This window comes from Halovibrio sp. HP20-59 (assembly GCF_033052795.2).
In the GTDB taxonomy this organism is placed as follows: Bacteria; Pseudomonadota; Gammaproteobacteria; order Pseudomonadales; family Halomonadaceae; genus Vreelandella.
On sequence record NZ_JAWJUW020000023.1, the window covers coordinates 1 to 41,953 of the forward strand.

The window sequence follows — 41,953 nt, forward strand, 5'->3', positions numbered from 1 at the left end:
CGGGAAAGGGGCTACTACTACGTTGATAAAACACCCGATATTCACCGCCTAACGGAAGAGGGGAAGTACTTTTTCCTCTCCCGCCCGCGTCGCTTCGGCAAAAGCCTGCTGCTGGATACGTTACGCTGCCTGTTTGAAGGCCGCGAAGCGCTGTTTGAGGGGCTGTATATCCACGATAAATGGGACTGGCAACCCCAGCACCCGGTGATTCGGATTAGTTTTGCCGATGGCCATTTGACCAGCCGTGAACAGCTGGATAGCCATATCTGCTATCAAATCACTCAGCACCGTGAGCGCTTGAGTATTGTGAGCGAGAGGCCCGAGCTGATTGCCAATGACTTTTCGGATCTGATTCACCGTGCCCACCAAGTGTTTGGCCAGCGCGCGGTGGTGCTGATTGATGAATACGATAAGCCCATTCTAGATAATATATTGCTTCCAGAACGAGCACGGGAGTTGCGCGAAGGGTTAAAAAACCTTTACAGCGTGCTCAAAGACGCTGATCCGCACTTACACTTTGTGTTGTTAACGGGTGTTTCTAAGTTCAGCAAAGTGAGCCTGTTCTCGGGGTTGAATAACCTGAACGACATTACGTTGGATGCGCCTTACGCTTCCATCTGTGGCTATACTGATGAGGATATCGACAGCGTCTTCGCTCCTGAATTGCCGGGATTAGACCGTGCTCAAATCAAGCATTGGTATAACGGCTACCGTTGGGGTGGGCAGGAAGTGACCGCTGTATACAACCCTTTTGATGTACTACTACTGTTCCAAAAGCGCCAGTTTGGCCCCTATTGGTTTGAGAGTGCTACCCCTACATTTTTGGTAGAAATTCTAAAACAGCGTGGGGTATTTACGCCGTCACTAGATCAGTTGGAAACCGAGGCTGAGTTGCTGGGCCGTTTTGATGTGGACCACATTGGTACTGAGGGGCTGTTATTTCAAACGGGATATCTAACCGTTAAGCAGGTGGAAGAGCCCATGGTGGGGTATCGGCTTTATACCTTGGGTTTTCCTAACCAGGAAGTAGAAACCAGCTTAAACCAAGCGTTACTGCCGGTATTAGGTGTTGAGAACCCAGCGCGCGAGCGCAAAACGCTGTTTACTCACCTGCGCGCCCATGATTTAGCAGGTCTTGAGGTTCACCTTAAGGCGCTTTATGCCGGGCTGCCCCATGACTGGTACCGCAACAATCCTATTGCCCAGTATGAAGGGCATTATGCCAGTGTGTTTTATAGTCACTTCGCGGCCCTTGGGGTAAACGTGACGGTGGAAGACGCTAGCCATTTCGGCAAAGTGGATATGACAGTGGATTTCGCCGGGCACATTTATCTATTTGAGTTCAAAGTGGTGGAGCAGCTACCCGAAGGTAAGGCGCTGGAGCAGATTAAAACCAAAGGCTACGCTAGCAAGTACCGCGCCGCGGGCAAACCGATTCATTTGGTGGGCGTCGAGTTCTCCCGCCAGCAGCGCCAAATCGTGTCATTTGAGGTGGAGACACTGGTTGGCTAAGCTTGCGAGTTAAAAACGACTTGATTGCGGCCATTTTCTTTGGCTTGGTAAAGCCCTAAATCAGCCCGCTTTAGCGCGGGTTCAAGCGAGCTTTCATCAGGTAAAATAGCGGCAACACCTAACGAGGCCGTCAATCTTAGCTCTTTTACTGCATTGGCGTTGTGTGCTGGAATTCGGGTGTTTTCAATCGTGTCGCGTATCCGCTCGGCTACTTGTAGGGCTTGTTCGGTCGAGGTGTTGGGTAACAAAATAGCAAACTCTTCTCCACCCACCCGGCATAACAGGTCTTCTTGACGTAGCAGGCCAGCCACACGCTGTGTGAAGCGTTGCAGTACCTCATCGCCTACATCGTGACCATAATCGTCGTTGAAGCGTTTGAAGTGATCAATATCAATCGTAATCAAAGCGATGGGGAGATTTTGTCGCCGTGCGCGAGAAATCTCGATAGTGGCTTGTGTCTGTAAGTAGCGCCGATTGAAAACCCCGGTTAACGGGTCGGTCATCGCTTGAGCGCGTAACTTTTCTTCTAGCTGTTTGCGTTCAGTGAGATCAAAAACGGTGGCCCGGGAATGCACAAAGTGCCCATCGCGTTGATAGGCAGAGGCTTGAATCATCACGTCGCGACGTTCGCCGGTTCGAGTAAGCAGGCTGCATTCAGCGCTGCCTGGCTCACCGCGCTGCACGCATTCAAAGGCGTTTTCAAACTGTTCGCGAGTGTCGGCTGTTATGAAGTCTCGATAGTCTACCTGGCCAATAATTTCCTCGGCGGTATACCCTAGCCAAGCGAGTTCGGTACGGTTCATTTTGATCACGCGGCCCTGGCTATCCAGAGAGTGATAGCCACAGGGCGCATTTTCGTAGAGATCGCTTACCTCAGCAGCTCGACGCTGAGCCGCCCACCGTAATTGACGTTGGCGCCGACTGCTAAAGACCCAGAAAATCCCAAAGGCCACCGAGACGCTATAAATAAGCGCAAGAAACCAAATCACGGTGGTTTCTTCTTGAAGTAGGGTGCGCCATGAAGGTTTGGGGAGCGTCACTCCCAGCATCCAGGGATAGTCGGCGGGGTCGCTGGCAATCTTGCCTGCAAGACTGCGATAGCGTTGGGTACGTATGTCTTCCGTTTTAAACCGGAGTATGTGGTCGTCTACGGTAGTGCGGCCTTCATTTGCTTGCTGCATCGCCTGCCAATATTGGGGCGCAGAAGCGCTGAAGTTGCCGCCAAAGGGCAGCATGCCCATTTGTGAGGGCGAGTCGTTGAGCAGCCATCGGCCTTGGGCATTAACCAACAGTACATCGGCATCTTGGTCAAGCATCATGGCTTGGTGCAAGGCGTTGGTGAGATAGTCCCAGTTGAGGCTTAGCATAACAACGCCAAGGCGGTCGCCTTTGGCGTTAAAAATCGGGGTGGAAACGTTAACCACCGGGATTATATTTTGGCCGAGCAGCTCATACTGCAAGTTACGGCCCGGCGGGGAAATATAAAGGTCGCGAGGCTGCAGCTGAACCGCTTCTTTGAAGTAATCGGTATTGGCGTGCTGGTTGCCGACCACACGCGGCCCTGTTGCTACGCTGTTGGGAGCCCGCAGTATTTCGTGCCCGTTGTTATCAATCAACACCAGCTTGCTATAGCGAGGATGGTGGCTGATAAGCGTGTTTAGGAAAGCCGACAGCTGAGACAAATCGCTAAGCGAATACGGCGTCACGCTGCTCGGTTGAGATAGGAAATGCTGTAACGTGGGCATTTCAGAGGTGGCCAGTGCGTAATTAAGGCTATCATTGATATCGCGGACCAGCGCTTCTTGACCAACTTTTAGTAATGCATCTGCCTCTGTATGCAGGCTGTCATGGCGTATTTCCATGTGGATATGCAGGATAGGCACCAGTATCGACGACACCAATGCCAGCGGTATACTGATGGCTAAAAATAGCTGTGCGTAAAGGCGTCGTATCGGCAACAGAAGGGTTCCTGCGATGGTTCATTATTCAAGAATTTTTTACTGCGCATCAGGTTGTCCGCTTTATCAATGCGACGCTGGACGCTGATAGTACGCTTCAAACGGTTCAGCGTGAATGCCCCATTGGCGCGCGTTAGCGGGTACGAAGAATAATTACGCGGCCCGGCAGTGAGGTTAACGTCGTCTTGCTGGCTTATAGTCAGCAGGGATTGACATCTGCTGGCAAGCGCGCTTTGTGCGTGATAGACTATGCCATCCTTTCAGACAAGACCCGTGAATGGGCAGCTTTATTTAACTGCCTGTTGTACGTTTTGGTAGGCTAAACGGCCTGCTAAATCAACTGGTTGATAGACTGGTTGTTATAGAAGTGTCATGTTGCGGAATTGTCGTGCTGCGATGGCGCAGTCGACGAACATATGTTTAATTTCGTTGCCGTTTTATCGGTAACCTTTATTCTCTAAGGAGATACCCTGTGGCGAACAGCAAGCAAGCTCGCAAGCGCGCCCGCCAGGCCGAGAACCGTCGCGTCCTGAAATCCAGCCAGCGTAGCATGGTCCGCACCTACATCAAGCGTGTAGTGAAAGCGATCGGCACCGGCGACCACGCCAAGGCAATGGAAGAGTTCAAGGCCATGCAGCCGGTCGTTGACCGCATTGCAGACAAAGACGTGCTGTCTAAGAAGAAAGCAGCTCGCCTGAAGAGCCGCTTGAACAAGCGTATTAAGGCACTGGCGGCGTAAGCCGGCAGGCGCCCTAAAAAACCGGCTGCGGCCGGTTTTTTTGTGTCTGAATGATTTTCTGGATAGTTTTTCTAGAGGATTTTTCTGAAAGGTTCTTCTAGACGGTTCTTCTAGACAGCTCTTTTAGAAAGGTTTTCGGGAAGGTTGTTCTGGATGGTTTTTTCTGGATAGCTTATGACGGCGAGTAAAACACCCAATACTGCCCCCGACACCCGTATTGCCCGTAGCGGGCTGATGCGTTCTGGCCTCGTGGTCAGTGCTATGACCATGCTTTCGCGGGTGATGGGGTTGGCGCGCGATGTGGTGGTGGCCACCTTTTTGGGGGCAGGTAACGGCGCCGATGCGTTTTTTGTAGCGTTTAAAATTCCCAATTTTCTACGCCGCCTGTTTGCCGAAGGGGCTTTTAATCAGGCCTTTGTGCCGGTGCTTTCTGAGTACTCCAACCAGCGTAGCCGGGAGGAAATTCGCGAGCTGTTGAATGCGACCGCCGGCAGCTTAACCGCAGTACTGGCGCTGATCACCGCCTTAGCAATGCTCTGCGCGCCGTGGTTGGTGTGGTTGTTTGCGCCTGGTTTTGGGCGGGACCCTGAAAAGCTGGCGCTGACCGCCGAGATGCTGCGCTTAACCTTTCCCTATTTGCTGCTGATTTCGCTCACCGCGTTTTCTGGTAGCGTGCTGAATACTTGGAACCGTTTTGCAGTCCCTGCCTTTACCCCGGTGCTGCTTAACCTTTCGCTGATTGGCGCGGCGCTGTTGTTAATGCCGCTGATGGAAGAGCCTGCCATGGCGCTGGCCTGGGGTGTGCTAATCGCCGGGGCCGCCCAGCTGGTCTTTCAAGTGCCGTTTTTATTACGCTTGGGGCTGATGCCTACGCCCTGGCCAAACTTCGCCCACGAGGGCGTGCGGCGGATACTAAAGCTCATGGGCCCGGCGATTTTCGGGGTGTCGGTATCGCAAATTAATCTATTGCTGGATACCGTTTTGGCCTCGTTGCTGGCGGCGGGCAGCGTGTCGTGGCTTTATTACTCAGACCGTTTGGTGGAGCTGCCGCTGGGCGTGTTTGGCGTGGCGATTGGTACGGTGATTCTACCGGCGCTGTCTAAGCGTCATGCTGACCAATCCAAAGAGCACTTTGCGGCGATGCTCGATTGGGCCATTCGAATTGTATTGCTGTTAGGCTTACCCGCGGCACTCGCGCTTGCGGTACTTGCCGAGCCGCTATTAATCACGCTGTTCCATTACGGCGCGATGACCGACACCGATATCCAAATGGCGGCGATGAGCCTGCGGGCTTATGCCTTTGGCTTGGTGGCCTTTATGCTGATTAAAGTATTGGCGCCGGGGTTTTTCGCCCGCCAAGACACTAAAACCCCGGTTAAGGTGGGCATTGTCGCCATGGTGGCCAATATGGTGCTTAACCTGCTGCTGATTTGGCCGCTGGCTCATGCCGGTTTAGCGCTAGCGACGGCGCTCTCGGCGTTCTTAAACGCTGGCCTGCTGGGCTACTTGCTGCATAAGCAGAAAGTGCTGGTCTTTCAGCCGGGTTGGAAGCGCTATTCGGTGCAGCTACTCGGTGGCAGTGGCTTAATGTGTGCGGCACTTTTCTTTGTCGCGCCCGACTGGCAAGTCTGGCTCACCTTTGGTCTTTGGCAGCGGGTAAGCTGGGTCACCGGACTAGTGGTGTTAGGCGGTTCGCTTTACTTTGCGTGGCTGGCAGCCCTGGGTTTGCGCTTCCGTCATTTTAAAATGCAATCGTAGCCCTGACCCTAGCGGGCGGGTTCGTTATAATCAGGGGCTTTATCGTCCTCCCAACGGCTGAGGTGCCATGCGCGTCATTCGAGGTCTGCACAACTTGAAAGCGGCTCATCGTGGCTGCGTTGCCACCATCGGCAACTTCGATGGGGTGCACCGTGGCCATCAAGCCATTTTACAGCAGTGCCGTGAACATGCGTCGCGCTGGAGTGTGCCGTTAACCGTGGTGGTGTTTGAGCCTCAGCCGCGCGAGTTTTTCGCTGGTGACCAAGCGCCGCCGCGGTTAACCCGGCTGCGCGAAAAGGTGAGGCTTCTGCGCGATTTTGGTGCTGAACAAGTGTTATGCCTGCCGTTTAACGATTCATTGCGTAGCCTCACCGGGCGTGAATTTATCGACCAGGTGTTGATTGAAGGGCTTGGCGTTAAGCATCTGGTTGTGGGCGACGATTTCCGCTTTGGCTGTGACCGACGCGGTGATTTTGCGCTGCTGGCGGAAGTCGGGCGCGAACAAGGGTTTGGCGTTGAGCACACCCGCACCTTTACTGTGGACGACGAGCGGGTGTCCAGTTCGCGGGTGCGTACGTTGCTTGCCAGTGGTAATTTTTCCGCTGCCTCGCGCTTGCTGGGGCGCCCTTATTTGTTGCACGGCCGCGTGGTGCGCGACCAGCAGCTGGGGCGCACCATCGGCGTGCCGACGGCTAACTTGCCATTGATGCCTCAGTCACTAACGCTGCGCGGAGTGTTCGCGGTGGTGGCTGAACTTGAAAATGGCGAGCGTCACCCGGCAGTGGCGAATGTTGGTTTTCGCCCTACGGTGGGTGCAAAGCGGCCAACACTAGAAGTCCACCTGCTGGACTTTAAGGGCGACCTTTATGGTCAGCGGATGACGGTATACCCCTGTACACGCTTGCGGGGTGAGGTCAAGTTTGACGACCTTGAGGCGCTGAAAACGCAAATTGAACATGACCAAGCCCGTGCTCGCCGGTATTTTACGGCGGCGTTGGCTGATAAAGGCCGTGCTGGACAAGACAATGCTGAGCAATACGAGGCGGAGCATGCCGACTCTCTTCCGCTAGCCTCTGCCCCGCTTGGGCGTGAGGTCATGTCTTCAAATGCGGTGTCTTCAAAGACGATTCCTTCTGATTCTTCTTCGGCGGATGATGCCGCCGATGCTAACAACGGCTGACCAGACCATGGATTACAAGCACACGCTGAATTTGCCTGAAACTGATTTTCCCATGCGCGGCATGCTGCCGAAGCAAGAGCCGGGGCGCGTTTCAAAATGGCAGGATATGAACATTTACCAGCGCCTGCGGGAAGCGCGCGCGGGCGCGCCGCTGTTTGTGCTGCACGATGGCCCTCCCTACGCCAACGGCAGTATTCATATTGGTCACGCCGTTAATAAAATTCTTAAAGATATTATCGTTAAATCGAAGAACCTCGCCGGCTTTGATGCGCCTTACGTGCCGGGCTGGGACTGCCATGGCTTGCCTATTGAGCACAAAGTAGAAACCACTCACGGCAAGCACCTGGCGCCGGCACACGCCCGCGAGCTTTGCCGTGAATACGCAGGCGCGCAGATCGAAACCCAGCTGGCCGATTTTGTGCGTTTGGGCATTATTGGCGATTGGGACCACCCTTACCGCAGCATGGACTTCGCCAACGAAGCGGGCGAGATTCGTGCCTTGGCCGAAATGGTCGACGCAGGCTACGTGTTTAAAGGCTTGAAGCCGGTCAACTGGTGTTTCGATTGCGGTTCGGCGCTGGCAGAGGCGGAAGTCGAGTACGCCGATAAAAAGTCTGATGCCATTGACGTCGCCTTCCCGGTGGAAGACGCCGATAAACTGGCCGCGGCCTTTGGCCTAAGCGAGCTTGCTAAGCCTGCTGCTGTGGTTATTTGGACCACCACGCCGTGGACCATTCCCGCTAACCAGGCGCTCAACGTTCACCCCGAATTTACCTATGCGCTGGTCGATACCGGTGAGCGTTTGTTGCTGCTGGCTGAAGAGCTGGTCGAAAGCTGCCTTGAACGCTATGAGCTAACCGGTGAGGTAATCGCCACTGCAAAAGGCGAAGCGCTGGATTTAATCAACTTCCGTCACCCGTTCTATGATCGCTTATCGCCGGTCTATCTAGCCGATTACGTCGAGTCTGAGGTGGGCAGTACCGGTATTGTGCACTCGTCGCCTTCCTACGGCGTGGACGATTTCAACACCTGCCGGGCCTACGGCATGAGCTTTGACGACATGCTCAATCCGGTACGGGGCAATGGCGTTTATGCCGACGACCTGCCAATTTTCGGTGGTCAGATGATCTGGAAGGCCAACCCGCAGATCGTCGACAAGCTGCGTGAGGTCAGCGCGCTGATGGCCCACACGCCGATCACGCACAGCTACATGCACTGCTGGCGGCATAAAACGCCAGTGATCTACCGTGCCACGGCGCAGTGGTTTGTGGGCATGGATATCCAAGGTGACGACGGCAAAACCCTGCGCGAGCGTGCTTTGGAAGGTATCCAGGCGACAGCGTTTACCCCCGCGTGGGGCCAAGCGCGCCTGCATAGCATGATCGCCAACCGCCCGGACTGGTGTATTTCACGCCAGCGCAACTGGGGCGTGCCGATCCCGTTCTTTTTACACAAGCAAACCGGCGAGCTGCACCCACGCACCGTTGGGCTGATGGAAGAAGCCGCCAAGCGTGTTGAGCAGGAAGGCATTGAGGCCTGGTTCAAGCTTGAACCAGCGGAGCTATTGGGCGCGGAAGCGGCGGATTACGATAAAGTCACCGATACGCTGGATGTCTGGTTTGATTCCGGCACTACACACCGCCACGTGCTGCGCGGCTCGCACCCCCACGGCCACGAAAGCGGCCCACGAGCTGACCTCTACCTGGAAGGTTCTGACCAGCACCGCGGCTGGTTCCACTCGTCGCTGCTCACTGGTTCAGCGATTGATGGCCATCCGCCTTATCGTCAGCTGCTGACTCATGGTTTCACCGTTGACTCTCAGGGCCGCAAGCAATCCAAGTCGCTGGGCAATGTGGTCGCGCCCCAGGAAGTGATGGATAAGCTGGGCGGCGATATTCTACGTTTGTGGGTTGCCTCCACCGATTATTCCGGTGAAATGGCGGTCTCTGACGAGATTTTGAAGCGCACCTCCGATGTGTATCGGCGGATTCGTAACACCGCCCGCTTCCTGCTATCGAACCTTAACGGCTTCGATCCGGAACGCAATAAGGTTGCCTTTGGCGATATGCTGGCGCTGGATCAGTGGGTGGTGGATCGTGCGCACCAACTTCAAGCGCGGATTGAAACCGCCTATGAAGAGTACCGCTTTCTGGATGTTTATCAGCAGGTGCACGGCTTCTGCGCCCGCGAATTGGGTGGCTTCTATTTAGATGTCATCAAAGACCGCCAATACACCACGCAAACCGATTCGCTGGCGCGTCGCAGTGCGCAAACCGCGCTGTATCACGTGGTGGAAGCGTTGAGCCGCTGGGTCGCGCCGATTCTCTCCTTCACCGCCGAGGAAATTCACGAGAATATCCCCGGTAAGCGGGGCGACAGCGTGCTGCTAGAGACTTACTACCCCGAGCTGGGTAGCCTGAAAGACGACGCCGACATGGGCCGGGCTTTTTGGGAGCAGGTGCTGGAGGTCAAGCACTCGGTCAACAAGTGCCTGGAAGACGCCCGCAACGCCAAAGTCATCAAAGGCAGCCTGGCCGCCGAGGTAACGCTGTACGTGAGCGATGACCTGCAGGCGACACTGGCCAAGCTGGGCGATGAGCTGCGCTTTGTGATGCTAACCAGCGAAGTCACGCTCAAGCCTCTTTCTGATGCACAAGCAGGCGCTGCCGAAGCCACTGAGCTAGACAGCTTGAAAGTGGCGGTGAAAGCCAGCGACAACACCAAGTGCGAGCGCTGCTGGCACCATCGCCCTGACGTCGGAACGCATGCTTCTCATCCCGATCTATGCGGCCGCTGTATCAGCAACCTCCCCGATGGCAGCGGTGAGATTCGCTACTATGCCTAACGATAAAAGCATGTCTAACGATACAAGCGCGCGGCCGACCATGCAGCGGCCGCTGCGCTGGCTGTGGCTAGCGGTGGCGGTGATTGTGCTAGATTTAGCCACTAAATACATAGCCAGTAGCCAGTTGGGTTATGCCCAGCCGGTGGAAGTGCTGCCGTTCTTTAATTTGACCTTGCTGCATAATACCGGCGCGGCGTTCAGCTTTTTGGCCACCCACCCCGGCTGGCAGCGCTGGTTCTTCGCCATTATTGCGATTGGCGCGACTGTCGGCTTAACCATTTGGCTCACCCGCATCAAGCACGATGAAAAATTACTGGCGATAGCGCTACCGCTTATTATCGGCGGAGCGCTGGGGAATCTTTACGACCGCCTGGTGCATGGCTATGTGGTCGACTTTCTCTCCTTCCACGTCGCCGGGTGGTATTACCCGGCGTTTAACGTGGCGGACATTGCGATTACCCTAGGGGCAGTTGCGTTAATTTGGGAATCTATTATGGGTGAGCGGCGGCGTAAAAAAGCGCACAACGCTTCGCATTAACTGACTATTGAGAGCTGTGATGAGCGACTACCTAATCGATGACGGCATGGAAGTGACGCTGCACTTCACCTTAAAGCTTGAAGATGGCACCTTGGTGGACTCCACCAAAGACAAAGCCCCGGCTACGTTTGAAATGGGCGACGGCAACCTGCCCCCCGGCTTTGAACATCCGATGAAAGGCATGGCTGCGGGCCAGGCGGCAACGTTTCAGATAACCCCTGAACATGCCTTCGGCCAGCACAACCCGCAAAATATTCAGACCCTGAAACGGGCAGATTTTGGCGATGAACCCCCGGAAATTGGTATGGTGATGTCATTTGCCGATAAAGCGGGAACGGAACTGCCTGGTGTGGTCAAAACCATCGACGGTGATCGTATTGAGGTAGACTTCAATCACCCGCTATCAGGCCGTACACTGACGTTTGAAGTCGAGGTGTTGGAGGTCAAGCCGGTGACTACCCATTAAGCTCAGCCCATCACCTGGCGGCAGTCGAATTCACTAAAGCAGATGCTATATCGCATCAAGGCGCTCCTATGAATTTACCCAATACGCAGTCAACAAGCACCCAGCCATCAAGGCCATCACAGCCCATTCAGATCAAACTGGCTAATCCGCGCGGCTTTTGCGCCGGTGTTGATCGCGCTATCGACATCGTCAACCGCGCCCTGGATGTGTTTGGTGCACCCATTTATGTGCGCCATGAGGTTGTCCATAACCGCTTTGTGGTCGAAACGCTGCGCGCCCGTGGGGCTGTGTTCGTCGAAGAACTCGATGAAGTGCCGGACGACGTCATTGTCATTTTCTCTGCCCACGGTGTTTCCCAGGCGGTGCAAGCCGATGCTGAGCGGCGTGGCTTGAAAGTGTTTGACGCCACCTGCCCACTGGTAACCAAAGTGCACCTGGAAGTGTTGCGCTATGCCAAGCGTGGCCAGGAATGTATCTTGATTGGCCATGAAGGCCATCCGGAAGTCGAAGGCACCATGGGGCGTTACGATACCTCCCAGGGTGGGCGTATCTACTTGGTTGAAGACGAGGAAGATGTCGCTAAGTTGGAAGTGAGTGACCCTTCTAAGCTTGCGTTTGTGACCCAAACCACGCTGTCGATGGATGACACTGCCAAGGTGATTGATGCGCTGCGCGATAAGTTCGCTGAGATTCAGGGGCCGCGCAATGACGATATTTGCTACGCCACGCAAAACCGCCAGGATGCCGTACGCGAGCTAGCCGCCCAGAGCGATTTACTGCTGGTAGTGGGTAGCCCCAATAGCTCAAATTCCAATCGCTTACGGGAGCTCTCGGAGCGTATGGGTACACCTGCCTATTTGATCGATAACGCCGAGCAGATCGACCCAAAGTGGCTTGAGAATGTGTCACATATCGGCGTGACGGCAGGCGCCAGCGCGCCTGAAGTATTGGTGAAAGGGGTGATTGCGAAGCTGCAAAGCATGGGCGCAGCGCTACCCGAAGAGCTACAAGGCCGCGAAGAAACCATCACTTTCTCTATGCCCAAAGAGCTGCGTGAAAAGGTGATTGCCAGCAGTTAAGCAATCAGCAGCTGATGCAATGCGTATGCGTTTGCGACATACTGAAACGGTATGAGCCAACTAATACAGGAGCAGGGCTGCGTGTCTTATGTTTCTCATCCTTTTTCTGGCCGTTCCTTGCTGAATGGCCAGCGCGGCTTCACCCTCATTGAATTGATGATCGTGGTAGTCATCATTGGCATCATCGCTGCCATTGCCTACCCCAGCTATACGCGCTACGTAGAACGCAGTCGTCTCACTGATGGTCAATCCGGTTTGATGCAGGCTGCTTCAGAAATGGAACGCTGTTATACCTCAAACTACAGCTACGAAGTGGATTGCCTTGAAACGGGACAATCGCCGGAAGAGGTTTACCCCAATATCACGCTGACTGACTCAGGCTCTGCTTATCGCTTAGAGGCACAAAATGGGACGAGGGTGCCTGCTGGTTGCGAAACACTATGGATTCAAAGTGATGGTCAAAGAGGGCCTAATGGCTCGGATGATTCCGAAGATTGTTGGTAGGTTATGAGCCAGCGCGGCTTTACGTTAATTGAGTTACTGGTCACATTGGCCATCGCGGCAATTCTCGCCACTATCGCAGTGCCGTCGTTCTCTAACTTTCTCGCTCGCCAGCAGTTGGCAAGCGATGTGAACGGCATGACTTCTATCCTGAGCTTCGCCCGCAGCGAGGCAATAAAACAGCGCAGTAATATGTCGGTCATCTTTTCACCCCCTAATACCGCCACTTCAAACCGCCGCCCTGAATCTTGTAGAAATGATGAAGTCGTTGAAAATAAAGATGAAAACAATGAAGAGAGCATCCGCTACCGTTACTCGGCATGGTGCTACTGGGTGGGGCGCGAAGATGAAGGTGAAACTTTTCGGGTAGGGCTGTCGGCCAATATATCCACGCCGGAGCAAGCCTTCTCGCTTACTTTCCAAGACTTGGGGGACGCCGATATTGATAACTGCGGTTCTGACCCTTGTTACATCACGCTGAGTTCGCAACGAGAGGGCATTGCCCCCGTGACGCTGGTTATAAACATAACGGGCAGCATTCGCCGGGGGGAGCCATGAATCAACAGCGCGGCTTTAGCCTAATAGAAGCGTTGATCGCGCTGGTGGTTCTCTCCATCGGTCTCATTGGTGTAGCGGCTATGCAGTTAAAAGCATTGCAGAGTGCAACCGCTGGCTACCAGCGCTCGGTGGCAAGCGTCGCCGCCGTCGATGCTCAGGAGCGGCTCTGGGCACAGTTGGCAACGCTGAACCCCGGACAAGCCTGTGAAAATATCGACCGCTCAGCTGTTGAGGATGTGTGGAAAGATGATTGGTTTGCGGATAACGACCAAAAACCACTTCGCAATGCCAAGGAAGGTGAAAGTAGCATCGGCAGAGGCAGCGGCAAAGATAAGTGCCGTTTTAATGTGATCCTGGTACTGGGCGATGACGAGAATGATCGTTTCGACTACATATTTCGCCTCCCAAGGCTTGAGGTGCAGTAATGAAACATCGCCAAGGCGGGTTTACCCTAGTGGAGCTAATGGTCGCAATGGCCATCGGCACGGTGATTATCTTGGGGGCTGGTCAACTTTTTTTAACAACTTTTCAAACGTTTCAAACCGTAGACCAGGTCAGCCGTAAACAAGAGACCTTAATTTTTGCGGTAAGTACCCTGGCTGAAGCAGGTCGTAAAGGCAATATTGGTAACTACGCTATCGCCCCAGATGAGCGAAACTCTGACAGCGGTACGCGTTATTACTGTGTTCTGCAGGACGAGGTTCGAAACCAACCTGTAGTTGATCTTGCCCAGGTTGATGACGCAACAGCCTGCTCGACGCTTTCTGAGCCTGATGGTGATGATGTCTCCCATATCGTCACGTTGCCCATTGGCGATTGCCGAGAGGGCGCGAGTGCGACTTGCGATAAAATCACTTTTACCGTTAGTGAGAGAGATAAAGTAATCACATCACAAGAGCCATCCTCATGAAACAACAGCAAGGTGCAGCGTTAGCCATTGTTATGGCACTGCTCGCTGGTGCGCTAATGTTAGGCATGTCAGGCCTGCAAAGCGCGTTGATTGATGAGCGATTGGCAGGAAACTATCGTGCCTCGACCCAGGCAAGAATGAATGCCGAAATTGCTGCAGCAAGCGCCTTAGAAGACGATGACCTGGTATTTATTACGTCAGATTTGAAACTAAATGACTTACAAACTATGGGTTGGAACGAGCTTAATGAGGAGTTTTCAAACAGCCAAGATGAAGTAATCTATGAATGTGAACGTAATGGGCTGCCCGAGTGCGTCTATATTCCTTTAATACTATCTGAGGGTATCTACATTTTAGCTAAAGGGATTACGGGTGACGCTCTGAGAGGCGCTGCAGAAAGCCAAGCTATTTTACTGCGCTATTCCAGTGGAGCCGACATACAAAAGCCTTTCAGATCAGCCATAACATCATGTCAGGACATAACGCTACAAGGGAGTGCTCGCAGCAGCGGCGGACTTGTCGCCGGTAATAAAATTGAGATTAAAGGCGGGGCATCTGCATCCAGTGACCAGCAAGAAGGCTATTCTTTCTCCGAAGGTTGTGACATTTTAGGCGTTCTAGCAGACGATGAAAAAGAACGCACCTATTTTGAAAGGGTAAAGTCCGGTTTGAACGTTGAAGGGGCCGCCGAGTGGCTGGAGCAGCGAGGCCTCAATTACTATTTTAATGAAAATGATACTACCTTCACCTTTACTGGCGGACAAAATGATCAAGATGCTTCGATTTCTTATCTTGGAGAGACCGGGCGTGAAACGTCTTTACGTATTGATAGAAATCTAAAAACCAGTGGTAGCTTACATCGCCTAGTGGTAGATGGAACCCTCAATCTTTTCGTCGACGGGGACTTTGATCTAGGTGACAACACCGCATTGGAAATCTCTAAAGGTGCTGTGCTGAACTTATACGTTAGCGGCAAAGTAACTCTCTCCGCAGGAAGTAAATTAGCTCTTGAGGCCGAAGATTTTATGCGCCAAGACAGCAATGGCGTTGAGCGGCCTGCGGTGAGTATTTACAGCTCTTATCGGCAAACCGGGAATCAAAGTGGCATTACCATCGGTGGCAGTAACAATACATATGCAGCTATTTACGCGCCAGGTGCGGATGCGAATATTGGCGGTAGTGGTGCCATATATGGGGCCTTGCGCGCCCAGAATGTAGTGATGTCTGGCGCAGGCAGCTTGGAGTATGTTGACGACCTGGCCAGCTATGAAGTTAGTGGAGATACCCAGGGTGTCGGCCAGCCTAGCTTTGCAGAGTGGACGGAAGGGCAGTAGTTAAGCACTGTTATTGTGTATAAAATAATGCGCATTTATCCAAAGAGTTATCTTAATGTCGGAATTTACCAAAACCCGCGTCCTTACCGGTATCACCACCACCGGCACGCCCCATTTAGGCAACTATGTTGGGGCGATCAAGCCTGCCATTGAGGCAAGCCAGGATCCCAGCGTTCAGTCATTCTATTTTTTGGCTGACTACCATGCCTTGATCAAATGCCCAGACCCCAAGCGGGTGCAGGAATCGCGCCTGGAAATTGCTGCCACATGGCTGGCGCTGGGGCTAGATACCGATAACGCCATTTTCTATCGCCAATCGGATGTCGCCGAAATCCCCGAGCTTACCTGGATGCTCTCTTGCGTATGCGCCAAGGGTTTGATGAACCGTGCCCATGCCTACAAGGCGGCGGTGGCTGAGAACGAAGAGGCAGAAAACCAAGACCCGGATAAAGGCATCACCATGGGGCTGTTTGGCTACCCTGTGCTAATGGCGGCGGATATATTAATGTTTAACGCCAATAAGGTGCCGGTAGGGCGTGATCAGATTCAGCATATCGAGATGGCCCGTGATATCGCCGGACGCTTCAATCATCTCTACAAGGGCCAGCATTTTGTCCTCCCAGAAGCCGTCGTTGACGATAAAGTGCAGCTCCTGAATGGCTTGGACGGTCGCAAGATGTCCAAAAGCTATGACAATACGATTCCGCTGTTTGCCGCTGAGAAAAAACTGCAAAAGCTGGTGCGTAAGATTAAGACCAACTCACTAGAGCCCGGTGAACCGAAAGACCCTGATAGCTGCACGTTGTTTCAAATTTACTCAGCGTTCGCAACGACGCAAGAGACTGCGAGCTTACGTGAGCAGTATGCCAACGGCATTGGCTGGGGCGATGCGAAGAACCAAGTGTTTGAATACTTGAATGCTCACCTGAGTGCGCCCCGTGAACGCTACAATGCACTGATGGAAGACCCTGCTCACATTGAAGCAGTACTACAAAAAGGCGCCGAACGGGCGCGGGAAGAAGCCGCCGTAACGATGGATCGCTTGCGTTCAGCGGTGGGTCTAGGGCGGTTTGTGTAATACCCGCGCATTGCCGTCATACCCATCATAGCGGCGGTTCAGTAACGCGATAGGAATATAAAATGCGATCGACGTACCGGCATCAGGTGTTTACCGAATGCGCATTGATTGCGTTAACGCTGCTGCTCGTCGCGTTAGTGCTTTGGCAGCTTATTGGCCTGCTGGTGTTAATTTTTGGTGCCGTGGTCGGTTCCAGTGTGTTGCAGACGTGCATGACACCGCTTTTAAGGTTAGGCGTGCCCCGCTGGCTAGCGCTTTTGACGATTCTAATTGCGCTAACGCTGGCGCTAGCTTTAGTTAGCTGGGCATTTGGTTCGCAGGTGTCAGCTGAGTTGGAATCGCTCACCACTTTGGTACCCGAGGCGTGGCAACAGCTACAGGAGCGCTTGGAAGGATCGCAACTGGCACCGTTGGTTGAGAATGCCGCTGAGAGAACTGACAGCCTGTTAGAAAACGGTATTTCGCAAATCGGAGTAGTGGTGGTTTCGATGGGAGGCGGCCTCGTTAGTTTCTTCGCGCTTATTGTCGGTATGGTTTATTTCGCGTCCCAGCCGGCTCTTTACCGCCGTGGTTTATTGTTACTGGCGCCGATTAAAAGTCGATCACGTTTGGCTGAGGCGCTGGATGAAAGCGGCAAGGCGCTGCGCTTTTGGCTTGGTGGGCAGTTGGTGGCCATGGTGGTAACCGGGCTATTAGTGGGGGTAAGCATGTGGCTGTTAGGCGTGCCAGCCCCGTTAGGCTTGGGGCTGATCGCTGGCCTACTGGATTTTGTGCCATTGGTGGGTCCGCTCATCGCGGCTATCCCGGCGCTGTTACTTGCCTTCACGGTGAGCCCTCAAACCACATTGTTGGTACTGATCGTGTATACGATTATTCAGCAAATAGAGGGCAATATTTTGCAACCGCTGGTACAGCAGCGCGCCGTTCACCTGCCTCCGGCGCTGCTGTTATTTTCGCTGTTTGCGGCCAGCACGCTGTTTGGCGTGGCTGGGTTAATATTGGCCGCGCCGCTAACGGTGGTGGTATTTGTATTAGTTAACCGTCTTTACGTCACCCGCGAGGAAGAAACGCAGTAGCTAGATCAAAAAGCAATAAAAACAGCTATGAAACCTCTGATTAACTATTGCGCTTGCCCATACGGCGTTAAAAATCGCCTCAAAATGCTCATTTACAAACTGTAAACTCCGCGTTTTCGTTGATTTTTGCCTTGTCTGGCCTGCGCTCATAACGTTAATCAGAGGCTTACTATATAAATAATTGTACGATCTTTAGTGCTAGCGTTAAGCTTGTACGCATTATTCATGCGGGTTAAGAAACCTATGCCGATAGGTTTCTTACGCTTAAAAGGTGGCTCTATGTCGACAAATTCTGTTGCTGAACCTGCGAGCTATCGCGTACCACTGATCGCTACAGCAGCGATTGTGCTGGGTGCGTTGCTGGTGGGAGTGGTGTTTGAGGCCAATACGGGCCTGCTGATGATTGTCGGTGGGTTGTTTGGTATGGCGCTTTATCACGCTGCGTTTGGCTTTACCTCGGCGTGGCGGGTGTTTATTACCGAGCGACGCGGGCGCGGCCTACGCGCGCAGATGGTTATGCTGGCCATTGCCGTGGTGCTGTTTTTCCCTGCCTTGGGGGCGGGTACGCTGTTTGGTAATGGGGTGTCGGGTTTTGTAGCGCCCATTGGTATCTCTGTGGTGGTGGGGGCGTTTCTGTTCGGGTTAGGCATGCAGTTGGGCGGTGGCTGCGCCTCTGGCACGCTGTTCACGGCGGGCGGTGGCAACGCGCGGATGCTCATTACCTTGCTGTTCTTCATCGTTGGCTCGGTCATTGGTTCGGCGCATTTTGCCTGGTGGCAAAGTTTCCCAGCTTTTCAGCCAGTATCGCTGGTCAATGTTGCCGGGGTTGGCGGTGGGATCGCGATTAGCTTAGCACTGTTTACGGCTATTGCTGTGTTTACATGGGTGATGGAGAAGCGTCGCCATGGCCAGTTAGAACAGGCGCCAGCGGTCAATAAACACGGCTACCAGCGTTGGTTAACGGGTCCTTGGCCGCTAGTCGCGGGTGCCGTGGCGTTGGCGTTACTCAATTTTGCCACCTTGGCGCTGGCTGGTCGTCCTTGGGGAATTACCTCCGCGTTTGCGCTGTGGGGCGCAAAAGTCTTTGAGCTCGTTGGTGGCGATGTCAGCCAGTGGGGCTATTGGCAGGCGCCGGGTAATGCAGCGGCGCTACAGGCCAGCGTATGGAGCGACATCACCACGGTCATGAACGTTGGGATTATGCTTGGTGCACTCGCCGCTGCCAGCTTGGCCGGTCGTTTTGCGCCAAACTTTAAAATTCCTTTGCGGTCTATCCTGGCGGCGGTCCTCGGCGGCCTTATGCTGGGCTATGGAGCGCGCTTGGCGTTTGGTTGCAATATCGGTGCGTACTTCAGCGGTATTGCCTCTGGCAGCCTGCATGGCTGGGTATGGCTGGTCGCCGCGTTTGCGGGCAATATGCTCGGTGTTAAATTGCGGCCGTTCTTTTTTGCGGGCACAAAAGGTCCTAAGCCACGCGCAAAAACTGCCTGATTTAACGTTAAAAGACGCTGATCGCCTCGGTTTTTAATGCCCTTAAACCGAGGCGTTTTTATATCTTCGTGGTCGCTCTCTTCCACCTTTGTCTCAGTTGCATGTTACATTACCCCAACCGCTGCAAACGCCCTAGGTTGCTGCATTGCAACAGAAATTGATAAAAAGAGAGTGCTTATGACTACCCAGAGTAGACGCCCCTTATACCTTCCTTACGCCGGTCCTTCTTTGCTCGAAATGCCGCTATTGAACAAAGGCAGCGCGTTTACTCAGGAGGAGCGTCTGGCGTTTAACCTGATTGGTTTACTGCCGCAAAAGGTAGAAACAATCGAGGATCAGCTAGAGCGGGTCTACCGCCAGTATCAGCTGTGCCACAGTGACCTTGAGAAGCACATTCATCTGCGTGCCATTCAAGATGACAACGAAACGCTCTACTTCCGTATGGTTTCCCAGCACCTGGAAGAGATGCTGCCGATTATCTATACCCCTACGGTCGGTCAGGCGTGTCAGGAATTCTCCAATATTTATCGCAACCACCGCGGTCTGTTTATTAGCTACCCTGACCGTGAGCATATGGATGATATCCTGCGCAGCGCCACGAAGGATAACGTCAAAGTGATCGTAGTGACGGATGGTGAGCGCATTCTAGGCTTAGGCGACCAAGGGATCGGGGGTATGGGTATCCCGATTGGTAAACTGGCGCTGTATACCGCCTGTGGCGGTATTAGTCCGGCTTACACACTGCCGATCATGATTGATGTGGGCACTAACAACAAAGCGCTGCTGGACGACCCCATGTACATGGGCTGGCGCCAGGAGCGGGTAGGGCAGGAAGAATACGATGCTTTCATGGCGGAATTTATCGCTGCTGTGAAGCGTCGCTGGCCTAACGTCCTGCTGCAGTTTGAGGACTTTGCCCAGGCCAATGCGGTGCCGCTGCTAGAACGCTATCGCAATGAGCTTTGTTGTTTTAATGACGATGTACAAGGAACCGCCTCGGTGGTGGTGGGCACGCTGATGGCCGCCTGCCAAGCCCGTGAAGAAACCATCGCTGACCAGCGCGTGGTGTTTGTAGGGGGTGGCTCGGCAGGCTGCGGGATTGCCGAGCAAGTGGTCGTTTCGATGGAAGCCGAAGGGCTCACCGAAAGCGAAGCACGGTCACGTATTTACATTGTTGATCGCGATGGTTTGATGACCAACGATCAAGCTTGGCAGCGTGATTTCCAGCGCCGTTTAGCCCACGATTCCTCGCTAGTGGCACAGTGGAATGGCCAAGGCTTGGAAGAAACGATTGCGCAGATCAAGCCAACAGTGTTGATTGGCGTCTGCGGCCAGCGCGGCATCTTTACCGAGCAAGTGGTGCGCACGATGCATGCGGGCTGCGAGCACCCGGTGATCATGCCGCTGTCTAACCCCACGTCTCAAGCGGAAGCCGTGCCCGAAGATGTCATTCGCTGGACCGATGGCCAAGCCCTGGTCGCCACGGGCAGCCCCTTTGCGCCGGTAGTTTATAACGGCCGCACTTACCCGATTGCCCAATGCAACAATGCTTATATCTTCCCGGGCATTGGCTTGGGTGTTATTGCCGCCAGTGCTAGCCGCGTGACCGACGAGATGCTGATGAGTGCCTCGCGGGCGCTGGCCCGTGAAGCGCCGCTGGTCAAAGAGGGCAAGGGCGCTCTGCTGCCACCGCTGTCGCGTATTCGCGATATCAGCAAGTCGATTGCCTTTGAAGTAGCCGCTCAGGCACAGCAAAACGGCGTGGCGTTAAAAACCAGCGGGACCACTCTGCGGGAGATGATTGAAAAGGCCTCCTGGTCGCCGGACTATCGTACCTATCGCCGCCGCGCTTTTTAAAAAAAGCCCCCATCAAAAAAAAGCCCCCACCGAGGTGGGGGCTGCAAGCATTGGTAGGTTTGAACCTTCAGGCTGCGCCGATCATCTTGCGCAGCACGTAGTGAAGGATACCACCGTGACGATAGTAAGCCAGCTCGTCGGCCGTATCAATTCGGCACTTGGCTTCGATGGTATGCTCGCCATCGTCGCTTTTAATCACGACGTTGACCGTGCCACCCGGTGTCAGGTCGCTTAAACCGGCAATCGAAATCTCTTCATCGCCGGTTAATCCCAACGTTTGACGGCTTTCGCCTTCGGCAAATTGCAGCGGTACAACGCCCATGCCGATCAGGTTAGAACGGTGAATACGCTCGAAAGATTCAGCAATCACCGCGCGAACGCCTAGCAAGCGGGTGCCTTTGGCTGCCCAATCCCGCGAAGAGCCTGTGCCGTACTCTTTACCGGCAATCACGACCAGCGGTTTGCCTTCCTCTTTGTACTTCATGGCGGCATCGTAAATGGCCATCTGCTCGCCGCTGGGTACGTGGCGCGTCTCGCCGCCAACCACGCCATCGAGCATTTCATTTTTGATCCGCACGTTGGCGAAGGTGCCGCGCATCATGACTTCGTGGTTACCCCGGCGTGAGCCGTAAGAGTTGAAGTCGACCGGTTTCACCCCATTTTCTTGCAGATAGCGCCCGGCGGGGCTGTCGGGCTTAATCGCGCCGGCAGGCGAAATGTGGTCGGTTGTGACCGAGTCGCCCAGCATCGCGAGTACCCGGGCACTGTGTACATCCTCGATGGCATCCGGCTCGCGGCCCATGCCTTCAAAGAACGGCGGGTGCTGGATGTAGGTGGATTCAGGCCACTGGTAAACCTTGCTTTCGGGAACGTTGATCGATTTCCAGACGTCATCGCCCTCAAACACCTCGCCGTACTCCTTACGGAACATTTCGGTGTTGACCTGCTCGACGGCGCTAGCAATCTCGGCTTGGCTAGGCCAGATATCTTTTAGGTAAACCGGTTCGCCGTGGCTATCTTTGCCAAGCGGTTCCTGGGTAAGGTCAAGCCGAACGTTACCGGCCAGAGCGTAAGCGACCACCAAGGGCGGCGAGGCGAGCCAGTTGGTTTTGACTAGCGGGTGAATACGGCCTTCAAAGTTACGGTTGCCGGAGAGCACCGAAGCCACTGCTAGGTCGCCATCGTTGATGGCTTGCTCAATCTCCTCGGGTAGTGGGCCGGAGTTACCAATGCAGGTGGTGCAGCCGTAGCCAACCAGGTTAAAGCCCAGAGCGTCTAAGTCGTCGTTTAAATTGGCCGCGGCAAGGTAGTCGGTAACCACTTTGGAGCCAGGCGCTAACGATGTCTTAACCCACGGCTTGGTATCTAGGCCTTTTTCACGGGCCTTACGTGCTAGTAAGCCGGCCGCCATCATGACGCTGGGGTTCGAGGTGTTCGTGCACGAGGTAATCGCCGCGATCACCACCGCACCAGGGTCAAGGGTGAAGTCGTGATCATCAATCTTCACGGTTTGACTATCGTCATGCTTGAAGCTGCGATCAACGCCTACGGCAGTTTGACCTCCTTCAGATGCTAACTTGCCATTTTCAGCGGCGCTCGCATTGGTATCTTCGTGCATGAATTTTTCAAACGTTGACGCCATGTCTTGTAACGCCACGCGGTCTTGGGGACGCTTGGGTCCGGCGAGGCTGGCTTCTACTTCGTTCATGTCCAACGCTAGCGCGTCGCTGAACACTGGCTCATCGTTAGGTTTGCGCCATAGCCCCTGGGCTTTGCTGTAGGCTTCCACCAGCTCGACCTGCTCGTCTTCGCGACCGGTCAGACGCATATAGGTGAGCGTTTCATCGTCGACCGGGAAGAAGCCACAGGTGGCGCCATATTCGGGAGCCATATTGGCAATGGTAGCGCGGTCTGCTACCGGTAGGTCTTTCAAGCCGTCGCCGTAAAACTCAACGAATTTACCCACCACGCCTTTTTTACGCAGCATTTCGGTGACGGTCAGCACCAAATCAGTAGCGGTAATCCCTTCGCGTAGCTTGCCCGTGAGTTTGAAGCCAATCACTTCGGGAATCAGCATGGAAACCGGCTGACCCAGCATGGCCGCTTCGGCTTCAATGCCGCCAACGCCCCAGCCGAGCACGCCCAGGCCGTTAATCATGGTGGTGTGGGAGTCGGTGCCAACAAGGGTGTCGGGGTAGGCAAAGGTCTTGCCGTCTGCGTCCTTGGTCCATACCGTTCTGCCTAAGTACTCCAGGTTCACCTGGTGGCAAATGCCGGTACCGGGCGGTACAACGCGGAAGTTATCAAACGCCTCCTGGCCCCAGCGCAAAAACTCGTAGCGCTCGCGGTTGCGCTGCATTTCGATGTCGACGTTTTCTTGGAACGCCGCAGGATTACCGAATTTATCCACCATTACCGAGTGGTCGATGACAAGATCGACCGGTGAAAGCGGGTTGATCTTCGCCGGGTCTTCGCCGAGCTTTTCCACAGCGGCGCGCATAGAGGCTAAATCCACCACGCCGGGCACGCCGGTAAAGTCCTGCATGAGTACGCGCGCCGGACGATAGCCGATTTCACGGCTGGATTTGCCCTCGGCCTGCCAATCAACCAGGGCTTGCATATCTTCTTGATCTACGCTTTCGTCGTCGGCAAAGCGCAGCTGGTTTTCGAGCAGAATCTTGAGCGTCTTGGGAAGCCGGTCAATATTACCTAGCGTCTCGGCGGCTTGGGGCAGGCTGTAGTAGTGATACGTGTTACTGCCAACCGCTAGGGTGCTTAGCGTATCGGGTATCTTGCTCATGCCATTCTCCTCTAATTGCTGGGTAGTGAGCTCAGCGTGACGGTCACGGTCTTCCTTTCTAGTATGGCTTACCATGCTTAACACAATAATAATATATGTGTCTTAGCACAGGGACTTTCAAGGTTTCTTCGCCTAATAGCGTAGACGAAACCTTGCAATAGCTTGTACTTGACACCATTTCAGGCAGACTCTCTGCCCAATCATTTACACAGCTATCGACAAAGCTATCCGTCAGATTTTTATAAGGTGGTGTCATGGAAACTCGTCATGAGCGTTTAATTATTCTTGGGTCCGGCCCGGCGGGCTACACCGCCGCTGTGTACGCCGCGCGGGCAAACTTGAAGCCGTTGCTAATCACTGGCATTCAAGCAGGTGGTCAGCTGACTACCACCACCGACGTGGACAACTGGCCGGGCGACGCTCAAGGTGTACAAGGCCCTGAATTGATGGAGCGCATGAAGCAGCACGCTGAACGTTTTAATACCGAAGTGCTGTTTGATCACATCAATGAGGTTAGCGTAGGCGAAAAACCGTTCACCTTGAAAGGTGATAGCGGGATTTATACCTGCGACGCACTGATTGTAGCCACCGGCGCCAGCGCCCGTTACCTTGGGCTCCCCACTGAACAGCAATTTATGGGCCAGGGCGTGTCGGCTTGCGCTACCTGCGATGGCTTCTTCTACCGTAATCAGGAAGTCATTGTGGTAGGCGGCGGCAATACCGCCGTGGAAGAGGCGTTGTATCTCTCTAATATTGCCTCGAAAGTTACCCTGGTTCACCGTCGTGACACGCTGCGCGCGGAAAAAATCTTGCAAGATAAGCTATTCGAGAAAGTCGAGGCAGGCAAAATCGCCCTTGAGTGGTTCCAGGAAGTCGAAGAAGTACTGGGGGATAACTCGGGTGTCACAGGGGTGCGGGTCAAATCCACCAAAGATGGCTTGACGAAAGAGGTCCTCGCGCCTGGCCTGTTTATTGCCATCGGCCATAGCCCTAATACAGGGATCTTTGAAGGCCAGCTAGTCATGAACGGCGGTTATATTAAAGTCAATGCAGGCCTGGAAGGTAATGCCACGGCGACCAGCGTGCCGGGCGTCTTTGCCTGCGGTGATGTAATGGATCACATCTATCGCCAGGCGATCACCTCGGCGGGCAGCGGCTGCATGGCGGCGCTGGATGCCGAGCGTTATTTAGACGGTATTGCCGGTTAATACGCTTTGCATTCTTTGTTGTTGCACTCTTTGATGAAGCGCCAAGCGATTAATCACAGTCAATCGGCGCTTCATCGATTCTTAGGCGGCCTAGCTGGCTGAGGACTAGTTTTTTACCTTGCGAGCGTTCGCCTCCGCTGCCTGAACAAATACTAAAACTGCCGTTGTAGCCGCTGGTATAGCCCAGCGTGCTATAGCGAATACGCGACCAGCCACGGCTGTAAGCCACCTCGGTGTTCTGTTGGGCGGGCACAACGCGCAAAATATCATTTGCCTGAATGCTCTCGGTTTTATCGCCCTTGATGATCATTAACGCATGGCTCCATTGATCATCGCAGGCCGTGTGATCTTGCGTCGCTGGGCAAATCGTCATCTGACGCCGTTGGCTAATAGCGGTATTGCGCGCTAAGGCAAAGGCGCTTTGCAAACGATTGACCGCGCTGGTCTGTGCCGTTCGCTCTCCCAGTGCTTGAAAGTTTGGCAGCCCCCACGCCGCCATTATCCCCACTAAGAGCAGCGTGATCAGTAGTTCAAGCAGCGTAAAACCTCCAACTGACATACGCTGATCATTGTTGCGATATCCGCCCATAGCATTCTCCTCACTTGACCTTGTTCACGCCCGCGTTATGCTCACTCTTCGTCGCTAACAGTGAACACATCGTTGTTCATAGTTCATGCTAGGCGGTGCAACGCTTTTTTTATGTAAGCCATAACGGACATTTTTGTGAGCAATTGCTTAATTATTGGCGGCGGCGTGATCGGAATGATGACAGCGCTGCAGTTAGCCGATGCTGGTCAGCAGGTCACCCTGGTCGAACGTGGGGAGTGCGGTAAAGAGGCCTCCTGGGCCGGTGGCGGCATCGTTTCGCCGCTCTATCCCTGGCGATACGACGCGGCGGTATCGCAACTCTCCCGTTGGTCGGAAGGCGTTTATCCCTCCTTGGCGCTGCGCTTGCTGGAAGAAACCGGCATAGACCCAGAGTACCGTCAAAAAGGGTTGCTTTACCTGAATGTGGACGATGCTGACCAAGCGCTTCGCTGGTCGCACCAATTGGGTAAGCCGCTCGAGCGGGTGGGCGCCGATTTTGTGCGCCGTAAAGAGCCTGGCGTGGCACTGGCTAACGACAGCGCGCTATGGATGCCTACCTTGGGTAGCGTACGCAACCCGCGTCTAGCCAAGGCGTTGAAGGCGCGGCTTGTCGCGATGCCTCAGGTCACGCTGAAAGAGCAGTGCGACGTTAGCGGCTTTATTCAGCTGGGTGGTGAAGTGGAGGGGGTTGCTACCTCGCAAGGGCCGTTAACAGCGGAGCGGATTATCGTTTGTGGTGGCGCTTGGGCCGCGCAGCTCCTGGCCACGCTTACGGTTCGACTGCCGGTTAGGCCTGTTAAAGGGCAAATGATCGCTTATCAGGCTCCGCCTGGCCTAGTGCAGCGCGTGGTATTAAAAGACGGGCGCTATATCATTCCACGCGCGGATGGCCTGCTGCTGGTGGGTTCGACATTGGAAGAGAAGGGGTTTGATAAAGCCACCGACACGGCTGCGTTAGCGTCATTGCAACGCAGTGCTGAAGCGATTGTACCCGCCTTGGCGAAATGCCCGGTGGCGCACCATTGGGCCGGTTTGCGCCCTGGTTCCCCTTCCGGGGTGCCGTTTATTGGTGCGCTGCCTGAGTGGCCTAATGTGTTCATTAATGCTGGCCATTACCGTAACGGCTTGGTGTTGGCGCCTGCCTCGACCCATTTGCTGGTGGATCAACTGCTGGGGCGTGAGCCGCTGATTGACCCTGCGCCTTACCAGCCGACCCCAGAGCGACTTTTACAGTCTTAAGGCGTACCGTCTTTATCTTGCTGCTCTTGTAGAAAACGGTCGCGATGCGCGCTGGAGCAGAACCACTGGGCTTGGTCGCGCAGCGCTTCTTCTTCCGGCACGTGAACGTCGCACCAACGACAGCGCACCATTTTGCCACCCTCGTGGTGATTGACCTTGTTACGCTGCTCCTCGTGTTCGAGTTTGCGTTGCCGGTAGATGCCATAAAGCTTCAAGCCGACATAAAAGACAACGGCGAAAATAATCAGCCGAATGATCAAGAGGTTCATCCTTATTGTGTCTCCCGGAGTGGGGAATATAGCCATTGGAAGTGCCACACAGCCTTTGCCAGTTGGCGGCCCTTGCGGGACAATGCATGTATGACGGTGTAACCCTATTCTAAAGATTCTCAAGAGATTTTGACGCCCATGCAAGACTTAACGCTGGTAATGGCCCAACTCGATCCTTTGGTCGGGGATATTCCCGGTAACGCCGCCCGTGCGATTGAGGCCGTGCGCGAAGCACGGATTGAGCATGGTGCGGATATCGTTGTCTTTCCTGAGCTTTTTTTGTCGGGCTACCCGCCGGAAGATCTACTGCTACGCCCCTCAATGGAAACTCGCCTGCGTGAAGCCCGTGCGCTAATGGCATCGAAGGTCGCGAGTGATGTGCTGGTGATTATCGGCTACCCCGGCGTGCGGGAAGGCCGCTGTTACAATTTGGCGGGTCTGCTCTACAACGGCCAGTGGGAGGCCGAGTACGCCAAGCAAGCACTGCCTAATTACCAAGTGTTTGACGAACAGCGCTATTTCACCCCCGGTACTGGAACTCTGGTGTATGAGCATAAAGGGGCCAAGCTGGGCATCGTGATCTGCGAAGACCTATGGGATGGCGCGCCGGTGAAAGCTGCCACGCAAGCGGGCGCTGAAGTGCTGATCACTTTGAACGCTTCACCCTATCACCAGGATAAACCTGCTGAGCGACTGCGTTTGCTTGAGCAGCACGCCCAAGACGTGGAACGTCCCATTGTCTACGTGAACACGATCGGTGGTCAGGACGAGCTGGTGTTTGACGGTGGCTCGTGCTGTGTTAACGCCAGTGGGCAGTTACAGGTGCTGGCGCCGTACTGGCAGGCGGGGCTGATGCCGATCCAGTTTTTGCAAACCAGCGCCACCGCTTGGGAACCCCAGCCCGGCGAAATTGACCCCGACGTAGAACCCGAAGAAAGCCTTTACTGCGCGCTGGTTACTGGGCTGCGTGATTACGTCAACAAGAGCGGTTTTGACGGCGTGGTATTGGGGCTTTCCGGCGGGATAGATTCGGCGCTTTCTTTGGCCATTGCCGTCGATGCTCTGGGGCCACAGCGCGTGCAAGCGGTGATGATGCCTTACCACTATACCGCAGATATTTCCAAACAGGACGCCGCAGAGCAGGCTGAAATGCTCGGTATACACTACGAAATCATGCCGATTGAGCCCATGGTAGAAGCCTTTATGGCCACGCTGGCAGAGAGCTTTGAGGGAACTACCAGAGATACCACCGAAGAGAACCTACAGTCGCGCTGTCGCGGCGTGCTGCTAATGGCGATCTCCAATAAAAAAGGCCTGATGGTGCTGACCACCGGTAATAAGAGCGAAATGGCGGTGGGCTATGCCACGCTGTATGGCGATATGGTGGGCGGTTTTAACGCCATTAAAGATGTCTATAAAACGTGGGTGTACCGTCTGGCACGCTGGCGTAATACTCAGTCGATAGCCATCCCTGAACGGGTGATTGAGCGCCCGCCCAGTGCCGAGCTGGCGCCGGACCAGCAGGACAGCGACTCCCTGCCCGATTACGACGTGCTGGATGCTATCTTAGTGCGCTATATCGAAGGTGATATGAGCGCCGAAGCGATTATTGCCGCCGGCTTTGATGCTGAAGACGTATATAAAGTGGTGAAACTGGTTGACCGCTGTGAGTACAAGCGCCGTCAAGCACCCATTGGCGTACGGGTGACACCGCGCGGCTTTGGCCGCGACCGCCGCTATCCCATCGTCAATGGTTGGCAGCCCGGCGAGTAATGTTGGTCGGCGAGTAACATTGGTATAGGGGCGGGCGCTATGCAAGCTCAGGAGGAGGGGCGAGGCACTGCTTGGCCATCTCTTCTGCCGCCATGGGTTTGCAGAAGTAGTAGCCTTGATAGGCATGGCACTGGTGGTCGTTTAAGAAACGCCAATGTTCTCGCGTTTCTACTCCTTCTGCGATGAGGTTAAGACCCAGCGCACGCCCCATAGCAATAATGGTCTTCACAATTGCCTTGTCGTCGGTATCTTGGTGAAGGTCGCGTACAAACGATTGATCAATCTTAATTTGATCTAGCGGCAGGCGTTTTAAATACTGTAGCGACGAATAACCGGTGCCAAAGTCATCCATGGCAAAGCTGATACCCAACGCTTTGAGCTGGTGCATGCGCGCGATGGTTTCTTCTACTTTACCCAGCACCGTGCTCTCTGTGAGCTCAAGCTTAAGCCGATGTGGAGAGGCGCCGCTGAGCACTAGCGCTTCAGACACCGTATCAACAAACGTTGGCTGCTGGAACTGTTTAGCGCTGACGTTAACGGCAAGCACCAGCTGTTTAGTATGGGCGAGGGTTTCCCAAGCGACTAGCTGCTTACAAGCGGCGTGAAGTACCCAGGTACCAATCGGCACAATTAAGCCGGTCTCTTCGGCAAGTGGAATGAAAACTCCCGGAGAAATGCGCCCTTGGGTCGGGTGCTCCCAGCGAATGAGCGCTTCAGCGCCAATGGCTCGGCCTAGGTTGTCGACTTGCATTTGGTAGGCGAGCACAAATTCATTGCGCTCTATTGCTAGGCGTAAATCGCGCTCCAGCTCGGCCCTGGCTTCAAGCTCTGCCTGTACGGCGGGGTCGTAAAAACGAATGGCGTTTGGCCCGTTTTTCTTGGCGAGATGAACCGCTGCATTGGCATATTGGAAAAGAGTGTCAACGTCTTTATGTTGAGAATTGAACAGTACTAGCCCCTGGCTCAGATTCAGGAAAAAGTAATCGCCGTTGAGGCAATAAGGCTGGGTCAATAAATCAAACACCTGCTCGGCGAATAGTTCAGCCTTTTCTGCCGCCTTAAGGTGGTCGCTGGGTAGCCCGTCGATAATGATGCAAAACTCATCGCCGTTAATGCGGCCTACCTTACAGCCTTCTTGATTGATGTCGCTTAAGCGCTTAGCAATGTGTTTTAGGATGGTATCGCCTGCGCTGTGACCGATACCATCATTGATGCGCTTGAAATCATCCACGTCGATATAAATGAGTGCGCCAAAGGTATTGGTTTGTCGGCTGATTCCTAGCGAATGCTGCAAATGCTCTTTCATCAAGCGCCAGTTGGGCAATTCGGTTAGCGAATCGTAATATGCCAGCTGATGTACCTTATGCTCAGCATCACTACGCCGCTGTTCGGCCTCTCGAAATTCTATTAGCGCTTTCGCAATACGCTGTAATGAGCCACCGTGCTGTTGGCTGAGTTTCTCTATTGCCTGGAGGTCAGGCAGCTTTTTATGGCTGCTGGAGAGCGATAAAATAGCGTCCCCTACGATCATTAAACGCTGATTGGTCCGCCAGACGAAAAATAATGCAGTGCCTATCAGCCCTGCCAGTGTTCCAACGCCCACCCACAGTGTTGCTGTTTGAGCAACGGTGTTTAAGTTTAGGGTCTCTAAGTAGCTATGCAGCAACCGATTAAACCCTATCTCCATGGCAATGATGAGTAATAGTAGCGCGGGGATGACGACCATTAACATCGGTAGTAAAAACATCTTCAAGAGGCTTTGGGTGGGCTTCATAGTAACCTCAGGGGCAAACTACAAAGCACGGCTTCTACGATAGAAGCCGTGCATGTCTAAAGAGTTAACGGCCAAAACCATTGTTTATTTAGCCATTGTTCATTTAGAAACTTTCCCACTCAGGCTCAGCCGACTGACGTTTGGTCGCGGGTAAGGAGGACGTTGGCGTGTGAGCTTGTGACGGCGTAGTGGATGATAATGCGGCTTGCGCCGGTTGTTGATTCTGCTGAGCGTTGGGTAGCTTGAATATCTCCATCGTCAGCAGCAGTTGGCGCGCGTTTTGGCGCAGGTTATTGGCTGCGGTGGCGCTTTCATGCACGAGGGTGGCGTTTTGCTGTGTGACCTGATCCATCTCAGTGACTGCTTGGCCGACCTCTTGCACACCGGCGCTCTGCTCTGCGCTGGCGTTGCTGATTTCTTTCATAATGCTGTTTACGCGCTCAATGGCAGCGACGATCTCTTCCGTTGATTTACTCGCTTCCTCGGCACGCGCGTTGCCGTGATTGACTCGCTCCAGGTTGCTCGAAATCAGCGCATTAATTTCCCGGGCGGCGTCGGCACTACGCTGGGCTAACCGGCGTACTTCTTCGGCAACCACGGCAAAACCACGGCCGTGCTCGCCGGCGCGGGCAGCCTCTACCGAAGCATTAAGGGCAAGAATATTAGTTTGGAAGGCGATCGAGTCGATGGTCGAGATAATGCCAGCGATTTCCTTGGAGCTGGTGTTCAGGTCATTCATGGTGCTAACCACCTGGCGCACAGCTTCACCACCGCGGGTAGCGATACCGGAAGCACTTGAGGCTTCTTCGCTGGCTTGCACTGAGTTGTCGGCATTAAGCTTCACGGTGCTGTTGAGCTGTTCCATGGCAGAGGCGGTCTCGGCCAATGCGCTGGCTTGCTGTTCAGTGCGTGATGAAAGGTCGTTATTGCCTTCGGCGATTTGCTCACTGTTGCTGGCGACGGCCTGTGCAGAACCACGTACCTGGGCAACCGTTGTTTGCAGCTGATGTGCCATTGCGACCTGGGAGGCCATAATGCTGCGGGTATCACCTTTCTTCAGGCGGCCTTGGATGGTTAGCTCACCGCGGCCAATGGCTTCGGCAAACGCCTTGACTTCATGAGGTTCGGCACCCAGCTCGCGGAGTAACTGGCGGGATAAAAACACGGCGATAAAGGCCCCCACCAGCAGTGCGAACAGGGTTAGCCCCAACATCTGCATTTGAAACCCGGAGGCGGTGTCGCGGGCTGTCGCCGTGGTGGTATCGTTTAGCGATTGTTGAAGCCCAATAAACTGGTTGATGCGATTCAACCATTCGGCATAAGCAGGGCCTGCCTCTTCCAGCAACAATGTCTCTGCTTCGTCGAATCGACCCATCTGGCGGTCGCTAATGACTTGCTGTGTAAGCGAAAGAGTGGTCGCTGCTTGGGCGTCAATGCTGTCAAGTATACGACGCTCCTCTGGACCAGAGGAGAACTCGTTAGCTACCTGGTGCTCGCCTTCAGACGCTACCGTGTAATTACTGCTAAGGCGCTCCATTTCTTTGAGAAGCGCATCAAATCTGGCGTCGTCTTGAGTCAGTACGATATCGCGCAGTGCAATGGCGCGGTCATGCACGCTGCCACGCATGTCTACCGCAAAATCCAGCTTGGTGCCGTTGACGTCGTTGATGGTGGTTAGATCACGATCAATTTGATTAACCTGATAAATGCCCACGGCAGTCAGCAGTACAAGCAGTGCGAGGATAGCTGAAAACCCAAGCGTTAAACGCGTGCTGATTTTGGTGCCGGTAAAGCGGGTACTGATAAATGACATGCTTTTCTCCTTAGGCGCCGTGCAGGCGCTTTATAATCATGGTAAGGATATTAGCTTCATGTATAGTTGTTGTACACTTATTTCTTAGATCGCTTTTTGTTTAGAATATATAATTTCAATATTATCAATAATTTATAGTGCAAACAAAAAGCCACGCCGTAGCGTGGTTTTCAAAGGCGAGCCGGCTGTACAACTTATGTGCTTAGCTCGCTAGCTTTATAGGCGCGATATTTGGGCAGTTAGTCATTGTCACCTAAATGCTTAGGCACAAAGCGGCTGCCCTGCAGCTGCTCATGCTCCGGCGCGTTCTCACGCAGCACCGAGAGGACTTCGCTGGCGCGATCATCCATTTCTAAGCCTTGATAACCCTCCACCATGGTGGCTAACGCATCGCGGGTGGCGTTGGATTCAGGGTAGTTTTCAATCACCCAACGGCCGCGTTCAACGGCGGCCAAATAGGCACCGCGGCGTAAGTAATAATCAGCAACATGCAGCTCGTGGCGGGCTAGCAGGTCACGCAGATAGACAATGCGCTGCTGGGCATCGGCAGCGTAGTCACTTTGAGGGTAGCGCTGGATCAGTTCGCGGAAGTCGTTGTAGGCGTCCCGCGATGCACCCAGATCTCGCTTGGAAATATCAATCAGGCGCAGGCGCTCTAAGCTGAAACGGCCCGCTTGCCACGCGGAAAGACCGCGCAAATAGTAGGCATAATCCACCTGGGGGTGATCCGGGTGTAAGCGAATAAAACGGCTTGCCGCCGCCCGGGCTTCTTCCCAATTGCTGTTTTCGTAGTAGGCGTAAATCAGCTCAAGCTGTGCCTGTTCGGCATGGGCACCAAACGGATAGCGTGTATCGAGCGCCTCTAAACGCTCTATCGCAACCGGGTAACGGTTGCTGTCTAGGGCCGTGCGGGCCAGTTCGTAGAGCTCGCGCTCCTGCACGCCAGCGAATTCATCTTCCTCCTCTTCTTGGCTGGTATCGTTACTCGCACAGCCCGCTAACAGGGCAAGGCTTAGGGCTAGAGCGCCAAAGCGGTTGGCAGCAGAAAAAACGCGCATCATCATCCTCGTTGCAAACAAGCCTCATTCACCAAAAAGCGGCGATGGCCATAAGTAGAAATGGTAGAATAGGTCGCAGTCAGCCCACTATAAAACACCTCGGCACAAAACGCAGGCTTAGCGACGTTTCGTTAGGTGTCGTCAAAGGTAGCCGCTAAGGTTTTTTGCGTCTTAAAAGAGGATTTTTATGTCTCGAATAATTGAAGACACGCAGCGGGTACCCGCTACGCTGGCCGGTGCGCGATTAGACCAAGCAGCGGCGGAGTTGTTCGGCGATTATTCCCGCGAGCGATTAAAGGCCTGGATTAACGCCGGTGAATTAACGGTGGATGGCGCTCAGGTCAAGCCTAAGGCCAAGCTGCATGGCGATGAGATATTGGCGCTACAGGCGACGATTGAAGACGATACGCGCTTTGAAGCCCAGAATATTGCACTGGATATCGTCTACGAAGACGACACGCTGCTGGTGATCAATAAAGCCGCGGGTATGGTCGTGCACCCAGCGGCGGGTAATCCTGATGGCACGCTGCTCAATGCGTTGCTGCATCATCACCCCGCCATTGCCGAAGTGCCACGGGCGGGTATCGTTCACCGTTTGGATAAAGATACTACCGGTCTAATGATGGTGGCGAAAACGCTGCCAGCGCAAACTGCCTTAGTAGAGCAGATGCAGGCGCGCAGGGTGTCACGCCAGTACGATGCGGTGGTGATTGGTAAGCCGGTATCAGGGAGTACCATCGACGCGCCGATTGGTCGCCATCCCAAAGACCGTAAGCGCCAAGCGGTGACCACGTCAGGCAAGCCTGCGGTTACCCATTTTCGCGTGGTTGAGCGTTTTCGTGCCCACACTCACGTGCGCTGTAAGTTGGAAACCGGCCGTACCCACCAGATTCGCGTGCACATGGCTCATGCACGTTACCCGCTGATTGGTGACCCCATGTACGGTGGTCGTGCCAAGCTGCCGCCGGGCGCTGCTGAGCCATTAAAGGAGATCCTGCGCGAATTTCCTCGCCAAGCACTGCACGCGCGTAAATTAAGTTTCAAGCACCCGGTGAGTGGCGAAACACTAACCTTTCGTGCAGATCTGCCCGATGATTTGTTAATGTTATTGGATTACCTGCGCGAAGATAACGAGACCATGCGATGAGCGATGCCATTAACTTACGGCCCACGCTTATAGTGCCGGACTGGCCGGCGCCGACCAATGTGCGTGCCTTTGTAACCACCCGTGAGGCAGGGCCCAGCCAAGGAGATTTTGCTGCCTTTAATTCGGCTTCCCACGTGGGCGATAACCTTGACCATGTGGCGCTGTGCCGACGCTTGTTGCACAAAGAGATTGGCGATGAGCGGCCGCTGCTATGGCTGAATCAAGTCCATGGCGCGCGCGTCCAGCAGGGTTTTTCGCCGCAAGCGCCTGGTATGGAGCCCCCCACCGCAGATGCGGCAATTGCCAGCTCCGATGACTATGCCTGCGTGGTATTGACGGCTGACTGCCTGCCGGTAATGTTTTGTAATCGCGCAGGCACCCAGGTTGCCGTTGCCCACGCCGGCTGGCGCGGCTTGGCGGGCGGCGTGCTGGAAGCCACTGTTGCAGCGATGAATACTGATCCTGATGACATTCTGGTATGGCTAGGGCCGGCTATTTCTAATGCTCAGTTTGAGGTTGGCCCCGAGGTCTATAGCGCTTTCGTGGCGGTTCATCCCGATACCGATGAAGCTTTTGATCACAGCCCCTATCGGCTAGGCCACTACATGGCGGATATTTATCGGCTGGCGCGCTTTCGCCTGGAAGCCCTGGGAGTTAATCATATTAGCGGCGGCCACTTCTGCACTGCCTGTGAGTCGCGTTTCTATTCTTACCGTCGTGATGGCGGTAAAACTGGTCGCATGGCAAGCGTGATCTGGATCAACTAAACCGACGCTTTAAAATTGTGCCTCTTGAAATGCCTGGAACTGACGCCATTTAACTTGTCAAGCTAATACTGATTTGACACGTCTAACGACACGTTATTGGGTCACGCGTAGCGTCCAAACGCACGCCACCCCAGGAGGAATGCCATGCGTTTTGATAAATTTACCGCCAAGCTCCAAAGCGCGATTGCCGAGGCGCAGTCGCTGGCCGTCGGCCGCGGCCACAACCAGCTAGACCCCGCGCATTTGTTACTTGCTCTGCTCGATACCAAAGATACCGGCATCAAGGCCCTGCTTGAAAAAGCCGAGGGCAATCCCTCGCGCCTGCGCGATGGGTTAGTCCAGCAGCTGGAGAATCTTCCCACCGTAGGCCAGTTCGATGGTGAGGTTCAGCCATCGCGAGATTTAATTAAGCTGTTCAACTTAACCGATCGTGAAGCACAAAAGCGCGGCGACCAGTTTATTGCTAGCGAGCTAGTGCTTTTGGCCGCGCTGGAAATGAGTTCGGCAATTACCAAGCTGCTAAAAGACGCGGGGATTAACCGTAAGTCTCTTGAAGCTGCCATCGACAGCCTGCGCGGCGGTGCCACCGTCGACGATGCCAATGCTGAAGATCAGCGCGAAGCGCTGAATAAATACACACTGGATCTCACTCAGCGCGCGCTGGACGGCAAACTCGACCCGGTGATTGGTCGTGACGATGAAATTCGCCGCACCATTCAAGTCTTGCAACGGCGCACTAAAAACAACCCGGTATTAATCGGCGAGCCTGGCGTGGGTAAAACCGCCATTGTCGAGGGGTTGGCGCAGCGTATTGTCGACGGCGAAGTGCCGGAAGGCTTAAAAGATAAGCGCGTGCTGTCGTTGGACATGGGCTCGCTGTTGGCGGGTGCTAAGTTCCGCGGCGAGTTTGAAGAGCGTTTAAAAGCCGTACTCAAAGAACTTTCCCAGGAAGAAGGGCGGGTCATCCTGTTTATTGATGAGCTGCATACCATGGTCGGCGCGGGCAAAGCCGAAGGCTCCATGGACGCTGGCAATATGCTCAAGCCTGCGTTGGCTCGGGGCGAGCTTCACTGCGTGGGGGCAACCACGCTGGATGAGTACCGCAAATACATTGAGAAAGACGCAGCGTTAGAGCGCCGCTTCCAAAAAGTGCTCGTTGATGAGCCCACGGAAGAAGATACCGTGGCGATTTTGCGCGGTTTGAAAGAGCGCTACGAAGTTCACCACGGGGTGGATATCACCGACTCGGCGATTATTGCCGCGGCCAAGCTCTCTACCCGCTATATCACCGACAGGCAGCTGCCCGATAAGGCAATTGACTTGATTGATGAGGCGGCCTCGCGCATCCGCATGGAGTTAGACTCCAAACCCGAGGCGATGGATAAACTTGATCGCCGCTTGATTCAGCTCAAGATGGAGCGTGAGGCGCTCAAAAAAGAGACCGATGAGGCTACCAAAAAGCGCCTGGAAGCGCTCAATAACCAGATCCATGAGTTAGAGCGTGAATATGCCGACCTGGATGAAATCTGGAAGGCTGAAAAAGCCAGCATTCAGGGTGCGGCCCAGTTTAAAGCCGAGCTTGAGCAGGCTCGAATTGATCTGGAGCAGGCCCGCCGTCAGGGTGACCTTGGTCGCATGTCGGAAATTCAATACGGCAAGATTCCGGAACTTGAGAAGAAAATCGCTGAAAGCAACGAGGGCGAAGCCGATACCTCAAGCCACCAATTGCTCCGCTCTAACGTTACTGAAGAGGAAATCGCAGAAGTGGTTTCTCGCTGGACGGGCATTCCGGTCGCTAAAATGCTCGAAGGCGAGCGCGAAAAACTGCTGCGCATGGAAGACGCACTGCATGAGCGGGTGATCGGTCAAGACGAAGCCGTTGAGGCGGTGGCTAACGCGGTGCGCCGTTCGCGGGCTGGGCTTTCTGATCCTTTTCGTCCCAACGGTTCGTTTCTGTTCCTCGGCCCTACTGGGGTGGGCAAAACCGAGCTGTGTAAGTCGCTGGCTAATTACCTGTTCGATTCCGAGGAAGCCATGGTGCGGATCGACATGTCGGAGTTTATGGAGAAGCACTCCGTGGCCCGCTTGATCGGTGCACCGCCGGGCTACGTCGGCTACGAAGAGGGCGGCTACTTAACCGAAGCCGTACGCCGCAAGCCTTACTCAGTGCTGCTGCTGGATGAGGTAGAGAAAGCCCATTCGGATGTGTTCAATATTCTGCTCCAGGTGTTGGAAGATGGTCGGCTAACCGATGGGCAGGGGCGCACGGTGGACTTTCGCAATACCGTGATCGTCATGACCTCTAATATGGGCTCGGATATCATCCAGCGCATGGGTGGTGATCCTAGTGGTGATCAGGACCAGGATTACGAGCTGATGAAGAGCATGGTCATGGAGGTTGTGGGCAACCACTTCCGCCCTGAGCTGATTAATCGTATTGATGAAGTCGTCGTCTTCCATGCGCTGGGGCAAGAGCAGATTCAGGCGATTGCCGGTATTCAGCTTGAGCGCTTGAAAGCACGCCTAGCCGAACACGACTTGAAGCTTGAGGTCAGTGACGATGCCATGGCGCAGTTAGCGGTCGTTGGCTTTGACCCGGTATACGGGGCGCGGCCGCTCAAGCGGGCGATTCAAAGCCGCATAGAGAACCCGTTGGCCCAAGACCTGTTGGCGGGTAAATTTGCCCCAGGCGCCACCGTGCATATTAACGCGGTAGACGGCAAGCTGGTATTTGACTAAGTCGGGTATCTGATTAAGCGCTGGAAGTATTGAAAGTTGCTTCTGCGCAATTGAATAGGGCAAAAGCCTCGCTAGCCTTGCTAGCGAGGCTTTTTAATTGCCTTCTTACGACGTTTGTTGCGTTTGGCCTGATCGGAGGTTGACAGGCTGAGGGCGCTAATGGAATCTTGTCGGTTCCTGATTTGCGGGCGCGGACTCAACGGGCAACCCCCAATCCCCGCGCGAAGGGTAGGCGAAGGCCTCTACCCGCCGAAGGACTTCCGGGCTTGGGCTAACCGCCCGACCTGGCCAACGCCCCGACGCGGCGAACCGCCGTGTAAGGGAGCAGCTGATTTATAGCTTATAAATCAGCGTTCCCGAAGAGAGTGCAGGCCCTAACCGGGCCATATGCCAGGGTTTGGCATCAGGTGCCGGCATGGGCCGGCAGCGGCATACCGCCGCACTCGACACCGTGCCTGTGTGGGTACGGATCGCACTCGAGACCTCAAGGGGAGAAATACAGTGGAACTGCTTTCCGGCGCAGATATGATCGCCCGCTTCTTGCAAGATGAGGGCATCGAATACATTTATGGTTACCCTGGCGGTGCAGCGCTGCATATTTACGATGCGCTGTTTCGTCAGGATAAGGTGAAGCACATTCTGGTGCGTCACGAGCAAGCGGCGACTCACGCGGCTGACGGCTATGCCCGTGCTTCGGGAAAGCCCGGCTGCGTGCTGGTCACCTCAGGCCCCGGTGCCACCAACGCCGTCACCGGCATTGCCACCGCCTACATGGATTCGATTCCCATGGTAGTGCTATGCGGCCAAGTGGCGAGCCACCTGATCGGTGAAGACGCCTTCCAGGAAACCGATATCGTCGGCGTGACGCGGCCGATCGTTAAGCACAGCTTCTCGATTCGCCACCCGGCTGAAATTCCGGAAGTACTTAAAAAGGCGTTCTACCTAGCGGCCACGGGCCGCCCAGGCCCTGTCGTGGTCGATATTCCCAAGGATATGACCGCTCCCACCGAGCGCTACGAATATATCTACCCGAAAAAGGTCAAGATGCGCTCGTACAACCCGGTCACACGGGGTCACACGGGGCAAATCAAAAAAGCTGTTGAGCTGATGCTAAAGGCCAAGCGGCCGGTGTTTTATACCGGTGGTGGCGTTGTAACAGGCAAAGCCAGCGAAGGGCTGACCGATCTGGTCAAGCAGTTGGGGTACCCGATTACCACGACGCTGATGGGCATCGGGTCGTATCCTCAGAGCGACCGCCAGTGTTTGGGCTGGCTGGGCATGCACGGCTCCTACGAGTCCAATATGGCCATGCACCATGCCGACCTGATCATTGCCATTGGTGCTCGTTTTGACGACCGCGTGACGAATAACACCTCGAAATTTTGCCCAACCGCCAAAATCATTCACGTTGATGTCGACCCTAGCTCAATCTCTAAAACGGTGCGTGCCGATGTGCCGATTGTAGGGCCGGCGGCTAGCGTTATTAATGAGATGATAAGCCTAGTACAAGGCAACACGGTTGCGAACCCGGAAGCGCTCACTGAGTGGTGGGAAAAAATTGATGGCTGGCGCGCCGACCGCGAAGGCAAGCTTTACGAGCGGTCTAGCCCTGGCGAAGCACTCAAACCTCAGGAAGTCATTGAGGCGTTGTGCCGTGTGACTCGTGGCGAGGCTTACGTTACCACCGATGTGGGCCAGCACCAGATGTTTGCCGCCCAGTACTACAAGTTTGATAAACCCAACCGGCTGATCACTTCCGGTGGCTTGGGTACCATGGGCTTTGGTTTCCCCGCCGCCATGGGTATCAAGCAGAACTTCCCGGAGGATGACGTGGTGTGCGTCACCGGCGAAGGCAGCTTCCAGATGATGATGCAGGAACTCTCTACCTGTAAGCAGTATGGCGTGGGCGTTAAGATCGTTAATCTTAACAATGCCTCGCTGGGCATGGTGCGCCAGTGGCAGGATTTAAACTATAAGTCACGCCATGCACACTCCTACATGGAGTCGCTGCCTGATTTCCACATGCTGATTGAGGCGTATGGGTTTACCGCGATTACCGTTAATACCTTAGACGAGTTGGAGCCTGCGTTAGAGCGTGCCTTTGCTAATAAGCACGAGCTGGTGTTCCTTGACGTGAAGGTCGACCCCTTTGAGCACGTCTATCCGATGCAGGTGCCGTTAGGTGCCATGCGCGACATGCTGCTGTCTAAAACGGAGCGTACCTGATGCGTCATATCATCTCGATTCTGATGGAAAACGAACCGGGTGCGCTGTCACGTGTAGTCGGGCTGTTTTCCCAACGTAATTTCAATATTGAAACGCTTAACGTCGCGCCCACGGAAGACCCGTCGCTGTCGCGCTTGACGGTGACCACCGTGGGCGACGACCGGGTCATCGAGCAGATCACCAAGCACCTCAATAAGCTGATCGATGTGGTTAAGTTGGTCGACCTCACTGAAGGTAACCACATCGAGCGTGAACTAATGCTGGTGAAGGTGAAAGCGCTAGGCGCTGCGCGTGATGAAGTGAAGCGCACGGTGGATATCTTCCGCGCGCAGATCGTCGACGTCACGCCGAGCCTGTATACCGTGCAGATCACTGGCGATGCGGGCAAGCTGGATGCTTTCCTTCAGGCCATGGCGCCGGTAGGTATTCTAGAGGTCGCGCGTACTGGGGTTTCGGGGATTGCCCGGGGCGATAAGGTCTTGTCACTCTAAGCCCGAAAGTACCTAGCCTTTTCAGCTAGCCCTTAAAGTAAGGCTTAAACATGAGCCTAAGCGTCGCTTCTTTCCTAGAGCGGCGCTTTTTAGTTATTAGTCTGTTAACGCTCGTTGACGCCAGCCCGATAGGGCATCAATGCAGCAATTGGCTGGCTGAGTGGCACTCACCGTGTAGAATGAAAGCACTGCTGTTCCCGTGACTTCACTTTTAATGGATGCAATCTATGACACAGGACACTCGCGATCAAGAGCACGCCAGCTCAGATCATTCTCACTCGGATTCTGATCAGTCAGATATTACTGATCATCAAGAGGTAGGTGGTAACGAGGATTTGGCGACTGCCTTCTTGCGTGAAACTGAAGTGGTTGAGGAAACTGTAGAGGACGGCAAAAAGATTCGCCGTAGAGGTATCTATTTACTGCCTAATTTATTTACTACCTCGGCGCTGTTTGCAGGGTTCTTTGCGGTTGTCGCTGGTATTAATGGTGATTTTACCTCAGCTGCCGTCGCTATCTTTATTGCCATGGTGCTCGACGGCCTTGATGGCCGTGTCGCGCGCATGACTAATACGCAAAGCGCGTTCGGCGCAGAGTATGACAGCCTCGCCGATATGATCTCGTTTGGTATGGCGCCTGCGTTGGTTGCTTTTACCTGGATTTTGCAAGATATCGGTAAAACTGGCTGGGTGGTCGCGTTTCTTTATGTTGCGTGCGCCGCGCTTCGCCTCGCGCGCTTTAATGTGCAAATAGGTAGTGTTGATAAAAAGTGGTTTATTGGTTTGCCCAGCCCCTCGGCCGCAGCGCTAGTAGCTGCTAGCGTATGGACCTTCCATAGCTTTGACGCGGATGCTTTCGGCTTTAAGTTGCTGATGCTGGTTGTCGTGGCAGCAGCGGGCGTGCTGATGGTGAGCAATATCCGCTATTACAGCTTCAAGGACCTCGACTTTAAAAAGCCGGTGCCTTTTGTTGTGTTGTTAGCCGTTGTTTTGGGGTTTGTAATGATCTCGGTCGAGCCTTCGGTAATGTTGTTATTGCTGTTTGGAGCTTATGTAGCGTCAGGCCCTGTCTTAGCCGTGATGCGTAAGGCGAAGCCCAAAAGCTAATTTTTTAACAAACCCCATTGCCAACCCGCCAGTGAGATCGTATAGTACGCATCCGCTGCCGGGGACGCCTAGCG

The 41,953-nt window shown here is 54.4% G+C and carries 33 protein-coding genes; 26 read left to right on the forward strand and 7 right to left on the reverse strand.

Annotated elements, in window-relative coordinates; all coding sequences use genetic code 11:
* Positions 1-1,512: ATP-binding protein (locus tag RZA33_RS17635; RefSeq protein ID WP_317509016.1), on the forward strand; the 1,512-nt coding region annotated here is incomplete at its 5' end.
* On the opposite strand, the gene RZA33_RS17640 is transcribed toward RZA33_RS17635, so the two are convergent.
* Positions 1,509-3,470 (reverse strand): diguanylate cyclase, encoded by a 1,962-nt coding sequence (locus RZA33_RS17640; RefSeq protein ID WP_317509017.1) that lies wholly within the window; start codon positions 3,468-3,470, stop codon positions 1,509-1,511. The two genes, RZA33_RS17635 and RZA33_RS17640, sit on opposite strands and share 4 nt — an antisense overlap.
* Positions 3,471-3,942: 472 nt before the next feature.
* On the opposite strand from RZA33_RS17640, the gene rpsT reads away from it, so the two are divergent.
* The 16 genes from rpsT to RZA33_RS17720 all read left to right on the forward strand — a co-directional run bounded on the left by rpsT (position 3,943) and on the right by RZA33_RS17720 (position 20,880).
* A complete protein-coding gene (gene rpsT / locus RZA33_RS17645; RefSeq protein ID WP_022521977.1) occupies positions 3,943-4,209 on the forward strand; it encodes a 30S ribosomal protein S20 in 267 nt (88 codons plus the stop codon).
* Positions 4,210-4,383: 174 nt separating this feature from the next.
* Positions 4,384-5,967, forward strand: a complete 1,584-nt coding sequence (gene murJ, locus RZA33_RS17650) for a murein biosynthesis integral membrane protein MurJ (protein ID WP_317509019.1) — start codon at positions 4,384-4,386, stop codon at positions 5,965-5,967.
* Between the two features lie 67 nt (positions 5,968-6,034).
* Positions 6,035-7,147 carry a bifunctional riboflavin kinase/FAD synthetase gene (gene ribF / locus RZA33_RS17655; RefSeq protein WP_317509020.1) on the forward strand — a complete coding sequence of 371 codons (1,113 nt, stop codon included), beginning with the start codon at positions 6,035-6,037 and terminating at the stop codon, positions 7,145-7,147.
* Positions 7,131-9,992: an isoleucine--tRNA ligase gene (gene ileS, locus RZA33_RS17660; RefSeq protein ID WP_317509021.1), complete on the forward strand. Its 2,862-nt coding sequence runs from the start codon at positions 7,131-7,133 to the stop codon at positions 9,990-9,992. The genes ribF and ileS overlap by 17 nt, the downstream gene beginning before the upstream one ends.
* Positions 9,985-10,530 (forward strand): signal peptidase II, encoded by a 546-nt coding sequence (lspA, locus tag RZA33_RS17665; RefSeq protein WP_317509022.1) that lies wholly within the window; start codon positions 9,985-9,987, stop codon positions 10,528-10,530. Before ileS ends, lspA begins: the two co-directional genes overlap by 8 nt.
* Before the next feature lie 19 nt (positions 10,531-10,549).
* Positions 10,550-10,996, forward strand: a complete 447-nt coding sequence (fkpB, locus tag RZA33_RS17670) for an FKBP-type peptidyl-prolyl cis-trans isomerase (RefSeq protein ID WP_317509023.1) — start codon at positions 10,550-10,552, stop codon at positions 10,994-10,996.
* A gap of 68 nt (positions 10,997-11,064) precedes the next feature.
* Entirely contained in the window at positions 11,065-12,075 is a 1,011-nt protein-coding gene (ispH, locus tag RZA33_RS17675; protein WP_317509024.1) for a 4-hydroxy-3-methylbut-2-enyl diphosphate reductase, read from the forward strand.
* A gap of 81 nt (positions 12,076-12,156) precedes the next feature.
* Positions 12,157-12,579: a type IV pilin protein gene (locus RZA33_RS17680; RefSeq protein ID WP_317509025.1), complete on the forward strand. Its 423-nt coding sequence runs from the start codon at positions 12,157-12,159 to the stop codon at positions 12,577-12,579.
* A 3-nt stretch (positions 12,580-12,582) separates the two neighbouring features.
* Positions 12,583-13,134 (forward strand): prepilin-type N-terminal cleavage/methylation domain-containing protein, encoded by a 552-nt coding sequence (locus RZA33_RS17685; RefSeq protein ID WP_317509026.1) that lies wholly within the window; start codon positions 12,583-12,585, stop codon positions 13,132-13,134.
* Positions 13,131-13,559: a type IV pilus modification protein PilV gene (gene pilV / locus RZA33_RS17690; protein WP_317509027.1), complete on the forward strand. Its 429-nt coding sequence runs from the start codon at positions 13,131-13,133 to the stop codon at positions 13,557-13,559. The genes RZA33_RS17685 and pilV overlap by 4 nt, the downstream gene beginning before the upstream one ends.
* Positions 13,559-14,044, forward strand: coding sequence for a PilW family protein (locus RZA33_RS17695; RefSeq protein ID WP_317509028.1), 486 nt, complete (start codon positions 13,559-13,561; stop codon positions 14,042-14,044). Before pilV ends, RZA33_RS17695 begins: the two co-directional genes overlap by 1 nt.
* Positions 14,041-15,378, forward strand: coding sequence for a hypothetical protein (locus RZA33_RS17700; RefSeq protein ID WP_317509029.1), 1,338 nt, complete (start codon positions 14,041-14,043; stop codon positions 15,376-15,378). Before RZA33_RS17695 ends, RZA33_RS17700 begins: the two co-directional genes overlap by 4 nt.
* Before the next feature lie 55 nt (positions 15,379-15,433).
* The gene (locus RZA33_RS17705) at positions 15,434-16,456 is read left to right on the forward strand and encodes a tryptophan--tRNA ligase (RefSeq protein ID WP_317509030.1); all 1,023 of its coding nucleotides are present in this window, start codon (positions 15,434-15,436) and stop codon (positions 16,454-16,456) included.
* Positions 16,457-16,518: 62 nt separating this feature from the next.
* Entirely contained in the window at positions 16,519-17,532 is a 1,014-nt protein-coding gene (locus RZA33_RS17710) for an AI-2E family transporter (RefSeq protein WP_317509031.1), read from the forward strand.
* A 279-nt stretch (positions 17,533-17,811) separates the two neighbouring features.
* Positions 17,812-19,023, forward strand: a complete 1,212-nt coding sequence (locus RZA33_RS17715; RefSeq protein ID WP_317509032.1) for a YeeE/YedE family protein — start codon at positions 17,812-17,814, stop codon at positions 19,021-19,023.
* Between the two features lie 177 nt (positions 19,024-19,200).
* Positions 19,201-20,880, forward strand: coding sequence for an NAD-dependent malic enzyme (locus RZA33_RS17720; RefSeq protein WP_317509033.1), 1,680 nt, complete (start codon positions 19,201-19,203; stop codon positions 20,878-20,880).
* 67 nt (positions 20,881-20,947) lie between these two features.
* On the opposite strand, the gene acnA is transcribed toward RZA33_RS17720, so the two are convergent.
* On the reverse strand, positions 20,948-23,680 hold the full coding sequence (acnA, locus tag RZA33_RS17725) for an aconitate hydratase AcnA (protein WP_317509034.1): 2,733 nt from the start codon (positions 23,678-23,680) through the stop codon (positions 20,948-20,950).
* Positions 23,681-23,934: 254 nt separating this feature from the next.
* On the opposite strand from acnA, the gene trxB reads away from it, so the two are divergent.
* Positions 23,935-24,888 carry a thioredoxin-disulfide reductase gene (gene trxB, locus RZA33_RS17730; RefSeq protein ID WP_317509035.1) on the forward strand — a complete coding sequence of 318 codons (954 nt, stop codon included), beginning with the start codon at positions 23,935-23,937 and terminating at the stop codon, positions 24,886-24,888.
* Positions 24,889-24,937: 49 nt separating this feature from the next.
* On the opposite strand, the gene RZA33_RS17735 is transcribed toward trxB, so the two are convergent.
* Positions 24,938-25,477: a GspH/FimT family pseudopilin gene (locus tag RZA33_RS17735; protein ID WP_317509036.1), complete on the reverse strand. Its 540-nt coding sequence runs from the start codon at positions 25,475-25,477 to the stop codon at positions 24,938-24,940.
* A 135-nt stretch (positions 25,478-25,612) separates the two neighbouring features.
* Between RZA33_RS17735 and thiO the strand changes: the two genes are divergently transcribed.
* Positions 25,613-26,716 (forward strand): glycine oxidase ThiO, encoded by a 1,104-nt coding sequence (gene thiO / locus RZA33_RS17740; RefSeq protein ID WP_317509037.1) that lies wholly within the window; start codon positions 25,613-25,615, stop codon positions 26,714-26,716.
* Here the strand turns inward: thiO and RZA33_RS17745 are convergent.
* Positions 26,713-26,985, reverse strand: coding sequence for a PP0621 family protein (locus RZA33_RS17745; protein ID WP_317509038.1), 273 nt, complete (start codon positions 26,983-26,985; stop codon positions 26,713-26,715). The two genes, thiO and RZA33_RS17745, sit on opposite strands and share 4 nt — an antisense overlap.
* Positions 26,986-27,123: 138 nt before the next feature.
* On the opposite strand from RZA33_RS17745, the gene RZA33_RS17750 reads away from it, so the two are divergent.
* Complete coding sequence (locus tag RZA33_RS17750) at positions 27,124-28,758, forward strand: NAD+ synthase (RefSeq protein WP_317509039.1); 1,635 nt, start codon at positions 27,124-27,126, stop codon at positions 28,756-28,758.
* A 37-nt stretch (positions 28,759-28,795) separates the two neighbouring features.
* Here RZA33_RS17750 and RZA33_RS17755 read toward each other — a convergent pair whose 3' ends face one another.
* From RZA33_RS17755 to RZA33_RS17765, 3 genes are all read right to left on the reverse strand, one after another.
* Positions 28,796-30,532 (reverse strand): putative bifunctional diguanylate cyclase/phosphodiesterase, encoded by a 1,737-nt coding sequence (locus RZA33_RS17755; protein WP_317509040.1) that lies wholly within the window; start codon positions 30,530-30,532, stop codon positions 28,796-28,798.
* A 103-nt stretch (positions 30,533-30,635) separates the two neighbouring features.
* On the reverse strand, positions 30,636-32,345 hold the full coding sequence (locus RZA33_RS17760; protein ID WP_317509041.1) for a methyl-accepting chemotaxis protein: 1,710 nt from the start codon (positions 32,343-32,345) through the stop codon (positions 30,636-30,638).
* Positions 32,346-32,584: 239 nt separating this feature from the next.
* Positions 32,585-33,403, reverse strand: a complete 819-nt coding sequence (locus tag RZA33_RS17765; protein ID WP_317509042.1) for an outer membrane protein assembly factor BamD — start codon at positions 33,401-33,403, stop codon at positions 32,585-32,587.
* A gap of 187 nt (positions 33,404-33,590) precedes the next feature.
* Between RZA33_RS17765 and rluD the strand changes: the two genes are divergently transcribed.
* The 6 genes from rluD to pssA all read left to right on the forward strand — a co-directional run bounded on the left by rluD (position 33,591) and on the right by pssA (position 41,879).
* Positions 33,591-34,550, forward strand: coding sequence for a 23S rRNA pseudouridine(1911/1915/1917) synthase RluD (gene rluD, locus RZA33_RS17770; RefSeq protein ID WP_317509043.1), 960 nt, complete (start codon positions 33,591-33,593; stop codon positions 34,548-34,550).
* A complete protein-coding gene (gene pgeF, locus RZA33_RS17775; protein ID WP_317509044.1) occupies positions 34,547-35,317 on the forward strand; it encodes a peptidoglycan editing factor PgeF in 771 nt (256 codons plus the stop codon). The genes rluD and pgeF overlap by 4 nt, the downstream gene beginning before the upstream one ends.
* A 144-nt stretch (positions 35,318-35,461) precedes the next feature.
* Entirely contained in the window at positions 35,462-38,056 is a 2,595-nt protein-coding gene (gene clpB, locus RZA33_RS17780; protein WP_317509045.1) for an ATP-dependent chaperone ClpB, read from the forward strand.
* A gap of 501 nt (positions 38,057-38,557) precedes the next feature.
* The gene (locus tag RZA33_RS17785; protein WP_317509046.1) at positions 38,558-40,282 is read left to right on the forward strand and encodes an acetolactate synthase 3 large subunit; all 1,725 of its coding nucleotides are present in this window, start codon (positions 38,558-38,560) and stop codon (positions 40,280-40,282) included.
* Positions 40,282-40,773, forward strand: coding sequence for an acetolactate synthase small subunit (gene ilvN, locus RZA33_RS17790; RefSeq protein WP_040183026.1), 492 nt, complete (start codon positions 40,282-40,284; stop codon positions 40,771-40,773). Before RZA33_RS17785 ends, ilvN begins: the two co-directional genes overlap by 1 nt.
* Before the next feature lie 227 nt (positions 40,774-41,000).
* Entirely contained in the window at positions 41,001-41,879 is an 879-nt protein-coding gene (gene pssA, locus RZA33_RS17795; protein WP_317509048.1) for a CDP-diacylglycerol--serine O-phosphatidyltransferase, read from the forward strand.
* Positions 41,880-41,953 lie beyond the last annotated feature (74 nt).

Excerpts from the sequence above, each read along its gene's own strand:
- RZA33_RS17685 (WP_317509026.1), top strand. The coding sequence starts at position 12,583 with ATGAGCCAGCGCGGCTTTACGTTAATTGAGTTACTGGTCACATTGGCC.
- trxB (WP_317509035.1), top strand. The coding sequence starts at position 23,935 with ATGGAAACTCGTCATGAGCGTTTAATTATTCTTGGGTCCGGCCCGGCG.
- acnA (WP_317509034.1), bottom strand. The coding sequence starts at position 23,680 with ATGAGCAAGATACCCGATACGCTAAGCACCCTAGCGGTTGGCAGTAAC.
- pilV (WP_317509027.1), top strand. The coding sequence starts at position 13,131 with ATGAATCAACAGCGCGGCTTTAGCCTAATAGAAGCGTTGATCGCGCTG.
- murJ (WP_317509019.1), top strand. The coding sequence starts at position 4,384 with ATGACGGCGAGTAAAACACCCAATACTGCCCCCGACACCCGTATTGCC.
- RZA33_RS17750 (WP_317509039.1), top strand. The coding sequence starts at position 27,124 with ATGCAAGACTTAACGCTGGTAATGGCCCAACTCGATCCTTTGGTCGGG.
- RZA33_RS17735 (WP_317509036.1), bottom strand. The coding sequence starts at position 25,477 with ATGGGCGGATATCGCAACAATGATCAGCGTATGTCAGTTGGAGGTTTT.
- ispH (WP_317509024.1), top strand. The coding sequence starts at position 11,065 with ATGAATTTACCCAATACGCAGTCAACAAGCACCCAGCCATCAAGGCCA.
- pgeF (WP_317509044.1), top strand. The coding sequence starts at position 34,547 with ATGAGCGATGCCATTAACTTACGGCCCACGCTTATAGTGCCGGACTGG.
- ribF (WP_317509020.1), top strand. The coding sequence starts at position 6,035 with ATGCGCGTCATTCGAGGTCTGCACAACTTGAAAGCGGCTCATCGTGGC.
- RZA33_RS17755 (WP_317509040.1), bottom strand. The coding sequence starts at position 30,532 with ATGAAGCCCACCCAAAGCCTCTTGAAGATGTTTTTACTACCGATGTTA.
- RZA33_RS17710 (WP_317509031.1), top strand. The coding sequence starts at position 16,519 with ATGCGATCGACGTACCGGCATCAGGTGTTTACCGAATGCGCATTGATT.
- RZA33_RS17700 (WP_317509029.1), top strand. The coding sequence starts at position 14,041 with ATGAAACAACAGCAAGGTGCAGCGTTAGCCATTGTTATGGCACTGCTC.
- RZA33_RS17765 (WP_317509042.1), bottom strand. The coding sequence starts at position 33,403 with ATGCGCGTTTTTTCTGCTGCCAACCGCTTTGGCGCTCTAGCCCTAAGC.
- RZA33_RS17695 (WP_317509028.1), top strand. The coding sequence starts at position 13,559 with ATGAAACATCGCCAAGGCGGGTTTACCCTAGTGGAGCTAATGGTCGCA.
- rluD (WP_317509043.1), top strand. The coding sequence starts at position 33,591 with ATGTCTCGAATAATTGAAGACACGCAGCGGGTACCCGCTACGCTGGCC.
- RZA33_RS17720 (WP_317509033.1), top strand. The coding sequence starts at position 19,201 with ATGACTACCCAGAGTAGACGCCCCTTATACCTTCCTTACGCCGGTCCT.
- RZA33_RS17745 (WP_317509038.1), bottom strand. The coding sequence starts at position 26,985 with ATGAACCTCTTGATCATTCGGCTGATTATTTTCGCCGTTGTCTTTTAT.
- ilvN (WP_040183026.1), top strand. The coding sequence starts at position 40,282 with ATGCGTCATATCATCTCGATTCTGATGGAAAACGAACCGGGTGCGCTG.
- RZA33_RS17760 (WP_317509041.1), bottom strand. The coding sequence starts at position 32,345 with ATGTCATTTATCAGTACCCGCTTTACCGGCACCAAAATCAGCACGCGT.
- RZA33_RS17705 (WP_317509030.1), top strand. The coding sequence starts at position 15,434 with ATGTCGGAATTTACCAAAACCCGCGTCCTTACCGGTATCACCACCACC.
- ileS (WP_317509021.1), top strand. The coding sequence starts at position 7,131 with ATGCTAACAACGGCTGACCAGACCATGGATTACAAGCACACGCTGAAT.
- RZA33_RS17715 (WP_317509032.1), top strand. The coding sequence starts at position 17,812 with ATGTCGACAAATTCTGTTGCTGAACCTGCGAGCTATCGCGTACCACTG.
- clpB (WP_317509045.1), top strand. The coding sequence starts at position 35,462 with ATGCGTTTTGATAAATTTACCGCCAAGCTCCAAAGCGCGATTGCCGAG.
- pssA (WP_317509048.1), top strand. The coding sequence starts at position 41,001 with ATGACACAGGACACTCGCGATCAAGAGCACGCCAGCTCAGATCATTCT.
- lspA (WP_317509022.1), top strand. The coding sequence starts at position 9,985 with ATGCCTAACGATAAAAGCATGTCTAACGATACAAGCGCGCGGCCGACC.
- fkpB (WP_317509023.1), top strand. The coding sequence starts at position 10,550 with ATGAGCGACTACCTAATCGATGACGGCATGGAAGTGACGCTGCACTTC.